At 72.2% G+C, this 57,230-nt stretch carries 50 protein-coding genes (2 of these 50 only partly in view); 27 read left to right on the forward strand and 23 right to left on the reverse strand.

From position 1 onward, the window contains the following. The 3 genes from AC0VYD_RS05800 to hisS all read right to left on the reverse strand — a co-directional run. Nucleotides 1–1,458, reverse strand: the 5' portion of a protein-coding gene (locus AC0VYD_RS05800; RefSeq protein ID WP_475480194.1) for a LuxR C-terminal-related transcriptional regulator. Its footprint begins 1,062 nt before the window's first position; 1,458 of the gene's 2,520 nt are visible here — the first part of the coding sequence; its start codon is at nt 1,456–1,458; its stop codon lies off the left edge, out of view. Between the two features lie 155 nt (nt 1,459–1,613). Beyond that, nucleotides 1,614–4,064 carry an ATP-binding protein gene (locus AC0VYD_RS05805; RefSeq protein WP_475478925.1) on the reverse strand — a complete coding sequence of 817 codons (2,451 nt, stop codon included), beginning with the start codon at nt 4,062–4,064 and terminating at the stop codon, nt 1,614–1,616. A 183-nt stretch (nt 4,065–4,247) separates the two neighbouring features. Further along, nucleotides 4,248–5,567, reverse strand: a complete 1,320-nt coding sequence (gene hisS / locus AC0VYD_RS05810; protein ID WP_475478926.1) for a histidine--tRNA ligase — start codon at nt 5,565–5,567, stop codon at nt 4,248–4,250. Nucleotides 5,568–6,941: 1,374 nt separating this feature from the next. Between hisS and AC0VYD_RS05815 the strand changes: the two genes are divergently transcribed. From AC0VYD_RS05815 to AC0VYD_RS05830, 4 genes are all read left to right on the forward strand, one after another. Continuing rightward, the gene (locus tag AC0VYD_RS05815) at nt 6,942–7,559 is read left to right on the forward strand and encodes a GTP-binding protein (RefSeq protein ID WP_475478927.1); all 618 of its coding nucleotides are present in this window, start codon (nt 6,942–6,944) and stop codon (nt 7,557–7,559) included. Nucleotides 7,560–7,681: 122 nt separating this feature from the next. Then, entirely contained in the window at nt 7,682–9,991 is a 2,310-nt protein-coding gene (gene secA2 / locus AC0VYD_RS05820; RefSeq protein WP_475478928.1) for an accessory Sec system translocase SecA2, read from the forward strand. Between the two features lie 139 nt (nt 9,992–10,130). Then, complete coding sequence (locus AC0VYD_RS05825; protein ID WP_475478929.1) at nt 10,131–10,433, forward strand: DUF6406 domain-containing protein; 303 nt, start codon at nt 10,131–10,133, stop codon at nt 10,431–10,433. 546 nt (nt 10,434–10,979) lie between these two features. After that, on the forward strand, nt 10,980–11,282 hold the full coding sequence (locus AC0VYD_RS05830) for a Dabb family protein (protein ID WP_475478930.1): 303 nt from the start codon (nt 10,980–10,982) through the stop codon (nt 11,280–11,282). Nucleotides 11,283–11,559: 277 nt separating this feature from the next. Here AC0VYD_RS05830 and AC0VYD_RS05835 read toward each other — a convergent pair whose 3' ends face one another. From AC0VYD_RS05835 to AC0VYD_RS05860, 6 genes are all read right to left on the reverse strand, one after another. Then, nucleotides 11,560–11,922 carry a hypothetical protein gene (locus tag AC0VYD_RS05835; protein WP_475478931.1) on the reverse strand — a complete coding sequence of 121 codons (363 nt, stop codon included), beginning with the start codon at nt 11,920–11,922 and terminating at the stop codon, nt 11,560–11,562. 535 nt (nt 11,923–12,457) lie between these two features. Next, nucleotides 12,458–13,396, reverse strand: coding sequence for a cytochrome d ubiquinol oxidase subunit II (locus AC0VYD_RS05840; protein WP_475478932.1), 939 nt, complete (start codon nt 13,394–13,396; stop codon nt 12,458–12,460). 19 nt (nt 13,397–13,415) lie between these two features. After that, nucleotides 13,416–14,735: a cytochrome ubiquinol oxidase subunit I gene (locus AC0VYD_RS05845; protein WP_475478933.1), complete on the reverse strand. Its 1,320-nt coding sequence runs from the start codon at nt 14,733–14,735 to the stop codon at nt 13,416–13,418. Nucleotides 14,736–15,118: 383 nt separating this feature from the next. Next, the gene (locus AC0VYD_RS05850) at nt 15,119–15,796 is read right to left on the reverse strand and encodes a response regulator (RefSeq protein ID WP_475478934.1); all 678 of its coding nucleotides are present in this window, start codon (nt 15,794–15,796) and stop codon (nt 15,119–15,121) included. Further along, nucleotides 15,771–16,985 (reverse strand): sensor histidine kinase, encoded by a 1,215-nt coding sequence (locus AC0VYD_RS05855; protein ID WP_475478935.1) that lies wholly within the window; start codon nt 16,983–16,985, stop codon nt 15,771–15,773. The genes AC0VYD_RS05850 and AC0VYD_RS05855 overlap by 26 nt, the downstream gene beginning before the upstream one ends. A gap of 123 nt (nt 16,986–17,108) precedes the next feature. Next, nucleotides 17,109–17,960: a spermidine synthase gene (locus AC0VYD_RS05860; protein WP_475478936.1), complete on the reverse strand. Its 852-nt coding sequence runs from the start codon at nt 17,958–17,960 to the stop codon at nt 17,109–17,111. A 167-nt stretch (nt 17,961–18,127) separates the two neighbouring features. On the opposite strand from AC0VYD_RS05860, the gene AC0VYD_RS05865 reads away from it, so the two are divergent. After that, entirely contained in the window at nt 18,128–19,861 is a 1,734-nt protein-coding gene (locus AC0VYD_RS05865; RefSeq protein ID WP_475480195.1) for a proline--tRNA ligase, read from the forward strand. A gap of 99 nt (nt 19,862–19,960) precedes the next feature. Here the strand turns inward: AC0VYD_RS05865 and AC0VYD_RS05870 are convergent, their stop codons facing one another. Continuing rightward, nucleotides 19,961–20,437, reverse strand: coding sequence for a ferritin-like domain-containing protein (locus AC0VYD_RS05870; protein WP_475478937.1), 477 nt, complete (start codon nt 20,435–20,437; stop codon nt 19,961–19,963). A gap of 42 nt (nt 20,438–20,479) precedes the next feature. Continuing rightward, on the reverse strand, nt 20,480–21,028 hold the full coding sequence (locus AC0VYD_RS05875; RefSeq protein ID WP_475478938.1) for a hypothetical protein: 549 nt from the start codon (nt 21,026–21,028) through the stop codon (nt 20,480–20,482). Between the two features lie 367 nt (nt 21,029–21,395). Here AC0VYD_RS05875 and rimP point away from each other — a divergent pair, with 367 nt between their 5' ends. The 7 genes from rimP (at nt 21,396) to truB (ending at nt 28,306) form a co-directional block, all read left to right on the forward strand. Next, nucleotides 21,396–21,878: a ribosome maturation factor RimP gene (gene rimP / locus AC0VYD_RS05880; protein ID WP_475478939.1), complete on the forward strand. Its 483-nt coding sequence runs from the start codon at nt 21,396–21,398 to the stop codon at nt 21,876–21,878. Between the two features lie 24 nt (nt 21,879–21,902). Further along, a complete protein-coding gene (nusA, locus tag AC0VYD_RS05885; protein ID WP_475480196.1) occupies nt 21,903–22,925 on the forward strand; it encodes a transcription termination factor NusA in 1,023 nt (340 codons plus the stop codon). A 28-nt stretch (nt 22,926–22,953) separates the two neighbouring features. Beyond that, nucleotides 22,954–23,247: a YlxR family protein gene (locus AC0VYD_RS05890; RefSeq protein WP_475480197.1), complete on the forward strand. Its 294-nt coding sequence runs from the start codon at nt 22,954–22,956 to the stop codon at nt 23,245–23,247. Between the two features lie 233 nt (nt 23,248–23,480). Beyond that, complete coding sequence (gene infB, locus AC0VYD_RS05895; RefSeq protein ID WP_475478940.1) at nt 23,481–26,528, forward strand: translation initiation factor IF-2; 3,048 nt, start codon at nt 23,481–23,483, stop codon at nt 26,526–26,528. Between the two features lie 86 nt (nt 26,529–26,614). Next, nucleotides 26,615–26,911 carry a DUF503 domain-containing protein gene (locus tag AC0VYD_RS05900; protein ID WP_017542630.1) on the forward strand — a complete coding sequence of 99 codons (297 nt, stop codon included), beginning with the start codon at nt 26,615–26,617 and terminating at the stop codon, nt 26,909–26,911. A gap of 2 nt (nt 26,912–26,913) precedes the next feature. Next, on the forward strand, nt 26,914–27,351 hold the full coding sequence (gene rbfA / locus AC0VYD_RS05905; RefSeq protein WP_475478941.1) for a 30S ribosome-binding factor RbfA: 438 nt from the start codon (nt 26,914–26,916) through the stop codon (nt 27,349–27,351). Nucleotides 27,352–27,418: 67 nt separating this feature from the next. After that, nucleotides 27,419–28,306, forward strand: a complete 888-nt coding sequence (gene truB / locus AC0VYD_RS05910; protein ID WP_475478942.1) for a tRNA pseudouridine(55) synthase TruB — start codon at nt 27,419–27,421, stop codon at nt 28,304–28,306. On the opposite strand, the gene AC0VYD_RS05915 is transcribed toward truB, so the two are convergent. From AC0VYD_RS05915 to AC0VYD_RS05925, 3 genes are read right to left on the reverse strand one after another with little or no spacing between them, the layout of a single operon-like run. Beyond that, the gene (locus tag AC0VYD_RS05915) at nt 28,307–28,720 is read right to left on the reverse strand and encodes a type II toxin-antitoxin system VapC family toxin (RefSeq protein WP_475478943.1); all 414 of its coding nucleotides are present in this window, start codon (nt 28,718–28,720) and stop codon (nt 28,307–28,309) included. It abuts the gene before it with no gap. Then, nucleotides 28,721–28,981 carry a CopG family transcriptional regulator gene (locus AC0VYD_RS05920; RefSeq protein ID WP_475478944.1) on the reverse strand — a complete coding sequence of 87 codons (261 nt, stop codon included), beginning with the start codon at nt 28,979–28,981 and terminating at the stop codon, nt 28,721–28,723. A 37-nt stretch (nt 28,982–29,018) separates the two neighbouring features. Next, nucleotides 29,019–29,864 carry an alpha/beta fold hydrolase gene (locus AC0VYD_RS05925; protein ID WP_475478945.1) on the reverse strand — a complete coding sequence of 282 codons (846 nt, stop codon included), beginning with the start codon at nt 29,862–29,864 and terminating at the stop codon, nt 29,019–29,021. A gap of 175 nt (nt 29,865–30,039) precedes the next feature. Here AC0VYD_RS05925 and AC0VYD_RS05930 point away from each other — a divergent pair, with 175 nt between their 5' ends. The 4 genes from AC0VYD_RS05930 to AC0VYD_RS05945 all read left to right on the forward strand — a co-directional run bounded on the left by AC0VYD_RS05930 (nt 30,040) and on the right by AC0VYD_RS05945 (nt 35,591). Then, the gene (locus tag AC0VYD_RS05930; RefSeq protein WP_475478946.1) at nt 30,040–31,005 is read left to right on the forward strand and encodes a bifunctional riboflavin kinase/FAD synthetase; all 966 of its coding nucleotides are present in this window, start codon (nt 30,040–30,042) and stop codon (nt 31,003–31,005) included. Between the two features lie 268 nt (nt 31,006–31,273). Beyond that, nucleotides 31,274–31,543: a 30S ribosomal protein S15 gene (rpsO, locus tag AC0VYD_RS05935; RefSeq protein ID WP_475478947.1), complete on the forward strand. Its 270-nt coding sequence runs from the start codon at nt 31,274–31,276 to the stop codon at nt 31,541–31,543. Between the two features lie 292 nt (nt 31,544–31,835). Next, nucleotides 31,836–34,148, forward strand: coding sequence for a polyribonucleotide nucleotidyltransferase (locus tag AC0VYD_RS05940; protein WP_191268209.1), 2,313 nt, complete (start codon nt 31,836–31,838; stop codon nt 34,146–34,148). Nucleotides 34,149–34,256: 108 nt separating this feature from the next. Beyond that, nucleotides 34,257–35,591 (forward strand): M16 family metallopeptidase, encoded by a 1,335-nt coding sequence (locus tag AC0VYD_RS05945; RefSeq protein ID WP_475478948.1) that lies wholly within the window; start codon nt 34,257–34,259, stop codon nt 35,589–35,591. Nucleotides 35,592–35,674: 83 nt separating this feature from the next. On the opposite strand, the gene AC0VYD_RS05950 is transcribed toward AC0VYD_RS05945, so the two are convergent. The 5 genes from AC0VYD_RS05950 to AC0VYD_RS05970 all read right to left on the reverse strand — a co-directional run bounded on the left by AC0VYD_RS05950 (nt 35,675) and on the right by AC0VYD_RS05970 (nt 40,529). Next, nucleotides 35,675–36,904, reverse strand: coding sequence for a Dyp-type peroxidase (locus AC0VYD_RS05950; protein ID WP_475478949.1), 1,230 nt, complete (start codon nt 36,902–36,904; stop codon nt 35,675–35,677). Beyond that, a complete protein-coding gene (locus tag AC0VYD_RS05955) occupies nt 36,904–37,545 on the reverse strand; it encodes a copper chaperone PCu(A)C (protein ID WP_475478950.1) in 642 nt (213 codons plus the stop codon). Before AC0VYD_RS05955 ends, AC0VYD_RS05950 begins: the two co-directional genes overlap by 1 nt. A gap of 136 nt (nt 37,546–37,681) precedes the next feature. Further along, on the reverse strand, nt 37,682–38,149 hold the full coding sequence (locus AC0VYD_RS05960; protein ID WP_475478951.1) for an Hsp20/alpha crystallin family protein: 468 nt from the start codon (nt 38,147–38,149) through the stop codon (nt 37,682–37,684). Then, nucleotides 38,146–39,813 carry a BCCT family transporter gene (locus AC0VYD_RS05965; RefSeq protein ID WP_475480198.1) on the reverse strand — a complete coding sequence of 556 codons (1,668 nt, stop codon included), beginning with the start codon at nt 39,811–39,813 and terminating at the stop codon, nt 38,146–38,148. Before AC0VYD_RS05965 ends, AC0VYD_RS05960 begins: the two co-directional genes overlap by 4 nt. 275 nt (nt 39,814–40,088) lie before the next feature. After that, complete coding sequence (locus AC0VYD_RS05970; protein WP_475478952.1) at nt 40,089–40,529, reverse strand: MarR family winged helix-turn-helix transcriptional regulator; 441 nt, start codon at nt 40,527–40,529, stop codon at nt 40,089–40,091. A 398-nt stretch (nt 40,530–40,927) separates the two neighbouring features. On the opposite strand from AC0VYD_RS05970, the gene AC0VYD_RS05975 reads away from it, so the two are divergent. The 4 genes from AC0VYD_RS05975 to AC0VYD_RS05990 all read left to right on the forward strand — a co-directional run bounded on the left by AC0VYD_RS05975 (nt 40,928) and on the right by AC0VYD_RS05990 (nt 45,525). Further along, complete coding sequence (locus tag AC0VYD_RS05975; RefSeq protein WP_475480199.1) at nt 40,928–41,962, forward strand: polyprenyl synthetase family protein; 1,035 nt, start codon at nt 40,928–40,930, stop codon at nt 41,960–41,962. 121 nt (nt 41,963–42,083) lie between these two features. Continuing rightward, nucleotides 42,084–43,550: a phytoene desaturase family protein gene (crtI, locus tag AC0VYD_RS05980; protein ID WP_475480200.1), complete on the forward strand. Its 1,467-nt coding sequence runs from the start codon at nt 42,084–42,086 to the stop codon at nt 43,548–43,550. Then, the gene (locus AC0VYD_RS05985; protein ID WP_475478953.1) at nt 43,547–44,506 is read left to right on the forward strand and encodes a phytoene/squalene synthase family protein; all 960 of its coding nucleotides are present in this window, start codon (nt 43,547–43,549) and stop codon (nt 44,504–44,506) included. The genes crtI and AC0VYD_RS05985 overlap by 4 nt, the downstream gene beginning before the upstream one ends. An 11-nt stretch (nt 44,507–44,517) precedes the next feature. Further along, on the forward strand, nt 44,518–45,525 hold the full coding sequence (locus AC0VYD_RS05990; protein ID WP_475478954.1) for a Rieske (2Fe-2S) protein: 1,008 nt from the start codon (nt 44,518–44,520) through the stop codon (nt 45,523–45,525). Here AC0VYD_RS05990 and AC0VYD_RS05995 read toward each other — a convergent pair. After that, a complete protein-coding gene (locus tag AC0VYD_RS05995) occupies nt 45,489–47,063 on the reverse strand; it encodes an FAD-dependent oxidoreductase (RefSeq protein WP_475478955.1) in 1,575 nt (524 codons plus the stop codon). The genes AC0VYD_RS05990 and AC0VYD_RS05995 overlap by 37 nt on opposite strands. Beyond that, nucleotides 47,060–47,806: a class I SAM-dependent methyltransferase gene (locus tag AC0VYD_RS06000; RefSeq protein WP_475478956.1), complete on the reverse strand. Its 747-nt coding sequence runs from the start codon at nt 47,804–47,806 to the stop codon at nt 47,060–47,062. Before AC0VYD_RS06000 ends, AC0VYD_RS05995 begins: the two co-directional genes overlap by 4 nt. 52 nt (nt 47,807–47,858) lie before the next feature. Here AC0VYD_RS06000 and AC0VYD_RS06005 point away from each other — a divergent pair, with 52 nt between their 5' ends. Then, nucleotides 47,859–49,088, forward strand: coding sequence for a lycopene cyclase family protein (locus tag AC0VYD_RS06005; RefSeq protein ID WP_475478957.1), 1,230 nt, complete (start codon nt 47,859–47,861; stop codon nt 49,086–49,088). Here the strand turns inward: AC0VYD_RS06005 and AC0VYD_RS06010 are convergent. Next, nucleotides 49,057–50,133: a MerR family transcriptional regulator gene (locus tag AC0VYD_RS06010; protein ID WP_475478958.1), complete on the reverse strand. Its 1,077-nt coding sequence runs from the start codon at nt 50,131–50,133 to the stop codon at nt 49,057–49,059. The two genes, AC0VYD_RS06005 and AC0VYD_RS06010, sit on opposite strands and share 32 nt — an antisense overlap. A 92-nt stretch (nt 50,134–50,225) precedes the next feature. On the opposite strand from AC0VYD_RS06010, the gene AC0VYD_RS06015 reads away from it, so the two are divergent. The 3 genes from AC0VYD_RS06015 to AC0VYD_RS06025 all read left to right on the forward strand — a co-directional run bounded on the left by AC0VYD_RS06015 (nt 50,226) and on the right by AC0VYD_RS06025 (nt 54,711). Beyond that, nucleotides 50,226–50,885 (forward strand): DUF4383 domain-containing protein, encoded by a 660-nt coding sequence (locus AC0VYD_RS06015; protein WP_475478959.1) that lies wholly within the window; start codon nt 50,226–50,228, stop codon nt 50,883–50,885. Then, a complete protein-coding gene (locus tag AC0VYD_RS06020) occupies nt 50,882–52,381 on the forward strand; it encodes an SDR family oxidoreductase (RefSeq protein WP_475478960.1) in 1,500 nt (499 codons plus the stop codon). Before AC0VYD_RS06015 ends, AC0VYD_RS06020 begins: the two co-directional genes overlap by 4 nt. A 155-nt stretch (nt 52,382–52,536) precedes the next feature. Beyond that, entirely contained in the window at nt 52,537–54,711 is a 2,175-nt protein-coding gene (locus tag AC0VYD_RS06025; protein WP_475478961.1) for an MMPL family transporter, read from the forward strand. Between the two features lie 4 nt (nt 54,712–54,715). Here the strand turns inward: AC0VYD_RS06025 and AC0VYD_RS06030 are convergent, their stop codons facing one another. Then, the gene (locus tag AC0VYD_RS06030; protein WP_475478962.1) at nt 54,716–55,501 is read right to left on the reverse strand and encodes an aminotransferase class IV family protein; all 786 of its coding nucleotides are present in this window, start codon (nt 55,499–55,501) and stop codon (nt 54,716–54,718) included. Between the two features lie 170 nt (nt 55,502–55,671). Here AC0VYD_RS06030 and AC0VYD_RS06035 point away from each other — a divergent pair, with 170 nt between their 5' ends. The 3 genes in view from AC0VYD_RS06035 to AC0VYD_RS06045 are tightly spaced (at most 28 nt apart) and all read left to right on the forward strand, a layout consistent with a single transcriptional unit that may run on beyond the window. Then, complete coding sequence (locus tag AC0VYD_RS06035; RefSeq protein WP_475478963.1) at nt 55,672–56,460, forward strand: LamB/YcsF family protein; 789 nt, start codon at nt 55,672–55,674, stop codon at nt 56,458–56,460. 28 nt (nt 56,461–56,488) lie between these two features. Continuing rightward, complete coding sequence (locus AC0VYD_RS06040) at nt 56,489–57,100, forward strand: 5-oxoprolinase subunit B family protein (RefSeq protein ID WP_475478964.1); 612 nt, start codon at nt 56,489–56,491, stop codon at nt 57,098–57,100. After that, on the forward strand, nt 57,097–57,230 hold the beginning of the coding sequence (locus AC0VYD_RS06045; protein ID WP_475478965.1) for a 5-oxoprolinase subunit C family protein. It continues 736 nt past the right edge of the window; only the first 134 of its 870 coding nucleotides appear in the window; it begins with the start codon at nt 57,097–57,099; the stop codon falls past the right edge of the window. Before AC0VYD_RS06040 ends, AC0VYD_RS06045 begins: the two co-directional genes overlap by 4 nt.

Below are 57,230 nucleotides of genomic sequence, written 5' to 3' on the forward strand. Positions count from 1 at the left end.
GCACAGCCGGAGCCCCTCCTCACCCGTGGAGCGGGCCAGGGCGTGGTCCCGCCGGACACGTGCCAACTGGGCCCGGGCGACGAGCGCCCTCGCCCGGGAGGGCGCCTTGGCGGTCTCCTCCAGGGCCAGCAGCCGGTCCATCCAGTGGGCGCCCTCGGAGTAACCGTTGTGGCTCACCCAGTGCGCCACCAGGCTCACGCACAGCCGGAGCCCGGGTTCGGCCGCACCGCGCTGGTGGGACCAGCGCAGCAGCGACCTGAGCGTGTCGTACTCGGCGATGACCCGCTGACGTCCGGAGTCGCGTTCGGACCACGGCATCGACCGGCTCGACTCCAGCTTCTGCCCCAGATCCTCCACCAGGTGCAGCATGCGCACCAGCAGCCGGTCCTGGAAGGCCTCGCCCTCGCCCGCGGCCGTCAGGCGCTCCTGCGCGAACTGGCGCACCGCCTCGGGGAGCCGGTAGCGCACCCGGCCCTCGAACTCACCGGTCACCGTGATCAGGGCCCGGTCCAGCAGGCAGGTGAGCAGGTCGAGGACGTTCGACTCCGGCAGGTCCTCGTCCGCGCACACCTGCTCGGCCAGCTCCAGGTCCCAGCCCCGGAACACCGAGAGGCGGCGCAGCAGCACCTGTTCTGGGCCGGGCAGGGACCGGTAGACGAAGTCCAGTACCAGCGGCAGCACCTGACTGCGCGACACGGCCTGCCCCGGCCCGGGCTGGAGCGCGGGGGAGGCCAGGTGGGAGCGCAGTCCCTCGGTGAGCGCCCCGATGCCCTCCTCCGGGGCCCGTGCGCCCAGCACCTCGATCCCCAGCGGGACACCGCCGGCCAGGTCGCACAGGGTCGCCACGGTCTCCAGTTCCGCCTCCGAGGCGGTGAACCGGGGGTCCCGGGCGCGGGCCCGGTCCAGGAACAGCCGCACCGACTCGGCGTCGGCCGGATCGGGCGGCGGAGCGTTGCGCGCGGCCACCGGCAGCGCCATCGGGGGCACCCGCCACACCGTCCCGCCCGCGAGGCGCACCGGCAGCTCGCTGGTCAACAGGACCGACACCGCGGGGCACTCCGCGAGCAGGGCCTCACCGACCTCGGTCACCTCGTCCGCGATGTGCTCGCAGGAGTCCAGCACGAGCAGCAGCCGGCGGTCGCGCAGAGCCTCGGTCACCGTGTCCGCGAGGGGGAGTCCGGGCTCCTCGACCACGCCCACGGCGTGGGCGATCCGCGCGTGGACCTCCAGGGTCGTGCGCACGTCGGTCAGGTCGGCCATCCACACACCGTCGGGGAAGGACACGGTGGACTGCTCGGCCACGCGCAGAGCCAGCCGCGTCTTGCCGATTCCGTCGGCACCGCACAGGGTTACCGACCGGCTGGAGCCGAGCAGGCGGAGCAGATCGCTCAGATCTCGCTCCCGGCCCACGAAGCTGGTACCCGGCCGGGGGAGATTGTGCCGCGCGGGCGCGGTCAAAGGTGCCATGGCCTTCACAAGTAGGGGCTGTCGGGGGTGGTCCCGCCGGGGAGGGACCAGGGGGCGGACGTCATGAGGTGGGCACTGGGGCTTGGGCTTTCTGGTTTAGCGGGTGCACGCGCACTGTGCAAGTGCTGCCGGGCGGACGCAGCCGTTCAGCCGGACTCCTGCGGGGCGGCCCAGCCGGTCAACTGCGTTCTGGAGGAAATCGAGAGTTTTCTGAAGATGTTCGCGATATGGCGTGCGGCGGTGGCCTGGCTGATCGTGAGCACTCCGGCGATCTCCCTGTTGGACAGGCCCTGCCCGGCCAGTGTGGCGATCTCGCGCTCCCGGGGCGTAAGGGAGCCGGGGCCGCTCGCCCGGGACTCCGGGGGTCGGGGAAAGGCCAGGGCCCGGTCGCGCACCTGTTCCAGGGGCAGTGAACGCCAGGCGTTCCACGCCTCGGTGGCCCGCCCGGCCCCCACCCGCCGCTCCACCGCCGAACGCAGCCGGACGGTCTCCGCGGACGGCCGGTCCAGCGCGGTCCTCAGGTCCGCGGCCACCCCGGCCAGGGCCGCGGCACGGGTGGGCTCCTCCTCGGCCAGGGCCAGCTCCGCCAGGGCCTCCAGGGCGTGGGCCACCGCGATCCGCCGACCGGACGTGAAGCTCACCCGCAGACACCGGTCGAGCGGTTCGCGGGCGGCCAGGGTGTCGCGCGCGGCCAGGTGGAGCCGGCCCAGGTCGGCGGCGCACTGGGCGGCGTAGGGGGCCGAGGGCAGTTCGCCGAAGACCTCCAGGGCCTCGGACAGCAGCGCACTGGCCCGGTCGTGGTCACCGGCCTCCGCCGCGATGGAACCCAGCCCGTGCAGGCAGCGCGCCTCGCCCCACCGGTCGCCCAGCTCCCGTGCCAGGCCGGCGCTCTCCTCCAGGTGGGCGACGGCCTCCTCGGTGGCGCCCCGCCGCCGGGCCAGCTGGGACAGCACGTCCCGCGCGGTGCCCTCGGTCATCGGGTCCGCGGCCCGGCCGAGCCACTCCAGGGCGCGTTCGGCCTGCCGTCCGCCCTCCTCCAGAGCGCCGCTGCGCAGGGAGAGGGCCGCCATCGTCGCCAGGGCGGAGGCCGCCGCGACGGGTTCACGGCAGGCCCGTGCCGCCTCCAGGGCACACGCGGCCAGGGTGTCGACCCGCGGCGCGGAGTCCGTACCCAGGCGCAGCTCCGCGTGCAGGGCCAGGGCGCGGGCCCGCAGCGGGGGCGACTGCTCGTCGGGTTCACAGGCCAGCACCTGTTCCAGGAGCCGACTGCCCTCGGCGGACAGGTCCCGCACCAGCCAGTAGGGGCGTAGGGCCACGCAGATCCGCAGGGCCTCGTCCACCCGCCCCCTGGACAGGGCCCACGCCACCACCCGGGCGTGGTTGTCCCGGTGGTGGTCGTGCATCCGCAGCCGCCCCAGGCGCTCCTCCCAGGTCTGCGGGCAGGCGCCCTCCTTGGCCTCCTCCTCCAGACGGGCGACGCAGAACCGCAGGTAGCGTTCCCAGCGCTCGTCGCCGTCGGCGCCCAGGCGTTCGGCGGCGTAGACGCGTACCGTCTCGGTCAGCCGGTAGTGGGCGGTGCCGTTGATCTCGGAGTCCATCACCACCAGCGACTTGTCCAGCAGCGAGAAGTGCAGGGGCAGGATGTCGGCGGGAGCGACCCCCGCGCCCGAGCACACGTCCTCCGCGGCCTCCAGGTACCAGGTGGAGAACACCGACAGGCGGTGCAGGAGCAGGCGCTCGGCGTCGGTGAGCATGCCGTGGCTCCACTCCAGCACGGCGCGCAGGGTGCGCTGGCGCGCGGGCAGGTTGCCGGTCCCGTCACTGGTCAGGAGTTGGAAACGGTCGTCGAGGCGGCGCAGGATCTGCTGGACCGAGAGCACCCGGACCCGGGCGGCGGCCAGCTCGATGGCGAGCGGCATGCCGTCGAGCATCCGGCAGATCTCCGCCACGTAGCCCGAGTTCTCCCGGGTCATCTCGAACCCGGAGCGGGCCGCGTGCGCGCGGGTGAGGAACAGGCGCACGGACTCGTAGCGCTGGGCGTCGCGCCGGGGGATGGGGGCCGGCACCGGCGCGTAGGGGTCGGTGGGGGTGGGGCGCGCGGGCAGGGAGAGCGGCGGGACCCGCCAGATGTTCTCCTCCGGCATGTGCAGGGGCTGGCGGCTGGTCACCAGGATCCGCACCCGGGGGCAGTCGCGCAGCACCGCCTGGCAGAGTTCGGCCACCGGGCCCACGGCGTGCTCGCAGGTGTCCAGCAGCAGGAGGAGGTGCTGGGTGCGCAACGCCGTGATGATGCCGTCCATCAGGGTCCGGGCGTCGCCGGTGACGGCGTGCAGCCCCGTCGCGACCGTGCGCAGAGCCTGTTCGCGGGTGGAGGCCTCGCTCAGGTCGATGAACCGCACCCCGTCGGGGAAACGGCGCAGTACGCGCTCGGCGAGGTGGAGCGCGAGCCTGGTCTTGCCGATCCCGCCGGTACCGGTCAGCGTGATCATCCTGGCCGTGCCCAGCAGGCGGCTCAGGTCGACGATGTCGCGTTCACGTCCGACGAATCTGATGAACTCGCCGGCGGACAGGGGCAGGTTGTGGCGGGGAGGAGACATGGCCTCGATTACTAGGACACCGAATCGGCCCGCGTCGTACGCGCGGTACGGCACGGAGTACAGCCTGTCCCAGTCTGGCACCCGGTTCCCGGAGCTGTCTCGGGAATGGCCGGTTCCGGCACGGGAGGTCGAAAACCACCCGTGCCGGGCCGATAACTGCTAAGTGGGGGCGCAGGCGCGGGGCTACCCCCCGGGGGTCCACGCGGTCGGGTCGGCCGGGCCCTGCCCGCCCCCGGCCATGTCCTTGACCTCGTGCTCCCCGCCCTGTTCGAAGGGCGGGAACCACACGAAGGGGATGCCCTTCTTCGAGGCGTACTGGATCTGCTTGCCGACCTTGGCGGTGGAGTGGAACACCTCGGTGTTGAAGCCGCGCCCGCGCAGCAGTTCGCCGGTGCGCAGTGCCTCGGCGCGCTGGTCGGCGCCCGGGACCACGACCATCACGTCGGTGGGGCAGACCCGGCCCCCCTCGATCCTGCCCTCGGCCACCAGCTTGGCGAAGATCCGGGTGAGGCCGATGGAGATGCCCACGCCCGGCAGCCGCCTGCGGATGAACTGTCCGGCGAGGTTCTCGTACCGGCCGCCCGCGCAGATGCTGCCGTAGCCGGGGTCGTCGTCGAAGGAGGCCTCGTAGACGGTCCCGGTGTAGTAGTCCAGGCCGCGCGCGATGGACAGGTCGGCGACCACACTGCCCTCGGGCAGGTCGGCGAGGTCGTTCAGGACGAAGGCGAGCTCCTCCAGGCCCTCCTCCAGCAGATCCGAGACCACCCCGAGCGCCCGGACGCTCTCGACCACCTCGACGCCGGTGCCCTTCACCCGGGCCAGGGCCAGACAGGGGTCGATCTGCTCGGCGGACAGCCCCTCGCCCTCCAGGATCGCGCGCACGCCGTCGTCCCCGATCTTGTGGAGCTTGTCCACGGCGCGGATGACCGCGATCGGGTCCTTGATGCCCAGGCCCTCGTAGAAGCCCTGGAGCACTTTGCGGTTGTTGACGTTGAGGGTCCAGGCGGGGATGTCGAGCCCGCTGAGCACCCGGTGCACGATGCGGGGGAGTTCGGCGTCGAAGTGCAGGGGCACCGAGTCCACGTTGATGACGTCGATGTCGCACTGGGTGAACTCGCGGAACCGGCCCTCCTGCGGGCGCTCGCCGCGCCAGACGCGCTGCATCTGGTAGCGCTTGAACGGGAAGGTCAGCTCGTTGAAGTGCTGTGCGACGTACCGGGCGAAGGGCACGGTCAGGTCGAAGTGCAGACCGAGCTTGGCGTCGGAGTCGTCGGAGCCGTCGGCCTGGAGCCGGTGCAGGGTGTAGACCTCCTGGGAGGTCTCGCCCTTGGCCATCAGCACGTCCAGGTTCTCCACGGAGGGCGTCTCCACGGAGGCGAAGCCGAAGGACTCGAATCCGCTGCGGATATGGTCCAGCCAACGCTGCTCCACGGCCCGGACCTGGGGGGTCCACTCGGGGAAACCGCTGATGGGAGTGGGGCGGACGACGCGCTGATCGGACATGTGGGGTTCTCGGCTCCGGAGTGTTCGGCCTGTTCGGGAAATCGGCCCTCGACCCGTTCGCGCGCGCACGCGTCGCACCGCGGCGGGCGCCGTCCGGGGAGGGTGCCCGCCCATCCTACGCATCCCCGCCGCCGGGACGCTCCCGTCCACAGCCCCCACTCGTGCGATGTGCGCCAACCCGCCGCGATCTTGCAGTTCGGCGCCGAAACCGCCCCCGGTGGCAGGACCACGGCTCAGGAGGGGCCCGAATCCGCCCGGCAGGAAGAGCGGAGGGTCCCGGCCAGTGGTCAACCTCGGCCACAGGAGCACCCCGAGCGCCTACCTCCGCTCCTGTCCAGCCACCTCCGCCACAGGGGGAGTGCTTCCCGCTCATCTCGGCCCCATGGGTGTGCCAAGATCCGGGGCAGAAGCTCAGCCCCAGGGGGCGTGCCTTCCCACCTCAACCACAGCAGGAGCACCCTCCTACTCACCTCAGCCGTAGGAGCAGGGCCGGTTAGACCACCTGGCCCCAGGGGGAGACTCCGACCACTCACCTTAGCCAGAGGGGGTGCCCCTGCCTGCTCACGATCACTCCAGGGGGTGTTCTTTCGTTCGGGCGCGGGAGTCTGGGTTTCAGCAAACACAGTGCAAGACGAGGCAAGCCGCCAGCGAGGAACGAGCAAGGCGCCGCCGAGGATGCTGTGCCTGCTAAAACCCGAATCCCTCCGCAAAGGCGCCGAACACGGGCCGAAGCGAAGCGGAGGCCCAAAGCAAACACCGCGGAGGCCCAAAGCAAACACCGCAAACACGTCACCGGCCCACGTGGACGGTTGTGGGCCGGTGACGGTTGTGGGGGCGTCCTGTGGGGGGTACGGCCGCTCCGACGTCGAAGAGCGAGACGTCGGCGGTGGTCGTGTCCCGGGGCGCCGCCGGGGCCCCGTGGTGGCCGCGCCTCGTGCCAGGAGATTCGTGCGACCGCGCTTGGGTGGTGCCCTGTTCTCCACCGTAGATGGCGTGGGCGGCGCCGGACAGGGATTGGCGCGGCCGAAAGCGGCCGAAAACGGCCTCTCACAATGTCGTAAAGTCGACCGTCCGGGGTACGGGAGTGTGCTTGTCTGACTACGGTCCGTCGGCCAAGGCGGACTCCCCGCCACGAGGTGGACATTCGACCTTGGGGTCTCTCGGGGTGCCTGGTGGCCGGAAAGGGCGCAACGGCCGGGGTTGTGACCTCGCTCCCCACTGTGCGGAAACCCCGGATTCCAGCGCCGTCCGGTGTTAGGTTCCAGATGCGGTCGTTCCTGTGGAAGTTCGGACCCGGGAGCGCCGCGCCCCCTCCAGACCGGGTCGTGTGAGCCAACCGTCCGTGCAGGCCCGGCACTCTCGCTAGGACAAACTGTGACCCACTCAGCTAACAGCACGAACAACGTCCACGTACCCACCGAACTGTCCACCAAGATCATCATCGCCGGGGGCTTCGGAGTCGGAAAGACCACGTTCGTCGGGGCTGTGTCGGAGATTCCCCCGGTTCGCACCGAGGCCGCGGTGACCGCGGCCAGCGCGGGTGTGGACGACCTCTCGCACACCCCGGACAAGACCAGCACCACGGTGGCGATGGACTTCGGCCGGATCTCCCTGGACACCGACCTCACCCTGTTCCTGTTCGGCACGCCCGGTCAGCAGCGTTTCTGGTTCATGTGGGACGACCTGGTCCGGGGTGCTCTGGGCGCGGTGATCCTCGCTGACACCCGGCGGCTGGAGGACACCTTCCAGGCCCTGGACTACTTCGAACGGCAGTACCGTCTGCCCTTCGTCGTCGCCGTCAACGAGTTCGACCCCGAGGCGGCCTACAGCGCGGATGAGTTGCGTGACGCCCTGGACCTGACCCCGGACGTCCCCGTCGTCTACTGCGATGCGCGCGACCGCAGGTCCGTGGTGCGGGTCCTGGTCACTCTGGTCAAGCACGCGATGGCGGTGGAGGCGCGACAGCGGACCCAGCGTCAGCTCGTCAACTGAACCTCCGCACCCCTCGATGTCGGACTTATGTGGTGGTTTGTCCCCGTTGGTTCGGTCAAGCGAGCGTACGGGGGGAACCAATCGGTTGTGTCCAGCGTTACCCTGGCGTGGTGTTCGGACGAATGGCGGAAAGCGTCCGCCGCCTACTGGGCAAGCCCGGTGCGGTGGACCTGCGGCCCTATACCAAGCTCCTGCCGGCGATCGAGGCCGAAGAGGAGGGTCTGCGAGAACTCAGCGACACAGAGCTGACGGAGAAGGCCATCGACCTCGGCTACGCCGAGCTCCCCTACTCCCCGGGTGACCTCGTCAACCTGTGTGCGGTCGGCCGTGAGGCCGCCCGGCGCACCCTCGACGAGCGCCCCTTCGACGTGCAGTTGCTCGGTGTCATGGCCCTGCTCGACGGCCACGTCGCCGAGATGGCCACCGGTGAGGGCAAGACCCTCGCCGGAACCCTCGCCGCTGCGGGGTTCGCCCTGCGCGGCAAACGTGTCCACGTGCTCAGCGTCAACGACTACCTCGCCAGGCGCGACGCCGAGTGGATGCGGCCCCTCTACAAGATGCTCGGGGTGACCGTGGGCTTCGTCAGCGAGGAGTCCACCGTCGCCGAGCGCAAGGACGCCTACGCCTGCGACGTCACCTACGCGGCCGTCAGCGAACTCGGTTTCGACGTGCTGCGCGACCGCATGGTGACCGACGCCGACGACAGGGTGGTCCCCGAACCCCACGTGGCGATCGTCGACGAGGCGGACTCCGTGCTCGTCGACGAGGCCCGGGTGCCCCTGGTCCTGGCCGGCGCGGCGGAGAGCGTGCCCGCCGACGTGGAGATGGCCGACGTCGTCCGCACCCTCAAGCCGCGCCTGCACTACGAGGTCGACAGCGAGGGGCGCAACGTCCAGCTCACCGACGCCGGGATCGACGCGGTCGAGAAGGCCCTGGACGGGGTCGACCTGTACTCCGAGGAGGACACCTCGGTCCTCCCACAGGTCAACCTGGCCCTGCACGCGCACGTGCTGCTCCAGCGCGACGTCCACTACGTGGTGCGCGACGGCGAGGTGCGGCTGATCAACGAGTCGCGCGGCCGTATCGCCCTGCTCCAGCGCTGGCCGGACGGCCTCCAGGCCGCGGTCGAGGCCAAGGAGAAGGTCGCGGTCAGCGAGACCGGCGAGGTCCTGGACTCCATCACCGTGCAGGCCCTGGTCATGCGCTATCCGACGCTCGCGGGCATGACCGGTACCGCGATGGCCGTCGCCGAGCAGCTTCGTGAGTTCTACGAGCGCGAGGTCGCGGTCATCCCCTCCAACAAGCCGAACATCCGGGAGGACCACGGCACCCGCCTGTACGCCACGCGCGAGGAGAAGGAGGACGCCCTCGTCGCCCGGGTGAAGGAGGTCCACACGACGGGCCGTCCCATCCTCATCGGTACCCAGGACGTGGCGGAGTCCGAGCTCCTGGCCGACCGGTTGCGCGAGGCCGGGCTGGAGAGCGTGGTCCTCAACGCCAAGAACGACGCGGACGAGGCCTCCATCATCGCGGAGGCGGGCACCCACGGCGCGATCACCGTCTCCACCCAGATGGCCGGTCGCGGTACCGACATCCGGCTCGGCGGCAGCGACATGGCCGACCGCGACCGGGTCGTGGAGGCCGGAGGCCTGTTCGTCATGGGCTTCGGCCGCTACCCCAGCAGCCGCCTGGACGGACAGTTGCGCGGGCGCGCCGGACGTCAGGGCGACCCCGGTGACTCCATCTTCTTCGTCAGCATGGACGACGACCTGCTGGTGAACCACGCGCCCGAGACCACGGGCTTCCAGACCACGGCCGAGGGCGAGATCACCGACGAGGCCTGGCTGGGCATGGTCGACCACGCCCAGCGGGTCTCCGAGGGGCAGCTGCTGGAGGTGCACCGCAACACCTGGCGGTACAACAAGCTCATCGACGTGCAGCGTGAGGTGGTCCTGGAACACCGGGAGCTGGTCCTGTCCGGGGACGAGGGCGACCGGCACATCAGGGCGGACCGCAAGGAGCGTCACGAGGAGCTGGTGGAGGAGCTGGACGCCGAGAAGGTCGCCAGGGCCGCCCGGTTGATCACCCTCTACCACCTGGACCGGGGCTGGACCGACCACAACGCGTTCCTGGCGGAGCTGCGGGAGGGCATCCACCTGCGCTTCCTCGGCCGCCGGGATCCCCTCGACGAGTTCAACCGCGAGGCCGTCCCGGTCTTCAAGGGCTTCCTGGACGAGGCCCGGGCGCGGGCCGCAGCCAGCTTCGAGGAGCTGGAGGTGGTCGACGGGGAGCTCGACGTGAGCTCCGTCGGGGTCAAACGCCCGACGATGACCTGGACCTACATGGTGCACGACCACCCGTTCAGCTCGGCGCTGGAAACGCTCGTGGGCCGGCTCAAGGGCGGTCGGGGTTCGTCGAACGGTACGAATTAGCTTCACCACCGCATGCGCGGGTCGGGACTAAAGTCCTGGCCCGCGCATTACTTTTGTCGGTTATTCTGCTGAAACGCTGATCCGGTCTGCTGGTTCCCTGTGTCATTGATCGGACCGGGTTAATATGGATGCGTTTTCAATGGAATCCGAGACGGTTGGGACTGAGTCCACGGTGGTCCACGAGATCGGCGCGCAGGAGAAGATCAGTTACGGGCGCAACGACCGCTTCACTGGCGGACCCGTTGGCGGAGGGAGCTTCTGGACCGACGAAGACGGTCAGCCGGTGGCCAAGATCGGCGGCCCGAAAGAGTGGCGGCCCACGCCCATGATCGATGTCCGGGTGGGTGATGTGTTCAGTGTCGGCGGCCAGGTGTGGAGGATCACGGAAATTATTGACGCCGATTCGCCGAGTGCGTATCTGATAGCTACCAGGATTAGCTGAACCACTTCCCCGGGACGATCCGGGATCCTCTTTGTCTGTGCCTCCGCTGGAATTGCAACCCATTGCAACCTTTTCCCTGGTTGCTGCGGAACGTTCCTGTTCCGGTTTTCCGGCGGGGGCTTCGCTGTTTCCTTCGGCCGCGCGGGTCCGGCTGCGCCGGCCCGCCCGCGCTGGCCAGGCCGTTCGGGCCCGCCCGGCCGAGTCCGGAGTCCGGTCCGGGCCCGACCTGCGGTCCCGGTGTTGGCCGCGCCAGATGTGCGGACTGTGCGCAGTGCCTTGCGGACAGTTCGTCATCGCAGGTCAGGGGGTTGTGTGTGCTTCGGGTGGTGGGAATCGAGACGTTCCGGTTATCCGAAGGGGGGTGTTCGCGTTACCGGTGCCTCGTTAACGTCAGTCGGGCATGGCGCGCCCCGGTGTTCGCGGGAGGGTTCTTCGTCCCCGGGGTGAGGGTCGTGGCGTCCTGCCGCCGCCGGTCCCAGGGGCTGTCCCCCGCCCCTGGGCCTGGTCGTCCTCCCCTTCCGCCCGGACCCGGGTAGGTTCTCGGGTATGGCACTTCGACACATCGCGCTCTTCCGCTGGCAGGACGGCGTCACCCCCGAGCAGGTCGCCCAGGTCGAGAGGCTGTTGGGCGCGCTTCCCGACGCGATCCCCGAGCTTGATTCCTACACCTTCGGCCCGGACCTCGGGATCAGCGAGGGTGCCTACGACTTCGCCGTGGTCGCCGTGGTCGCGGACGAGGCCGGTTTCGTCGCCTACCGGGACCACCCCGAGCACCGGTCAGCCCTCGCGGTCATCGGCCCGCTGTTGAGCGACCGGGCTGCGATCCAGTACTCGATCCCGGGTAAGTAGATCCTGTTTCAGGGAAGCTTTTGACCCTTCCTCTGTCGCTTCTTCTTTGCAATCAGGGGTTTTTCGGCAAACCGAGTGGCGCTCTGGTCTTGCGGTAGAACTCGTTCCAGTATTAGCCTCTGGGTAAGCCTCGCCCGGTGAGGGCATCCCGCAGTTCGGTCGTGGGGTGTCGCTGGCGGCAGGCGAACCGAAAACCGTCGCCCGTCGAAGTCGGATCGCGCCCCGACTTCGGCGGGCGACGTCCGTTGTGCGGGTTCCCGTCCGCGGGGGCGGGCGCTCAGCCGAGGAGCCGTGAGATCTCACCGAAGGTCGGGCACGGCCAGGCCAGGCGGCAGCTCCGACAGCGGCGCCCGGCGGCCTGGTCGGGCTGCTCCGAGCCGTCGGGGCTGTGCAGCAGGAGGAGGTCCACGCAGACGCCCGCCAGGGTGGCTACCTCGTTGCGCGCGTTCGCGTAGAAGGCGACGTCGTTGATCCGGGCCAGTGCGCTGTCGGAGCGGGCGTCGGGGAGTCCGACGGTCTCCGGTTCCCAGGGCACGGCCCGAGCCGAGCGCTCCAGGATCTGCTGCACGCACTGGAGCAGCCTCGCGTGGTCGGAGAGGCGTCGTTCCCTCCGCGTCGCTGGTCTCGTGAACGGCGGCATCGCTGATCTCCCCCAACGGGTGGATACGCAGCGGCTCATCCCCAGGGGAAAAGCGCTGTGACTTAGAGTACACATATCGTTGCGGATTGTCGCGATGTGGGGGTGGGGCCGCCGGGCAAAGGACGCGGGCCGCCCCCGAGGGGAGGGACGGCCCGCAGGAAGGGGTGGGGCACCGGTCAACTGGACGGGTGCCCCGGTCGGGCGGTCAGCCGCAGTTGCCGCCGCAGCCGCACGAACCACCGCTCTGGCAGCCGCAGCCGCATCCGGAGCCGCAGTTGCAGCCGCTCTGACTCGGTGGTCTGGTCAGGGGGTAGGTCACAGTCCCTCCTCAGGGCTCGACACCGCGCCCGTGTGCGATCACGCCGGATCCTCCCGGGAACGGGAGGGGCGTCACGGGTACGTTTCCCGCAACAGGAAGTGCCCGTCCCCCGGCTTTCCCAACCCGAGACGGGGAGTTGACCCTGCCTTGGCCCGGGGGAGCGAAACCGGTACCTCTCGACCGGCACCGCGCTGACCAGTGGCTTCTTTGGGGTGATCAGGCGAAGAAGCTGGGAGGGGCCGCGGGGCGGCGGGTCATTCGGTAGAGCCAAACCTGGCCGAGGAGCATGACCGGAACTGCGGGCGCCAGCATCGACCACACGAACACGGCGGTCACCTGGGGGATGTCCGCCGGCGGAAGTTGCGCGGACGACGCCACCAGCAGCCCCGGGACCGCGATCGCCAGGGCGGAGGTGTGCCGGGACAGCATCGGACCGCTCAGGCCGCTGGTGGCGGCCAGGGCCGCCACCAGTACCGCGACCAGCACCACCGCGACCCCGGGGCGCACCAGTACCGGTCCGCCGAAGCCCGCCGCGGCGACCACCGTCACCGCGACGGAGCCCAGCGCCGCCCGGGCCAGGGTCCGCGTCGCCCTGGCCGCGGTGTCAGCGCTCTCCCCGGGGACCGGGCCGACCAGCCGCTGCGCACCGAAGGCCGCGCCGCGCAGCGCGAACAGGGCAGTGACCGCCGCCGTGCACGTGACGGTGAAGGGGTCCGCGGACAGGCCGCCGCCGAGCAGGCCGGCCAGCACCAGTCCCCAGGCGACGGCCAGGGCCCAGCTGCCCGTCACGAGCGCGGTGTCGCAGACGGACCGCCACCGCCGGCCGTCCACCCGGGCGCGGAACCACAGTCCCGCGTCCCGGAACAGCCATCCGGCCAGCAGGACGACGATCACCGGCCACTGGTCACCGACCACCTGGTGCTCCAGGCCGGGGAAGAGCCCGGCCAGCACCCCGACCGCGGCGACCAGCCACACCTCGGAGGCCAGGAAGTAGGGGGCGATGGCGGACACCACGCGACGGCGCTCCTCCGGGGTGTGCGCCACGTGCGGCATCAGCATGCCCAGACCGGTGTCGGCCCCGGCCAGGACCAGGTAGCCCACCACGAACAGTGCGAGGAGTACCGCGGAGGGCGTTGTTTCGGCGAGGACGGCCATGGTTGTCTCCCTCTGGCTCTCAGAACGCGTGGACGGGGGCGTCGGTCTTCTCGGGGGCCTCCTCGCGGTGCTCGGCCAGGGGGCCTCCCTCCGGGCCGCGGCGGGCGAGGCGGACCAGCAGCCAGTACGTCACGGCGGCCAGCGCGGCGAAGGCGACGGTGAACAGGGTGAAGGACACCAGGGCCGCACCCGTGGACATGGGTGTCACGGCGTCGGCGGTCGTCAGGTGGTGCACCACCACCCAGGGCTGGCGGTTGGTCTCCCGATAGACCCAGCCGCCCACACTCGCCAGGTAGGGGAGGAGGGGGGAGAACAGCAGGACTGCCAGGCCCCACCGGCGCGGCCTGAACCAGGCCGGGGACAGGACGCCGGGGCGCCTCCGGTAGGCGAACCGGTTCGGAAACCACCGCCGGGGGTCGAGCAGGGCGAGGATCCGGGGCAGCAGCATGGCCGGTCCGAGGAAGAACATGATGCCCCAGGCGGTCATCATCACGGCGTCACCGGTCACGTTGGCGGTGGTCACGAACGCGCTCCGCCCGGCGGCCTCGACCGCCTCGATCTCCCCGGCTGTGTAGGTCAGCCCGCTGGTGGGCGGGTCCTCGCCGAAGATCTGGAACTGCATACCGCCGAAGGTCACGACGAGGAACGGCATCACGCACATCGTCACGGCGGAGTAGCCCATCCCGCGCCGGAAGACCCCGTGCGGGTCGTTGCCGCGCAGCAGGTGGTGGGCGCTGGCTGCCGCGACGACGAGGGCGCCCACCAGCATCGCTCCGGTGACCACGTGCAGGAAGGCCACGAGTGCCGCGGGGTTGGTCATCAGGGCGACCGGGTCGGTCATGTGCGCGGTCCCGTCCACCATCTCGAAGCCCACCGGGCGGCGCATGAAGCCGTTGGAGACCAGCACCCACCACGCCGACCCGTACGCCGTCGCGGTCACCACCGCGAAGCAGAACAGGTGGGCCCACCGGCCCATCCGGTCCCAGCCGAAGATCCACAGGCCCAGGAACGTGGACTCGACGAAGAAGGCGGTCATCGTCTCCAGGGCCAGTGGCGCCGCGAAGGTGTACCCGAACATCTCGTGCAGCCCGCTCCAGTTCAGGGCGAGCTGGAGTTCCATCACGAGGCCGGACAGGATCCCCATCCCGTAGTTGACCAGGTACAGGCCGCCCCAGAACCGGACGGAGGCCATCCGTGCGCGGTCGCCGCACAGGACCGCGAGGAACTGGGTGCCGAGGATGTAGGGGGCCAGTCCGAGGGTGAGCGCGACGAACATGTAGTGCGTGGCGGCGGTCAGCGCGAACTGGAGCCGTGCCAGGACGAGCGGGTCTTCGAACATCGGCTGGCCTCTGCGGTCGGCGGTGGGGACGCCGAACAGCATCCGCCGACGGTCAGGGGTGCCGCATCGTCCCCGGGGCGGCACGTGGGGCACACCGGGGGAGGTAGCCCGGCCGGGGGCCTACTCCCCGAGGCGTAGGGGACGGCCCCGGCGTCCGCCCGGGGTTCCCGGAAAGCGGACCGTGCGCCCTGTACGTGGCCTCGGACACCGCCCCCGGCACGCCACGGCACCACCGAGGAGAGCACCGACAGCGCGGCGAACACAGCGGTGAGGGGAGCGCTGGCCACCCTCGACGGGGTCCGCCTCCTGTCAGGACCTCACCCGGGCCGCTGCGGGCCGCGCAGGGCGGGTCCGGCGGAGGCACGGGGCAGCGCGTAGACCGGTCACCGGTCGTCCCGGGACCAGCCCGGGGTCACCAGGGCGGTCTCGTAGGCGAGCACCACCAGCTGGGCCCGGTCGCGTATCCCCAGCTTCACCATGGTGCGGCTGACGTGGGTCTTGGCCGTGGCCGGGCTGAGCACCAGCTTCCGGGCGATCTCCTCGTTGGACAGTCCGTGGCCGACCAGTGCGAGGACCTCGCGCTCGCGGTCGGTGAGCCCGTTCAACCGCGCCGACGGTTCGGGGCCGCGGGGCGGGCGGCGGGCGAAGTCGGCGATCAGCCGCCGGGTGATGCCGGGGGAGAGCAGGGCCTCGCCCCCGTGGACGACCCGCACCGCCTGAAGCAGGTCGCGCGGTTCGGTGTCCTTGACCAGGAACCCGCTGGCGCCGCCGCGCAGCGCGTCGAAGATGTACTCGTCCAGGTCGAACGTGGTGAGGATGACGACCCGCGTCCGCTCCAGGGAGGGTGCGGCCAGGATCCGCTCTGTGGCGGCCAGACCGTCCACCCCCGGCATCCGGATGTCCATCAGCACCACGTCGGGCCGTTCGGTGCGTGCGAGGCGGACCGCGTCCTCGCCGTCGGACGCCTCCGCGACCACCTCGATGTCGGGCGCGCTGTCCAACAGGGCACGGAACCCCGCTCGGACCAGTGCCTGGTCATCGGCGAGCAGTACCCGGATCAACCTGTTCTCCCTGTCCCTCCGCGGGGCCGCCGTCGACCGGCAGCCTCGCCCGTACCCGGAATCCTCCCCCGTCCGCGGGGCCCGCGTCCACCGAACCCCCGACGAGGGCGGCCCGCTCCCGCATCCCGGTGATGCCGTTGCCCGCGGTCGGCGGGCCCACCGTTCCGCGACCGTCGTCGGTGACCTCCACGGACAGCTCCGAGGGCCCGTAGTCGATGCGTACCCACACCCGGTCCGCGTCCGCGTGCCGGACCACGTTGGTGAGCGCCTCCTGTACGGTCCGGTAGGCCACACCGTCCACCCCCACGGCCAGCCGCCGCTCCTCGCCGGTGACCCGCACGTCCACGGCCAACCCCGCTCGGCGGGCGCCCGCCACCACATCCCGGACCCGGTCCAGGCCCCGGACCGGCGACCGCGGCGCCGGCCCGTCCTCGTCGACCACCCGCAGCACCCCGAGGATGGCCCGCAGCTCCGACAGCGTGTCCTTGCTGGTCTGTTTGATGGTGGCCAGCGCCTCGGCGGCCCGTTCCGGCTGGCTCTCCACCAGGTACAGCGCGGTCCCGGCCTGCACGTTGATCAACGAGATGTTGTGGGCGACCGTGTCGTGCACGTCGCGCGCCAGCCTCAGCCTCTCGTCGGAGGCTCTGCGCAGCAGCTCCTCCTCCCGGCTCCTGGTCACCTCCGCCTCGCGCTCCCGGTCCGCGTGCAGGTACTCCTGGCGCCAGCGCACCACCTCGGCGGAGCACAGCAGGACCAGGACCCAGGCCACGATGCCGAGTGCCTCCGGCCGGTAGTCGCCCATGACCAGGAGTTCGTAGCCGTTGACCGCCACGAACTGGCCGATGCCGAGCGCCCACCCGAAGACCCGGTAACCCCGGCGCACCACGGTGTAGAGCATCACGGCGGCACAGAGCATCACCATCCCGTCCGGGAAACCCAGCGGATAGTAGGCGGACGCCGTGATGACGGAGACCACCGCGGCCGTCCGCGGGAGGGCGGACCGCCACAGGACCGGCAGACCGGCGGCCAGGATGAGCGCGTACCCCCACGGCCAGGGGCCGGTGTCCTCGGGTACGGGATCGATCACCTCCACCGCCGCGGTGCTGGACACCGACAGGGCCAGGAGCGCGACCGTGAGCCAGAGGTCGGTGCGGGCCGGGCGCTGGAAGCGGGAGAGTAGTGCTGCCACGAGTCCGACAGTACGGTCCCCGCGCCGGGGGCGCCGTCCCCCCGAGGGGGACACTCGTGGGGCGGGTCCACTCCCCGGGGAGTACCGTCCGCCCGCGGATCCCGGACCCGTGGCGGACCGGCCTCAGAAGATGTCGGTCGGCGGGGCGGGCGAGTCCACGGCGTCGGCGTCGCGCACGGGGGAGTGGCCGGAGACGAACCGGTCCAGGTCGTCGCCCTCCACCAACCGCGCCATCTCCGGGTCCCGGTGCGCCAGCCGCCCCAGTTCCTCCACCGGGAGCGGCCGGTGCCCCGCCACCAGGACGAGGTTGCCGAAGCGGCGGCCGCGCAGGACGCCCGGCTCGGCGGTCATCACCACGTGCGGCAGCACCGAGCGGGCCGTGGCCACCTGGGCGCGGGTGTGCTTCAGGGCGTAACCGTCCCCCACGTTGACCACCAGGAAGCCGCCCGGCCGCAGTACCCGTGCGGCTTCGGTGTAGAACTCGGCGGAGGTCAGCCGGGCCGGGGTCCGCGCCCCCGCGAAGACGTCGGACACGATCAGGTCGGCACTGGACCCGTGCCGCGCGGCGATCCAGTCCCGGGCGTCGCCGACCCCCACCCGCAGCTGCGCCCTGCGGTCCCACGGAAGCCGCCGCCGGACCATCTCCACCAGCGCCGCGTCCACGTCCACCGCGCGCTGACGCGACCCCGGACGGCTGTGCGCCACGTAGCGGGCCACCGTCAGCGCGCCCGCCCCCAGGTGCATCGCCTCGACCGGCTCACCCTCCGGCGCCGCCAGGTCGACCGCGTGCGCGATCCGCCGCACGTACGAGAAGTCCAGGTAACCGGGGTCGGACAGGTCCACGTGCGACTGCGGGGTGCCCTCCACCAGCAGGAACCACGAATTGGGCCGGTCCGCGTCGGCGAGCAGGTCCACTCCGGGCACCGCCGAGAACTCCTCCTCGGGCTCCACCCTGTCACGCACACGTCTGCCCATGCCCCCGCCTTCGCTCCTCGAAAACCGTTCACACCCTAGGCGCACCTCCGCCCTGTCGGGAACCGGCGCGCGAACCCCCCTGCGGTGGCGCTAGCCTGGGTTTCCCCAGATCTTCCAACCTGCGCCCCCCGGGGCGTGATCACCTAGGAGTGGCCGTGCTACTGCGGATGTCGACCCTGTTCCTGCGCACCCTGCGTGAGGACCCGGCGGACGCCGAGGTGCCGAGCCACAAGCTGCTCGTCCGCGGCGGCTACGTCCGCCGAGCCGCACCCGGCGTCTACACCTGGCTGCCCCTGGGCAAGCTCGTCCTGGAGAACGTGGCACGGGTGGTGCGCGAGGAGATGAACGCGATGGGCGGCCAGGAGGTCCTCCTGCCCGCCCTGCTCCCCAAGGAGTACTACGAGGCCTCCGGACGGTGGGAGGAGTACGGCGACACCCTGTTCCGGCTCAAGGACCGCAAGGGCGCCGACTACCTGCTCGGCCCCACCCACGAGGAGCTCTTCACCCTCCTCGTCAAGGGCGAGTACTCGTCCTACAAGGACTTCCCGGTCGTGCTCTACCAGATCCAGGAGAAGTTCCGCGACGAGGCCCGCCCCCGCGCCGGGATCCTGCGCGGCCGTGAGTTCCACATGAAGGACGCCTACTCCTTCGACATCGACGACGAGGGCCTCCAGGAGTCCTACGACAAGCACCGGGCCGCCTACGTCCGGATCTTCGACCGGCTCGGCCTGGACTACGTCATCGTCGCCGCGACCTCCGGCGCCATGGGCGGCTCCGCCTCCGAGGAGTTCCTGGCCGTCGCCCCCACCGGTGAGGACACCTTCGTGCGCAGCACGGAGTCCGACTACGCCGCCAACGTCGAGGCCGTCCGGACCCCGGCACCCGCGGAGCTGCCCGTCGAGGGGCTGCCCGAGGCGCGGATCCACCACACCCCGGACACCGCCACCATCCAGACCCTGGTGGACTTCCTCAACGGCGCCGGACTGGGCCGCGACTTCACCGAGGCCGACACCCTCAAGAACGTCCTGGTCAAGACCCGTGCCCCCGGCTCCGCGGAGTGGGAGCTCCTCGCCGTCGGCCTGCCCGGCGACCGGGAGGTCGACTTCAAGCGCCTGGAGGCGGCCCTGGAGCCCACCGAGGTCTCGCTCCTGGAGGAGTCCGACTTCGCGGCCAACCCCTTCCTGGTCAAGGGGTACATCGGACCGAAGGCCCTGCTGGACAACGAGGTCCGCTACCTCGTCGACCCGCGCGTGGTCACCGGCACCGCCTGGGTGACCGGCGCGGACAAGGCCGACCACCACGTGGTCGACCTGGTGGCCGGGCGCGACTTCACCCCGGACGGCACCATCGACGTGGCCGAGGTGCGCGACGGCGACGCCTCGCCCGACGGCCGGGGCACCCTGTACACCGCGCGCGGCATCGAGATCGGGCACATCTTCCAGCTCGGCCGCAAGTACACCGACGCCTTCAAGCTGGACGCCCTCGGCAAGGACGGCAAGCCCAAGCGCGTCACCATGGGCTCCTACGGCATCGGCGTCTCCCGCGCCGTCGCCTCCGTCGTCGAGCAGTCGCACGACGACAAGGGCATCATCTGGCCGCGCGAGATCGCGCCCGCCGACGTGCACGTGGTCGGCACCGGCAAGGGCGGCGAGGTCGAGGAGGCCCTGCGGATCGGCCGCGAACTGGAGGCCCGGGGCCTGCGCGTGCTGGTCGACGACCGCAAGGCGGCCCCCGGCGTGAAGTTCAACGACGCCGAACTGCTGGGTGTGCCGACCACCGTCATCGTCGGCCGCGGCCTCAAGGACGGCCTCGTCGAGTTGCGCGACCGCCGCAGCGGTGAGCGCTCGGACGTGCCGGTCGGGGAGATCGTCGAGCGCACCGTGGCCGCCTGCGCCGAGTAGGGCACGGCCGCTCCGCCGGACACCGAGGGGGCTCCCGCACGCGCGCGGGAGCCCCCCGGTGTCCGCCGTCCGACCCGCGCCCGGGCGGAACGCACGGTCTCACCCGTCGCCGAAACCGGGGAGCGCGTCCAGTTCGGCGCCCCACTCCAGTGAGCGCACGGTGGCCTCCTGGAGGACGCGCGCCGCGGTCATCCTCAGGTCGGTGTCCTCGGCGGCGCTCAACCACAGGTAGGCGTCCATCGTCGTCTGTTCCAGACCCACCGCGAAGGAGTCCATGTCGGCACCGCTGCGCCCCTCTGGCAGCGAGTAGGACGTCCGCGCGGGCGGGGGTTCCACGCCGCGTTCGGTCGCGGCCGTGCGCAGTTCGTCCCGCAGCGCCCTGTGCTTGTACGTCGCCGCCGAGGCGCGCTTGCGCCGGGTCTCGTCTCCGGCGGCCCCGCCGACGAACTCGAAGCCGTACACGGCGGCGTGCTCGGCGCTCAGAGCCTCCGCCAACGCCGCCGACGCGGGATCGCCGACCCCGTCCGGGCCCGCGCTCTCCGAGGAGCTATCCACGGGTGTGGGGCTGTCGCTCACCTGACTGCCTTTCGGTCGCTTCCGGGGTTTCGGGGCGGGCGCTCAGGCCCGGGCGAGCAGGTGGGCGTGCCCGGCCTCGCACGCACCGATCCCGCTGATGAGCTGGGCCAGGGCCGGGTCGGTGACCGCGGCCGCCTGGTCGAGCCTGGCGCTGGTCGCCGCGGCCGTCAGGGCCCGCAGCCCCGCCGGGTCGAGCACGGCGTCCAACGCGGGGTCCTCGGGCGGGGGCGACGGTTCGCCCTCCGGTCCCGCCGAGGGCTCCTCGCTCGCCCCGACCCCCTCCGGAAGGGCGTCGACGAGCGAGTCCAGATGGGTGACGTGCTGCTCCAACAGCCGTTCCAGGAGTTCGGCTGGCCCCGTGCCGGCCTCCAGGGCGGCTTCGTACCGCACCACCATCCGCTCCTTCTCCAGGATGAGCGAGCGCAGGACGGAGACGTCGGGTGTCACGTCGAACGGGTACCAGTCGGCCCTGCCGCAACCGCTCAGCCCCACGGCACCGGTCACCGCGATCCCGGACGCGACACTCGTCACCGCCAGGCCCCTCACCGCGGCCCCGAGCACCGTGCGACGGCTGACGCTCCCCTGGTCCACGCGTTCTCCTCCCGTGCCCCGCGACTCGGCGCGGCGTCGACAGGACCGCCGCCGACGGCGGTCAGCCCCCATCTTTCCACGGGCGGCGGCGGGCCCGGGCCGCGCCGACACCCCCTACCAGGGCGGTGTTGCGGGCGCCGGGGCCGGTGCCGGCGACGCGCCCCGCCCGCTCGGACCGACCCTGGGGGCACTCAGGTGTGGATACCCTTACAGCACAACCGCCGTCGCACGCGACGCGCGGCGCTTTTCGCGTCCCTCCCGGGACGCGGAGCGAATTCGTCGCAGACACTACGTACAGAGCTGGACCGCCCCGTTGACGGCCCACGGCCGAGCGGGCGGGATTTCGCCGTTTGAGGGGCTAACACGCATGGGAGCGCAGGCGCGCAACGAGCGCATCGCCGAGCTGCTGGAGCCGGTACTGGCCGAAGCCGGACTGGACCTGGAGGGCGTCGAACTGACACCCGCGGGCAAGCGCCGGGTGCTGCGCGTGGTCGTCGACTCCGACAACGGGGTCGACCTCGACACGGTCGGTGAGGTCAGCCAGGCCGTCAACGAGGCCCTGGACGCCTCCGACGTCATGGGCGAGCAGCCCTACGTCCTGGAGGTGACCTCGCCCGGGGTGGACCGTCTACTGACCCTGCCGCGCCACTGGCGGCGCTCCCAGGGCCGACTGGTGAAGGTCTCCCCCGTCGAGGGGGCGGACGTCACCGGTCGCGTCACCGGCTCCGACGACCAGGGCGTGACCCTGGACGTCAAGGGACGGCCCCGCACCCTGGCCTACGACTCGATCGCCAAGGCCAGGGTCCAGGTGGAATTCCGTCGCGCAGCCGACGCCGACGCGGCGGACTAGAGGGGGAGCCCCGTGGATATTGACATGAGCGTCCTGCGCAGCCTGGAGCGCGAGAAGGACATCGCCGTCGAGCTGGTCGCCAAGGCCATCGAGGACGCGCTGCTGATCGCCTACCACCGCGAGGAGGGCCCCGAGAAGAAGGCTCGCGTCGAGCTGAACCGCTCCACCGGCCACGTGGTCGTCTGGGTCGCGGAGACCGACGAGGAGGGCGGGGTCGTCGGCGAGTTCGACGGCACCCCCACCGGGTTCGGCCGCATCGCGACCTCCACCGCCAAGCAGGTCATCCTCCAGCGTCTGCGCGACGCCGAGGACGAGCTGACCCTGGGCGAGTTCGCCGGCCGTGAGCACGACATCGTCTCCGGCATCATCCAGCAGGGCAAGGACCCGCGCAACGTCCTGGTCGACCTCGGCAAGATCGAGGCCGTCCTGCCCCCGCAGGAGCAGGTCCCCACGGAGGACTACACCCACGGCGAGCGCCTGCGCGCCTACGTGGTGCAGGTCCGCAAGGGCCACCGCGGCCCCTCGGTGACCCTGTCGCGCACCCACCCCAACCTGGTGCGCAAGCTCTTCGAGCTGGAGGTCCCCGAGATCGCCGACGGTACCGTCGACATCGCGGCGATCGCCCGTGAGGCCGGTCACCGCACCAAGATGGCGGTCCGTTCCAACCGGGGCGGCGTCAACGCCAAGGGTGCCTGCATCGGCCCGCTCGGCAGCCGTGTCCGCAACGTGATGGCCGAGCTCCACGGGGAGAAGATCGACATCGTCGACCACTCCGAGGACCCAGCCGTCTTCGTCGCCAACGCGCTGTCCCCGGCCCGGGTGAACTCGGTGGAGATCCTCGACATGGCGGCCCGCGTCGCCCGCGTGGTCGTGCCCGATTACCAGCAGTCACTGGCGATCGGCAAGGAGGGCCAGAACGCCCGTCTGGCAGCCCGTCTCACCGGTTGGCGGATCGACATCCGCTCCGACGCCGAGCCCGCCAAGACCGTCGCGGAGGGTGTCGACGAGCCCGTCCAGGGCGATTATGATGCCCCTCCGGCCGGTTAATCGGATCGCACCCATGTCCCGACACGATATGGTGGCCGGAGACGGTCCTGACCGTCCCGTGCGTACGTGCGTGGGGTGCCGGTCGCGGACAGTCCAGTCCGACCTCGTGCGGCTGGTGGCCGAGGGCACGGTCATCACGCCCGACACCCGGGGTCGACGTCCGGGGCGTGGCGCCTATCTGCATCACGACCGGCGATGCCTCGAGCTCGCCGAACGTCGCAGAGTGTGGCCCCGCGCCTTCCGGAAACGGAACGGTGGAGGCACCACCGGGTGGGACGCCTCACTTGTGGCGTCCCTACTCGGTGACGCCCCGCGTGAGTGAGCGCTTCACCGATCCGGATAGGGTTGGAATGTCTGGGCTGGCCTCAGGGTTGTAGAGACCGAGGTCGGCGTGCAGTGCTGTGTCGGCGCGTAAGGGCTGGCCCATTGTTGTGTAGCGATGAGGAAGCAGGTCGAGATTGCGATGAGCGCCTGATGAGTACGCAGCGATGAGTAACTCGAGCTAACGACGGTCCGGCACAAGCCCATGTCCCGGACCGAAGCTGAAGGAGAAGAGTGGCGAAGGTCCGGGTGTACGAACTCGCGAAGGAGTTCGGTGTAGAGAGCAAGGCCGTGCTGGCCAAGCTCAACGAGATGGGCGAATTCGTTCGTTCGGCGTCCTCGACGATAGAGGCCCCCGTCGTGCGACGCCTACAGGAAGCTTTCAACAACGGTTCCGACGGAAACGGCAAGAAGGGTGGCGCGGCTCCCAAGCCGGGCCCCGCCTCCAAGCCCGCCGCCGGTTCCTCCGAGCGTCCCGCGGCCCCCAAGCCGGGGCCCGCTCCCAAGCCGGGCCCGAAGCCGGGTCCTGCGGCCAAGCCCGCCGAGCCCAAGGCCGAGAAGCCGGCCGAGCCGAAGGCCGCCAAGCCTGCCGCGCCGGTCGACAAGCCCGCGGTTCCGCATTTCGAGAAGCCCGCGGAGCCTGCTCCGAAGCCCGGCCCCAAGCCGGGCCCGAAGCCGGCCCGCGGCGAGAGCGCGCCGCGCCCCGGCGGCCCCAAGCCCGGTGCGGCCGGTGGCCGCGGCGAGCGCGGCGACCGTCCCCAGCGCGGTGACCGTCCGGAGCGTTCCGGCGGTCGCGAGGGTGGCCGCGGTCCGCGTCCGGGCGGTCCCCGTCCGGGCCCGCGTCCCGGCAACAACCCGTTCGCGTCCAACGCGTCCGGCATGGGCTCCAAGCCGGCCGCTCCGCGTCCCGGCGGCGGTGCTCCGCGTCCGGGCCCGCGTCCTGCCGGTCCGCAGCAGGGTGACCAGCGCACCCCGCGCCCCGGCGGCGGCGCTCCGCGCCCCGGCGGTGCCGGTGGCCCGCGTCCGGGTCCCCGTCCCGGTGGCCCGCAGCAGGGTGACCAGCGCGCTCCGCGTCCCGGTGGCGCCGCCGGCGCTCCGCGTCCGGGCGGTGCCGGTGGCCCGCGTCCGGGTCCCCGTCCCGGCGGCCCGCGTCCCAGCCCGATGAACATGCCCTCGTCCCGTCCGGCCGCGCCCGCTGGCGGCGGTCGCGGTGGCGGCGGCGGTCGTCCCGGCGGCGGCGGTGGCCGCGGCCGCGGCGGCGCTCCCGCGGGTGCGGGTCCGCGTCCCGGTGGCGGCGGCGGTCGTCCCGGCGGTTTCGGCGGTCGTCCCGGCGGCGGTCGTGGTCGCGGCGGCGGAACGGCCGGTGCGTTCGGTCGTCCGGGCGGTCGTCCCGGGCGTGCCCGCAAGTCCAAGAAGCAGCGGCGTCAGGAGTTCCACGAGCTCTCGGCCCCGTCCTTCGGCGGCGTCAAGATCCCGAGCGGCAACAACCAGACGATCCGTCTGTCGCGCGGTGCCTCGCTGTCGGACTTCGGTGACAAGATCGACGTCAACCCGGCGTCGCTCGTCCAGGTCATGATGCACCTGGGTGAGATGGTCACGGCGACCCAGTCGCTGCCCGACGAGACCCTGCAGCTGCTCGGCGAGGAACTCAAGTACCGCATCGAGGTCGTCAGTCCCGAGGACGAGGACCGCGAGCTGCTGGAGTCCTTCTCCATCGAGTTCGGCGAGAACGAGGGCGGCGACGCCGACCTCCGTCCGCGCCCGCCGGTGGTCACCGTCATGGGTCACGTCGACCACGGTAAGACCCGACTGCTGGACACCATCCGCAAGACCAACGTCGTCAGCGGCGAGGCCGGCGGAATCACCCAGCACATCGGTGCCTACCAGGTCGCGACCGAGGTGGACGACGAAGAGCGCAGGATCACCTTCATCGACACCCCTGGTCACGAGGCGTTCACCGCCATGCGTGCCCGTGGTGCGAAGGTCACCGACGTCGCGGTTCTGGTCGTGGCGGCCGACGACGGCGTCAAGCCGCAGACGGCCGAGGCCATCGACCACGCCAAGGCGGCCGAGGTGCCGATCGTGGTCGCGGTCAACAAGATCGACGTCGAGGGCGCCGACCCGCAGCGGGTGCGTGCCCAGATGACCGAGTACGGCCTCGTGGCCGAGGAGTTCGGCGGCGACGTCCAGTTCGTGGACATCTCCGCGCTCAAGGGCGACAACATCGACGCCCTGCTCGAGTCGATCGTCCTGACCTCCGACGCGGCCCTGGACCTCCAGGCCAACCCGGACATGTCGGCGCAGGGTCTGGCGATCGAGGCCTACCTGGACCGCGGTCGCGGTTCCATGGCCACGGTGCTGGTCCAGCGCGGCACGCTCAACGTCGGTGACTCCATCGTCTGCGGCGACGCCTACGGCCGCGTTCGCGCCATGCTCGACGAGCACGGTGAGAACGTCCAGTCGGCTGAGCCGTCCCGTCCGGTGCAGGTGCTGGGTCTGACCAACGTTCCCAGCGCCGGTGACAGCTTCCTGGTCGTCAAGGACGACCGCGTGGCCCGTCAGATCGCCCAGCAGCGCGAGGCGCGCGAGCGCTTCGCCCAGCAGGCGAAGTCGGCCCGCCGGGTCACCCTCGACAACTGGCAGTCCGCCATCAAGGAGGGCGAGCGCTCCGAGCTGCTCCTCCTCATCAAGGGCGACATGTCCGGTTCGGTCGAGGCGCTCGAGGAGTCGCTGCTCAAGATCGACGCCGGTGGCGACGAGGTCAGCATCCGGATCATCGGTCGCGGTGTCGGTGCGATCACGCAGAACGACATCAACCTGGCGTCGTCCGCTGACGCGATCATCGTCGGCTTCAACGTTCGGCCCGAGGGCAAGAACAGCCAGCTGGCCGACCGCATGGGCGTCGACATCCGGTACTACTCGGTCATCTACCAGGCCATCGACGAGGTCGAAGCCGCCGTCAAGGGTCTCCTCAAGCCCATCTACGAGGAGGTCCAGCTCGGCAGCGCCGAGATCCGCGAGGTCTTCAAGGTGCCGAAGATCGGCAACATCGCCGGTTCCATCGTCCGCGACGGCATCATCCGCCGTAACAGCAAGGCACGTCTCATCCGCGAGGGCCGGGTCATCTCGGAGAACCTCAACGTCGAGTCGCTGCGTCGCTTCAAGGACGACGCCACCGAGGTCCGCGAGGGCTTCGAGTGCGGTATCGGTGTCGGCTACAACGACCTCCGGGTCGAGGACGTCATCGAGACCTACGAGATGCAGGAGAAGCCCCGCGACTAGTCGCGAGGACTGATCCACCTGGGGCCCCGGACGACCGTGTCCGGGGCCCCGCCTTTGACGGCTCACACAACACCACAGGTGATCACTTGTACGTTGGGGCGCTGACCCTGGACGTCCTCCTCGGAGACGTCCACTCGCTCAAACAGAAGCGTTCGATGGTGAGGCCTGTCGTCGCCGAACTGCGCCGGAAGTTCTCGGTGTCGGTCTCGGAGGTCGGCGAGCACGACCTCTACCGTCGGGCGAAGATCGGTGTCGCGGTGGTCGCACCGACCGCCGCCCACGCCCGGGACCAGATGGACACCTGCGAGCGTTTCGTCGCGGGCCGTCCCGAACTGGAGCTGCTCTCCGCCAGGCAGCGGCTCTTCAACGAAGAGGAAGACTGACGATGGTTGACGCCGCACGTGCGCGCAAGATCGCCGACCGTATCCAGCGCATCGTCGCCGAGATGCTGGACCGGCGGATCAAGGACCCGCGCCTGGGATTCGTCACCGTGACCGACGCCCGGATCACCGCCGACCTGCGGGACGCCACGGTGTACTACACGGTGTTCGGAACCCCGGAGGAGAAGTCGGCCAGCTCCGCCGCTCTGGAGAGCGCCAAGGGCGTGATCCGCAGCGAGGTCGGCCGGCAGACCGGTATCCGGCACACGCCCAGCCTGACCTTCGTCGTCGACGAGGTCCAGGAGAACGCCCAGCACATCGAGAAGCTGCTGGTCGAGGCGCGTAAGGCTGACGAGGAGGTGGCCCAGCGGGCCACCGGTGCCAAGCCCGCGGGTGAGGCGGACCCGTACAAGGTCCCCCGCGAGGACGAGGACGACGAGTAACACCCTTCCGGGTGGCGGCGCGGCCCGCGCCGCCACCCCTTCCCTTCCCACATCCCTGAGGAGTCCCATGGCCGAGAGCGGTGTCGTGGTGGTCGACAAGCCCGCCGACTGGACGTCACACGACGTGGTCGCCAAGACCAGGGGGCTGGCGCGGACCCGGCGCGTGGGCCACGCGGGCACCCTGGACCCGATGGCCACCGGGGTCCTGGTCCTGGGGATCGAGAAGGGCACCAAGCTGCTCGGCCACCTGACCCTGACGGAGAAGACCTACGAGGCCACGATCCGGCTCGGCCTGGTGACCAACACCGACGACGCCGAGGGCGAGCCCGGAGCGCGGGCGGACGCCTCCGGGGTCTCGGAGGCGGACGTGCACGCGGCCGTCGCGAAGCTCACCGGCCCGATCGAACAGGTGCCGCCGCAGGTCAGCGCGATCAAGGTGGACGGCAAGCGGGCCTACAAGTCGGCCCGTGAGGGCAAGGAGGTCGCGCTCAAGGCCCGCACGGCGACGATCTCCCAGTTCGACGTCACCGGTATCCGCCGCGTCCCGGACCCCGAGGGCGCCTTCGTCGACGTGGACGCGGTCATCACCTGTTCCAGCGGTACCTACATCCGCTCGCTCGCCCGCGACATGGGCGCGGACCTCGCGGTGGGCGGGCACCTGACCGCGCTGCGCCGCACCCGGGTGGGCCCCTACGACCTGTCGCAGGCCCGCACCCTGGACCAGCTCGCCGAGGAGTACACCCAGATCCCGCTGGCACAGGTGGTGGCCGCGACCTTCCCGGTGCGCACCATGGACGAGGCCGAGACCCGCGCCATCCGGCACGGCAACCGCATCGGCCCGAGCTCCCTGGGCGAGGGACCCGTGGGCCTGTTCGCACCCGACGGCACCGTCATCGCCCTGGGCGAGAACCGCCCCGGGCACATGAAGCCGGTCGTGGTCTTCTCCCCGGCCTGATCAGATCTTGATGACCGTCGCTTTGTTGCCACAGAGCATTCGCAGGTCGTCGGGGTCGGAGGTGAGGACGGTGACCGGCCCGGGAGCCGCGAGCGCGGTGGCACACAGCATCGCGTCGATGGCGTGCCGATGACCGTGCAGGCTCGCAGCGCTCAACAACCGTGTGGCTTCCCTGGCGATGTGCTCAGTCACCGGTTCGATTGTCAGCCGGGACAGTTGCCATTCCAACGCCGCGCGGTTGATCCGCGGATGGATGACTTCCACGAGTGTCGCGGAACTCGTGATCACGCGGCTGTCATCGGCGCGTGCGAGGACGAGCCAGCGGGTGATCTCCCGGTCCTGGAGGACGGCCTTGGCCAACCCCTCGCTGTCCAGGACGAGGGTGCCGTTCGGGCGGTGGGGGCTCGGACTCATCTACTCCACCGGTCCCGGTGCGCCCTGTTCTTCGCGAGCCCGGTGCAGTTCCTCGCGTGTCCGCTGGAGTTCCTCGTCGGTGACGGGACCGTGGTGGGATTCCAGCGCCTCGATGAGGTCATCGAGGTTGTCCCGTTCGAGCTGCCTGGTCACAGCGGCGGCGACATAGGAGGACAGGCCGGACGGTCCGCTTCGGGAGCGCGCCTGTTCGGCGATGTCTCTGGGCATGGTGATGGAGTACTTCTGGGTGAGGCTGCTCATGCTACTTATGCTACCAAGAATGCTCCCGTGGCATGGGTCAGCCGCCCAGAAACCTGGTGAGGGCGGCTGTCAGCTCCCCGGGGCGTTCGACGGAGGGCAGGTGGCCGGTCTCGGGCAGTTCCAGCAGCCGGGCGCCGCGAACCCCCTTGGCGTACAGGTCGGCGACCGCCTGGACCTGGGGGACCTCCGACAGGCCCTTGACCACCAGGGTCGGTACGCCGATCTCGTGCAGGCGGTCCACCGCCGGGCGCTCGGGCCACTCCGCGTGGTTGGCGGGGCTCGACCAGAGCCGGGCGAACACCTCCCGCAGCATCAGCAGTGACAGCTCCCAGGCCTCGGTGGGCACCTCCTCGGGTGAGCGCCCCGGACCCAGCACCATGAACCTCGCCTGCGCCTCGGCCATCGCGGCCACGTCGGCGGGATCCGGATCGGCGTCGCCCGCCCGGTAGGCGGACAGCCGTTCACGGGGCACCGCGGACAGCGCCATCTGCTGCCCGGTCCGGACGAACACCTCCGGCCACACGTGACCCGACATCCCGGGGCAGACCAGGGCGAGCGCGCTGACCCGCTCCGGGGCGGCCAGGGCCGCGTCCACCGCGTAGGCGCCGCCGAAGGACGCACCGACCAGTGCGGCCTCCCCGATCCCCAGGGCGTCCATCAGGGCCAGCAGGTCCTCGTGGTGCCGTACCGGCCCCTCGTGGGAGGCCGAGCCCCCGTAGCCGCGCCAGTCGTAGCGCACCACCCGGTGCCGCCCGGCGAGCTCCGCGAACTGGTGGTCCCACATCCGCCGGTCGGCCACCCCAGCGTGCACGAGGACGACCGGGGGACCGGACCCGGCCTCGTCGTAGGCCAAACGTGTCGTACCGGTGTCGATCGTCGCCATCCAGGCACGCTAAACCTCGCTCCGCGGGCGTGCCAACCCGCCTCTGCCCACGGCAGAGCCGCGGTCGTGCCGTGCCGGAGCGCGGCGGGCCGCACCGGGGCAGTGTCGGAAACAGGGCCGCCGCCGTGGCAGGCTTGGGGCGAACGAACTCTGACGACGGACAAGGGGACCGGACGTGCGGCGATGGGACGGGCTGGAGGGCATTCCCTCCGACTGGGGGCGGTCCGTGGTGGCGGTCGGTGTCTTCGACGGGGTGCACCGCGGCCACCAGGCGATCCTGGCCTCCGCGCGCGCCCACGGGCGCGAGCTCGGACTCCCGGTGGTCGTGGTGACCTTCGACCCCCACCCCCAGCGGGTGCTGCGCGGGGTCACCCCGCCCGTGCTGACCCCCGTCGGGCGCCGCGTCGAGCTCATGGAGCCCTTCGGGGTCGACGCGGTGTGCGTCCTGCCGTTCAGCGAGGAGCTGTCCGCTCTCAGCGCCGAGGGGTTCGTCCAGCGGGTGCTGGTCGACCGGCTCGCCGCCGCCGCGGTGGTGGTGGGGGAGGACTTCCGGTTCGGGCACCGCGCGGCCGGGAACGTCGCCGTGCTGGCCGAACTGGGTGAGAGTTACGACTTCACCGCCGACGGGGTGCGCCTGGTCGCCGAGGGCGAGACCATCACCTCCACCCGGATCCGTTCCCTGCTGGACGAGGGCGACGTGGCCGCCGCGGCGGACCTGTTGGGCCGCCCCCACCGGGTGAGCGGGAGGATCGTGCACGGGGCGGCCCGCGGCCGTGAACTGCTCGGTTTCCCCACCGCCAACGCGGACCTGCCCCCGGACACGGCCGTGCCCGGCGACGGGGTCTACGCCGGGTGGCTGAGCCGCCTGGAACCGGTCGGCGGACAGGAGGAGGGCCGCTGGCCCGCGGCGGTCTCGGTGGGCACCAACCCCACGTTCAACGGGGCCGAGCGCACGGTGGAGGCCTACGCGCTGGACCGGGACGACCTGGAGCTGTACGGGCTGCGCATGGCGGTCGACTTCACCGCGCGCATCCGCGGCCAGGAGAGGTTCGACAGTGTCGACGAGCTGATCGCGGCGATGCACCGCGACGTCGACCGCTGCCGGGACGTGCTGGCCGCGGAGGCCGGCGACAGCGCCTGAGCGGGCGTCGCCGGGACGAGTCCGGGGTCACCGCCGGGGCGGGGTCCCCGGTGCCTGGACTGCGGTAGGGTGGATGAGTCCACGTGTGCCCGCGGCCGGGCCACCCCAGGGGTGGCGGAGCCGGCGGGGCGCGGTGCACCCACGCCGTCGGCGTCGGTCCGCGCACACCACACGCGACGGTGACTGTTCGTACGCGCGGTCACCGCGTCTGACCCCTGTCACGTGCCGGGGTTCGCCCTGCGTACCGATTCATCAGAGAAGGAGCGTTGTGTCGATCGACACCGCCACCAAGGAAAAGATCATCGCCGAGTACGGCACCAAGGAAGGCGACACCGGTTCGCCCGAGGTCCAGGTCGCGCTGCTCACGCACCGCATCACCGAGCTCACCGAGCACCTCAAGGACCACAAGCACGACCACCACAGCCGCCGCGGCCTGCTCCTGATGGTCGGCCGCCGTCGTCGGCTGCTCAAGTACGTCGCCAAGCAGGACATCACCCGCTACCGCTCGCTGATCGAGCGTCTGGGTCTGCGCCGCTAGGTGAATCCGGAGGGAGTGGCTTCGGCCGCTCCCTCTTTGTTAGTAAGGTGTAACCGTAGTGGCGGCCGACACGGTCGCCGCACGGTAAGCCACACCCGTGCCGTTTCCCCGGTCCATATGGGTCGGTCCTCGGTAGTGGTCTCCGGCAACACCGCACCAGCTGCGGCGCCGTGGACTTCGATCGATGACCGGCCGTCATCACCTCCGGGGCACGACGCGGGCGAGAAAGCGGCGTCGCGCCCTCCGGCCCAGCCGGACGCGACGCGGTCCAACGTGTAGTAGGAGGTCGCCCATGGAGGGCGCTTACTCGGCCGAAGCCGTCATTGACAACGGCAAGTTCGGCACCCGTACCATCCGCTTCGAGACCGGCCGTCTGGCCCGTCAGGCCGCTGGCGCGGCCACGGTCTACCTGGACGACGAGACCGTCGTCCTGTCGGCGACCACCGCCTCGAAGCGCCCCAAGGAGAACCTCGACTTCTTCCCGCTCACGGTGGACGTCGAGGAGCGGATGTACGCCGCGGGCCGCATCCCCGGCTCCTTCTTCCGGCGTGAGGGCCGTCCTTCCGAGGACGCCATCCTCACCTGCCGCCTGATCGACCGTCCGCTGCGCCCCTCCTTCAAGAAGGGCCTGCGCAACGAGATCCAGGTCGTCGAGACGATCCTGGCGCTGCACCCCGAGCACCTGTACGACGTCGTCGCCATCAACGCGGCCTCGATGTCCACGCAGATCTCCGGAATCCCCTTCTCCGGCCCCATCGGCGGTGTCCGCGTCGCCCTGATCGACGGCCAGTGGGTGGGCTTCCCCACCCACGGTGAGCTGGAGAACGCCACCTTCGACATGGTCGTCGCCGGCCGTGTCCTGGAGGACGGCGACGTCGCGATCATGATGGTCGAGGCGGAGTCCACCACCCAGACCCTGAAGCTGGTCGCCGAAGGGGCCGTCGGCCCCAACGAGCAGACCGTCGCCGAGGGCCTGGAGGCGGCCAAGCCCTTCATCAAGGTGCTGTGCAAGGCCCAGCAGGCCGTCGCCGAGCAGAGCAGCCGCGAGCAGGCCGAGTTCCCCATCTTCCTCGACTACGAGGACGACGCCTACGCCGCCGTCGAGGGCGCCGTGCGCGAGGACCTGGCCAAGGCGCTCACCATCGCCGACAAGCAGGACCGCGAGGCCCAGCTCGACAAGATCAAGGCCGAGGCCGCCGAGAGGCTCGCCGAGGACTTCGAGGGTCGGGAGAAGGAGGTCAGCGCTGCCTTCCGCAGCCTGAGCAAGCAGCTCATGCGCGAGCGCGTCCTGCGCGAGAAGGTCCGCATCGACGGCCGCGGCCCCAAGGACATCCGCCAGCTGAGCGCCGAGGTCGGCATTCTGCCGCGGGTGCACGGTTCGGCCCTCTTCGAGCGCGGTGAGACCCAGATCATGGGTGTCACCACGCTGAACATGCTGCGCATGGAGCAGACGGTTGACACGCTCAACCCGGACAAGACCAAGCGCTACATGCACAACTACAACTTCCCGCCCTACTCCACCGGTGAGACCGGTCGGGTGGGCTCGCCCAAGCGGCGCGAGATCGGGCACGGCGCCCTGGCCGAGCGGGCCCTGCTGCCGGTTCTGCCCGCCCGCGAGGAGTTCCCGTACGCCATCCGCCAGGTGTCCGAGGCCCTGGGGTCCAACGGCTCCACCTCGATGGGTTCGGTCTGCGCCTCCACCATGTCCCTGATGGCGGCCGGCGTGCCGCTCAAGGAGATGGTCTCCGGTATCGCCATGGGTCTGATCAGCCAGGGCGACGAGTTCGTCACGCTGACCGACATCCTCGGTGCCGAGGACGCCTTCGGCGACATGGACTTCAAGGTCGCCGGTACCCGTGAGCTGATCACGGCCCTGCAGCTGGACACCAAGCTCGACGGCATCCCCGCCGAGCAGCTGGCCCTGGCCCTGCAGCAGGCCCGCGGCGCCCGTCTGGCGATCCTCGACGTCATGCAGGAGGCCATCGAGCGTCCGGCCGAGATGAGCCCGAACGCTCCGCGCATCCTGACCGTCAGGGTCCCCGTCGAGAAGATCGGCGAGGTCATCGGCCCCAAGGGCAAGATGATCAACTCGATCCAGGACGACACCGGCGCGGACATCTCGATCGAGGACGACGGCACCATCTACATCGGTGCCACCGACGGCCCCTCCGCGGAGGCCGCCCGGGACACGATCAACCAGATCGCGAACCCGACCATGCCCGAGGTGGGCGACCGCTACCTGGGCACCGTCGTCAAGACGACCGCCTTCGGCGCGTTCGTCTCGCTGCTGCCCGGCAAGGACGGTCTGCTGCACATCTCGCAGATCCGCAAGCTGCACGGCGGCCAGCGGATCGAGAACCTCGACGACGTGATCAGCATCGGCGAGAAGATCCAGGTCGAGATCCGCGAGATCGACGACCGCGGGAAGCTCTCCCTGGTCCCGGTCGAGGTCGTCGAGTCCGAGGCCGCACCGGCCCCCAAGGCCGAGAAGCCCGACGAGGCCGAAGCCGCGGACGAGGGTTCCGACAAGGGCGACGACAAGGGCGAGGGCGCCCCGCGCCGTCGTCGGCGCCGTAGCTCGGGCGGGCGTTCCGAGAACACCTGATCCCATCCGACCCGGTACGGGGCGGTCGCGTCTTTCACGATGCGGCCGCCCCGCCGTCGTTCGACACGTATGCTCTGCTGGATGTTCCGACGCGTAGAAGAAGGATTTATGAGTTCTGTCCCCATCGCCGCCGAGCAGGATCCGGGCACGACCGTGACACTGCTGGAGCCCGACGGCGGTTCCGGTCTGGTGCGTCGGACGGTGCTGCCCGGCGGACTGCGCGTGGTCACCGAGAACATCCCCGGGGGCCGGTCCGCGGCCTTCGGGATCTCCGCGGCCACCGGTTCCCGCGACGAGGACTCCGCGCACGCGGGGTCGGCGCACTTCCTGGAGCACCTGCTGTTCAAGGGGACCAGGACCCGGTCGGCGCTGGAGATCTCTGCGCTGCTGGACGGGGTGGGCGCCGACCACAACGCCTACACCACCAAGGAGCACACCTGCTACTACGCGAAGGTCCTGGACCGGGACCTGCCGCTGGCGGTGGACGTGGTCGGCGACATGGTCGCCAACTCCGTGCTCGACGAGGGCGAGGTGGAGACCGAGCGCGGCGTGATCCTGGAGGAGATCGCCATGTACGAGGACGAGCCCGCCGACCTGGTGGACGACGTCTTCGCTGAGCACTTCTTCGGTGACACCCCGCTGGGCCGCCCCATCCTGGGCACCACCGACAGCATCGGGGCGCTGGCCCGAGACCGCATCGCCGAGCAGTACCGGGACGCCTACGTGCCCTCGGAGCTCATCGTCACGGCGGCGGGCAGCCTGGAGCACGACAAGGTCGTCGAGCAGGTCCAGGCGATGTTCGCCGACCAGTTGGCTGCCGCGGGCGACGCCCGCCCGTCCCGTCCGCGCGGGCCCGGTGAGCCGGTGCGCACGTACGGCGGCACGGTCGTGCAGCCGCGGGAGACCGAACAGGCCCACATCATCCTGGGCTCTGAGGGCTTGACCCGCGCCGACCCGCGCTGGCACGCCCTGCGCCTGCTCAGCGCGGCCCTGGGCGGCGGTATGTCGTCCCGCCTGTTCCAGGAGGTGCGGGAGAAGCGCGGCCTGGCCTACGCGGTGCAGGCCTACCACACGGCCTACGCCGACACCGGCACCTTCCAGATCTACGCGGGCTGCCTGCCGGAGAAGGCCGACGAGGTCATCGGGGTCTGCCGCGACGAGCTGGCCAAGGTGGCCGCCTCAGGTATCACCTCGGAGGAGCTGAGCCGGGCCAAGGGCCAGATCCAGGGGGCCATGGTGCTGGGCAGCGAGGGCACCAGCGCCCGGATGGGCCGCCTGCTCTCACACGAGCTGACCCGGCCGCGGCACTCCTCCATCGACGAGGACCTGGCCCGGTACGACGCCGTCACCCGCGACGACGTGGCCGAGGCCGCGGCCGAGCTGCTGGCCCGCCCGCGCGCGCTGGCCGTGATCGGCCCCTACGAGGCCGACCGCGAGTTCTAGGCTCCCGTGTCCCGGTCCGTTCCGGGCCCGCTCCGCACGCCGCGGGGCGGGCCCGGTCCCGTTTCCCGGGCTCCGCGGGCCGGTCAGCCCTCCACCAGGCCCTGGCCGACGAACCCTCCCTCTGGGCAGCCGGGCGGGACCGCGTACACGGCCGACCCCACCGCCGTCACCCACTGGTTGAGCAGGTCCAGTTCGTCCAGGCGGCGCTGGACGGGCAGGAACTGGCGTACCGGGTCGGCCTGGAAGGAGACGAACAGCAGCCCCGCCTCCCCCCTGGCCCGGTCGTCGTAGTTGTAGCCGCGGCGGAACATCCGTTCGTCGGGGTCCCCGGTGCGGGCGCGGCGCACGTGTGCGAAGTCGGCGATCACCGGGAGTCCGCCGTCCCCCTTGGCCTCGAAGTCGGGTTCGTCGTGTTCGCTGTCCCCGGTCAGCGGTGCGCCGTCGGACAGCCTGCGGCCGATCACCGCCTCGCGGGCGGGGCGGTCCAGTTCGTCCCAGGTGTCCAGGTGGGTGGCGATCCGGCGCAGGACCAGGGAGGTGCCCCCGGACAGCCAGTCCGGCCCGGACCCGCCCCACACCAGGCGCTCGAAGTCCTCGGTGCCGGGTGCGGGGTTGACGGTGCCGTCCACCTGGCCCATGAGGTTGCGCATGGTGGTCCCGTCGGGTTGGGACCCGTGGGCGCGGCGGAAGCCGTCCTGGCTCCAGCGCAGCCGGCCGAACGCCCGGGAGTCCTTCAGCAGGATCCTGGCGGCGTGCGAGACGGTGACCGGGTCGTCGGCGCACACCTGGAGCAACAGGTCGGTCTGGCCCCAGGCGGGGTCGAGGTCGTCGTGTTCGAAGTCGGGCAGGTCGGTGAGCCAGTCCGGGACCGCGTCGGGGTCCACCCGTTCCACCAGGCCCGGGCCGAAACCGAAGGTCACGGTCAGGCGGGCGGGCACCCGGGCGAGTTCGGGCTCGGTGTCGGCCAGCGCCGGTTCGCCCCGGGTCAGGCGTGCGGCGTCGTCACTGAGCAGGAACAGCAGTCGGCGGACGCCCTCCGCGGCCACCTCCGGCTCCAGATCGATGCCGAGGAGGGTGGCGTGCGCCTGGGGCGCGGTCTGTACCCCGGCCTGGCGGGTCCCGTGGAAGGCGACGGTCTGTTCACCGTGTGGCGGGGGAGGGGCCGCCGGTTCGGGTTCGTCGGCGGGCAGCACCCGGTGGGTGAGGGTGGCGCCGAGCGCGCCCGCTCCGGCCGCGGCCCCGCCCAGGAACAGGTTGCGGCGGCTCAACCGGCCGCGTGGCGGCCCTTTGTCCTGGTGCCCGGCGGCGCCCATCAGTGGTCCCCGTGCTCGTCGTCGCCCTCGTGCTCCCCGTCCCCGCCTTCGTGGTCGCCGTGGCCGTCGCCGTCCTCGTGGTCGCCGTGCTCGTCGTCGCCCTGGTACTCCTCGTTGGCGCCTGCGTGTTCCTTCACCGGCGCGCTGAACTCGGCGGTGGAGCCGTCGGCGAACTCGACGGTGACCCCGGTCTCCGACCCGGGCTCCAGGTCCCCGGTCAGGCCCATCAGCATGATGTGGTCCCCGCCCGGGGTCAGCGGGAGGGTTCCGCCGGCGGGGACGAGGAAGCCGTCCTCCTTCTCCCGCATGGTCCCCTCGGTGCCCTCGCCCACCACCTCGTGCAGCTCCGCGGTCTCGGAACCCTCGTGTGCGGCGGCGACGACGGTGACGTCGGCGTCGGTACCGTTGGCGATCTCACCGAAGACCGCGGTCATGCCGTCGTCCTCGGTGGCCGCCTTGATCCAGGGGTCGGTGACGGAGAAGCCGTCGGCCGCGGTTCCGGTTTCGCCGCCCTCCGCGGAGGTGTCGTCGGCTCCGGCGGTGTCGGGCGCCTCGTCGGTGTCGGTGCCGCCGCAGGCGGCCAGGGCCAGGAGCAGGCTGAGGGACAGCGGCGCCAGGGACAGGGTTCGGGCGTGGGCCATGGGTTCTCCTCGGACGGGCCGTCGGACGCGGCCGTTCGTTAGGAGAGTCGGTCGTAGGGCGGTCGTGGTTCCCGCGGACACGGAAAAGCCCCGCCGGAGGGTGTCCTCCGACGGGGCCGGGTGCCTCGGGGCGGGGTCAGCGGCGCTTGCGCCGCGTGACGGCGATGCGCTTGGGGCCCCGCTGGTTGGCGGCCTCGTGCACGACGACCTCCAGGAGCCCCTCACCGTAGCTGGCTGTGATGTCCTCCTCCTCGACCCCGTCGGGCAGGCTGATCTCGCGGCGGAACGTGCCCATGAACCGTTCCGAGGAGTAGTAGACGACGTCCTCCCCGTCGCGCTGGCGCTCCCCGCTGATGGTCAGGACGCCGTGGTTGAGGCTGATCGCCACGTCCTCCTCGTACACCCCCGGCACCTCGCAGCGGATCACCAGGTCGCTCCCCTTGGCGAGGATGTCGGTGGGCGGGCTCCAGGCGTCGGCGAAGCCGCGCTCGCGTTCGCCGGCCTGACCGCCCTCTATCGAGGACATGGTGTCGGAGATGCGGTTCATCTCGGTGATCATGTCGACGACCCCGTGGAAGGGGTTGCTGAACCTCTTGGGTGTCATGTGCCCTCTGCCTCCTCTGGATTGCCGCTCTCGCCCCTGCGCTCCACCCGGACGCTCCCCGTCCGGGTCGGCGGCGGCCGGTCCTCCGCCCGCAGCCGTTTGGCCCTACCGGGCTTGGGCTCGTCGCCCAGCCCCTTGAACAGCCCCCACAGCATGAACACGAGGATGACCGCGAAGGGCAGGCCCGTGACCACGGAGGCCGCCTGGAGTGCGTCGAGGGCGCTTTCGCCGCCCAGCACCAGCAGGATGAGCGTCACACCGCCCTCGCTGACCGCCCAGAAGGCCCGCTGGAGCCGGAGCGGCCTGGTGTCCCCGCCGTTGGTGAGGGTGTCCACCACCAGTGATCCGGAGTCGGAGGAGGTGACGAAGAAGATGGTCACCACCAGGATCAGCAGGACGGAGGCGATCACCGCGACCGCCGGGGCCAGGGGCAGGGCGTCCAACAGGTGGTAGGCGGCCTGGGCCTCGTCGCCGTCGTTGAACCCGCCCTCACCGAACAGTTCGTAGTACAGGCCGGAACCGCCGAACACCCCGAACCACAGCACGGATACCACGACCGGGGCGAACAGGGCGCCGAGGACGAACTCGCGGATGGTGCGGCCGTAGGAGATGCGGGCCAGGAAGACGCCGACGAAGGGCGCCCAGGAGATCCACCAGCCCCAGTAGAAGACGCTCCAGTCGGTGGTGAAGGTCGCTGCGGTCTCGTCGGCGAGCGGGCTCGGGAAGGACAGGCTCCAGGGGACCAGGTTGCCCAGGTACTCGCCCGCTCCGGTGAGCGTGGAGCTGATGATCCACAGCTTGGGCCCCACCGCGAAGATGAACGCCAGCAGGATGAACGCCAGCCACAGGTTGATCACCGACAGGCGGCGGATGCCCTTGTCGATCCCGGACAGGACGCTGAACAGGGCGATGCCGGTGATGACGATGATGATGGCCGACTGGGACCACGAGTTGTTCGGCAGACCGAAGACCTCGGACAGGCCGCCGTTGATCTGCAGGGTGCCCAGACCGAGCGAGGTCGCCAGGCCGAAGATGGTGCCGAACACCGCCAGGATGTCCACCAGGTTGCCCGGCCAGCCGAAGGCCCTGTCGCCGAGCAGCGGGTAGAGCGCCGACGCGGGGCGCAGCGGCAGCCCCTTGCGGAAGGCGAAGTAGCCCAGGGACAGCCCGAGGGCGATGTAGATCGCCCAGGGGTGGAAGCTCCAGTGGAAGAAGCTCAGCCCCAGGGCCTCCCCGGCTGCTTCGGCCTGGGGCACTGGGTCCGCGCCGGGCTCGGGGGCAACCGGGGCCAGTTCGCTGGAACGCGGTGAGTGCAGGTGGGTGACCGGCTCGGCGACGCCCCAGAAGACGAGGCCGATGCCCATACCCGTGGTGAACAGCATCGCGAACCAGGCGATCGTGCCGAACTCGGGCCTGGAGTCGTCGGGTCCGAGCCGGATCTTCCCGAACCTGCTCAGCATCAGGAAGACGGCCACGCCGAGGAAGGAGGTGGTCGCCAGCACGTAGAACCAGCCCAGCTGGGAGCCGATCCAGTCACGGGCGGCCGAGGCCCCGGCCAGCAGGGGATCGGTGAGAACGATCCCCAGCACGACGAAGGCGATGATGACTGCGCCTGAGACGACGAAGACGGGTGGGTTGGTGTGTTCGCGAACGTACTCGCGCAGGGATGAGATGGTGGCTCCTTCCCAGCCCCGCTGGGTGTACGGGGGTTGGAGCGCCGGTTCCTGCACCGGCCACGGACATGTCCCGTGGGATGGTAGAGGCTTTGGTCCCTGGCAGTAAAGCGAGCGTTCGCTCACGGAGAGTTCCGACAAAGTGTGCCATGTCGGTCTTCGAGGGCGCACCCGGATCCAGGGGTGAAGCGCCGGTTCCCGGGCGCCGGTTCCCGGGCGCCGGTTCCCGGGGGTGGCGGTCCGCCGGAAGCTGCCGGGCGGAGCGTTCAGTGGCGGCGGGGCGTCCGCTGGGCGACGAGCGTGTCCAGGGCGGTGTTCACCCGGTCCAGCCAGCCCGTGATCACCTCCAGCTCCTCCAGCGAGTAGTCCTCGTGCAGCGAGGTCATGACGTCGCGCATCCCCGGCGCGGTGCCGGCGGCCATCGTCTCGGCCCCCTCCACCAGGCGCACCGCGACCTTGCGCCGGTCCAGCGGGTGGGGTGTGCGTTCGACCAGGCCGTGTGCCTCCATCCGGTCGATCACCCCGGTCACCGAACCCGTGGACAGGCACAGGCTGTCCGCGATCTCCCCCGGGGTCATGGTTCCGGCCACCCGCAGCAGTGTGTAGCACTGGAAGTCGGTCGGGTTCATGCCCGAACGCTCCGACATCCGGTGCAGCAGCCGCACCAGCCCCACCGCCAACTGCTGACCGTCGGTCTGCAGCGCCATGTACAGGTCCGTGCGGGAGCGCGGTCCCTTCGCTCCGGATACGTGTGGTTCGTCCGGCTTCGGTGCGGACGCGTTCGCCGCCGACGCCTCCGCCCCGGACGCGGTCGACCCCTCGGGCACGGCGGGCCGGGTTCTGGGCGCGCTGTCCATGGGTCTCCCAACGTCGCGGTGACCGGGCCCTCCGGTCACCGGGAACGAGTTTAGGGGGACCTCGAAGTGTTGGGTGGCCCGGGAAGAGCGCGATGTGTAATAGTTCGGAATAGAAGAATCATGGAAAACGAGACATTTGGTTCGTTGTGCCTTCCGTTGAGGAGGTTGTCATCACCGAAACCGGTAGGGAAGCACCCGCCGTACCCGGGCGAGCCCCGGCCGGGGACGTCGACGGGGTCCGGGCGGCCGTGGGCGGGGTCCTGCACGAACACCTGGGCGCACGGGTGCGCGAAGTGGATCTGCTCGACCCCGGGTGCGGCCGTGAACTGGCCGAACGCATCGTCTCCTTCACCCTGGGCGGGAAACGGCTCAGGTCGGTCCTGCTCTGGTGGGGGTGGCTCGCCGGCGGGGGCGACGCCCGGGGCGGCCCGGCCCGGGCGGCGCTGTCCGCCGGGGCCGCCATCGAGATGCTCCAGACCTTCGCGCTGGTCCACGACGACGTCATGGACGCGGCACCCACCCGGCGGGGGGAGCCCTCCGTGCACGCCGCCCACGCCGCGGCGCACAGGGGGCGCCGCTACCGCGGTGAGTCCGCGCGCTACGGCGAGTCCATGGCGGTCCTGACCGGCGACCTCGCCCTGGCCTGGGCGGACGACCTGCTGTACGGGGCACTCGCCGACCTCGTCACCCGGGCCCGGGCGTACCGCGTGTGGAGCGACATGCGCACCGAGGTGATGGTCGGGCAGTTCATGGACCTGCGCTCCCAGGCGCGCGCCGAGCGCTCGGTGCGCACCGCCCTGCGGACCGACCGGCTCAAGACGGCCTCCTACACCGTCGAACGCCCCCTGCAACTGGGAGCGGTCATGGCCGGAGCCCCCGCCGCGACCGAGGAGTCGCTGCGCGGCTACGGCCGTGACGTGGGGGTGGCCTTCCAGCTCCGCGACGACCTCCTGGACCTCTACGGGGACCCGGCCCGAACCGGGAAGGAACCGGGGGAGGACCTGCGCGAGGGCAAGAACACCATGCTCCTCGCGGCGGGGATCGAGCTGGCCCGTGAGCGCGGCGACCTCGCCGCCCTGGCCCTGTTGGAGGGGGTGGGGGCCGACCCCGTGGACCCGGCCGAGGCCGCCGCCGCGCTCGACCGCGTGGGCGCCCGGGCCCTGGTCCGCGGACGCTGCCGCGCCCTGGCCAGGCGGGGTACGGCCCGTCTCGCCGACCTCGGCCTCGACCCGGCCCTTCGGGAGGGGTTGGTCGGCTTCGCCGACACCGCGGCACGCATCTGACCGGCCCCGCCCACGAACCCCACCCGCGAACGGAAGAGATCCCGTGAACCCTGTCCAGACACCGCAGCCAGCCACCGGGCACCCCCGGCAGTCCGGGCGTCCCCGTACCGGCCGGGACCCCGTGGTCGTCGTGGGAGCCGGGCTGTCCGGCCTGTCCTGTGCCCTGCACCTGCTCGGCGCCGGACGCGACGTGGTCCTCGTCGAACGCCAGGAGCACCCGGGCGGTCGTGCCGGCCGCCTGGACATGGACGGCTTCCGCGTCGACACCGGGCCCACGGTCCTGACCATGCCCGAAATCCTGGAACAGGCCTTCGCGGCGGTCGGCGAGAGCCTCCGGGACCGCCTCGACCTCCTGCCGCTGGCCCCGGCCTACCGCGCCTCCTTCGCCGACGGTTCCGTCATCGACGTGCACACCGACCGGCGCCGGATGACCGCCGAGGTCGCCCGGGTCACCGGGATCCGGGAGGCGGTCGGTTACCTGCGCCTGCGCGAGTGGCTCACCCGCCTGTACGAGGTGGAGATGCGCTCGTTCATCGACGCCCGGTTCGACTCGCCCCTGGACCTGCTCGGCCCGGACCTGGCGCGGCTGGCGGCGATGGGCGGCTTCGGCCGACTGGCCCCCGCGGTCGGCCGCCACCTCGGGGACGAGCGCCTGCGCAGGATCTTCTCCTTCCAGTCGCTGTACGCCGGGGTGGCGCCCGAACGGGCGCTGGCCGCCTACGCCGTCATCGCCTACATGGACACCGTCGCGGGCGTGTACTTCCCGCGCGGCGGGATGCGCGCCATCGCCGACGCCCTGGCGGGAGCCGCCGCCAAGGCGGGCGCACGGCTGCGTTACGGGTGCGGCGTCACCCGGCTGGAACGGTCCGGCGACCGGGTCACGGCGGTACTGACCGACCAGGGCGAACGCATCGCCTGCGACCAGGTCGTGCTCACCGTCGACCTGCCCGCCGCCCACCGCCTCCTGGGCCACCGTCCGCGGCGCCCGGTGCCGCACCGGTTCTCGCCCTCGGCGGTGGTCCTGCACCTGGGCACCGACCGCACCTGGGACCACCTGGCCCACCACACCATCTCCTTCGGAGGGCAGTGGGAGCGCACCTTCACCGAGATCATCGACCAGGGGCGCCCGATGAGCGACCCCTCGCTGCTGGTCACCCAGCCCACGCTCACCGACCCCTCGCTGGCCCCGGACGGCCACCACCTGCTCTACGTCCTGGCCCCCGCCCCCAACCTCGCCGCGGGCGACACCGACTGGGACCGGGAGGGCCCGCGCTACCGCGACGCCGTCGTCCGGACCCTTGAGGAGCGCGGCCTCACCGGACTGGACGCCTCGGTACGCGCCGAACGGCTGGTCACCCCGGCCGACTGGGCCCGCCAGGGCCTGGCCCGGGGGACCCCGTTCTCGTTGGCGCACACCTTCGCCCAGACGGGCCCCTTCCGACCCCGCAACACCGTGCCCGGCACCGCCAACGCCGTCCTCGCGGGTTGCGGCACCACACCGGGAGTGGGGCTGCCCACCGTGCTGCTCTCGGGGAAACTGGCCGCCGCGCGCCTTCTGGCCGCATCGAAACGACGGGGACGCCGATGAGTACCGCCACCGCCGAACTGGACGCCGCGGGCATCACCGCCCGGCGCCTGCGCGAGGACTACCTGCGCTGTCGCGGGCTGCACGCCCACCACGGCCGCACCTACTACACGGCCACCCGGGTACTGCCCCCCGAACGCCGCCCCGGCATCCACGCGCTCTACGGGTTCGCCCGCTGGGTGGACGACATCGTCGACGAACCGGCCCCCGGGACCACGGTCGAGGACCGCAGGTCCCGCCTGGACCGCATCGACGCCGACCTCGCCGCGGCCCTGTCCGGGGCCGAACCGGCGGAACCGGTCCTGCGCGCCCTGGCGCACACCGTGCGCCACTACGCGCTGCCCTCCGAGTACTTCACCGCCTTCATGGCCTCCATGCGGATGGACCTGACGGAGACCGGGTACCGCGACCTCGACCACCTGCGCGAGTACATGTACGGCTCGGCCGCGGTGATCGGACTCCAGGTCCTGCCCGTCCTGGGCACCGTCGCGCCCCGCGAGGAGGCCGCGCCGCACGCCGCCGCCCTGGGCGAGGCCTTCCAGCTCACCAACTTCCTGCGCGACGTGGCGGAGGACCTCGGCCGCGGGCGCGTCTACCTGCCCGCCGACGCCCTGGCCCGGCACGGCGTCGACCGGGCCCTGCTGGAGCACTGCGCCGGCACCCGGGCCCCGGACCCCCGGGTGCGGCGGGCCGTCGCCGAACTGGTGCAGGTCAACCGGGGCCTCTACCGGCTGGCCGAACCCGGGGTGGCGATGCTCGAACCGGTGGCCCGGCCGTGTGTCGCCACCGCCCTGCGGCTCTACCGGGCCATCCTGGACGAGATCGCCGCGGCGGACTTCGACGTGTGGAGCGTCCGCCACCGGGTGTCCGACACCCGCAAGATGGCGGCGGCCATGCCCGCCCTCGCCCGCTCCCTGTGGGCGCGGGCCGTCCCGCGACCCCGCAGCTCCACCCCCTGAGGAGAGCACAGATGTCCCTGCCCGACCCCGAACCGCGACGGATCCCCCTGCGCCGGATGCCCAGGGGCACCTGGGCCCGCCAGGAACCCACCTGGCGGGAGGCGGCCCCGGGGGTGATCGGGGCGGCCCTCAAACGCGCCCTGGCCCGCCCCTCGGGCAACTGGTACGTCCTGGCCGCCGCCGACGAGGTGCGGACCGACCGCCCCTTCGGCCGGGTGGTGGCCGGCACCGAACTGGTCGCCTGGCGCACCCCCGACGGGGCCGTGCACGCGGGCCCGGGGGCCTGCCCCCACCTGGGCGCACCGCTGTGCCGGGGAGCGGTGGACCGGGGGCGCCTGGTGTGCCGCTGGCACGGGCTCTCCCTGGGAGCCGAGGGCTTCCCCGGCTGGAGCCCCTACCCGGCCCACGACGACGGCGTGCTCGTGTGGGTGCGCCTGGACCGCGCGGGCGGCGAGGAGCCCCTGGACGCACCCGTCGTCCCCGAACGCCCCGCGGCCGCCCTGCGCGTCGCGGCGGTGGAGAGCATGGCGGGCCGGTGCGAACCCGAGGACGTGGTCGCCAACCGGCTCGACCCCTGGCACGGCTCCTGGTTCCACCCCTACTCGTTCGTCGGGCTCCGGGTGACCGAAGTGCCGAGCGGCCCCGACCCCGACCCGGACCGGATGGTGGTGGACGTCGGCTTCAGGGTGGCCGGCCGGTGGGGCGTGCCGGTGCGCGCCGAGTTCACCTGTCCCGAGCCCCGGACCGTGGTCATGCGCATCATCGAGGGCGAGGGGGAGGGGAGCGTGGTGGAGACCCACGCCACCCCGTTGGGCGTGGACGAGCGCGGCGTGCCCCGCACAGCCGTCATCGAGGCGACCGTCGCCGCCTCCGAACGCACCGGCTTCGCGCTGGCCCGCAGGGCCGCGGGGGCGGTCCGCCCGCTGATGCGGATGGCCGCCCGCCGCCTGTGGCGCGACGACCTCGCCTACGCCGAACGCCGCTACCTGCTCCGCGCCCGCGGCTGCTGGCCCGGCTGACGCAGGGACCGGGCCGCGGCGCGCAGCGGAGCGAACCTGCCCCGGCGGGGCACGCTCCACACGGTGTGGCCCGGCAGCCCCCACCGGGCGAGCAGGGCGTTGGCGGCCAGGACACCGCTGGTGGCCGCGCGCTCCATCAACGCCACCGGCAGGTCCACCCGCACGTGGTCGCCGGCCACCGTCAGCCAGGGGAGCGGTGTGGTCACCGTGCAACGCCGCGCGTACCCGCCCGGCGGGAACAGCGGGCAGTCCTGCCGCACCTCGTGCCGGGCGTCCACCACCCGCGCCGCGCGCAGTTCGGGGTAGGCGGCCAGGGCCTGTTTCCACAGCGAGGCCTGCTCGGCCGCCGGGTCGCACCCCTGCGGCAGTGCGTAGGCGTGCAGCTCCACGACCGAACCGCCCGTGCGCCGCGCCCAGGCCGACGCCTGGTCCTCGTAGCGTTCCAGGACGCTGATGTTGTCCAGGGTGGGGTACCCGGCGGTGCCCAGGAAGGCCTGCCGGTGGGGGCGCACCGGTCGGTCCAGCCAGTAACGGGAGACCAGGAACGGCGGTGCGGACGGCAGCGCGGCCACCCGGGCCCGCCAGGCGCTGGTGCCCAGGCCGGGGGAGTCCGCCACCAGGCGGCGCAGCCCGGGCGGATCCGCGGCCAGCACCACCCCGTCGAAGGACGAGCCGTGCTCCCCGTCGGTGTCGGACCAGGCCACGGAGGCCTCGTCGGCCCCCGACGGGGTGATCCGGTCCACCCGGGCCCCCTGGTGGAAACGGACCCCCGACCGGCGCAGGCGCTCGGCCAGCGGATCCCACAGCGCCCGCGGGAAGGGTGAGCGGGGCACGTCGAACACCAGCCCCTCGGCGGAACCGAGGAAGTAGATGTGGAACATCACGGCCATCTCCGCCGCGGACAGGTGCTCGGGCGCGGCGAAGAAACTCCGGCTGAAGACCTCGAAGGCCAGGTGGCGGGCGCTGCGCGGGAAGCGGACCAGGTCCAGCAGCTCTTGGGCGCTCAGGTGGTCCAGGCGTTCGTACACACCCGGCACGTCCACGTCCAGCAGTTGCAGCGCGGCGGGCAGGTTCACCCCGGCCAGCTCACGGAACGGGAAACTCCGGCTGGCGGCCGCCAGGGCGAGGGCGTTCCACGGCGGGGCCGGGGGGAGGCCGGAGAACCGGTCGGCCAGCCCGGAGGAGTGCACCAGCGGGTAGTCCGGCAACGGCACCAGACCGGACAGTTCCGGGTCGGCGTGGCGCAGCAGTTCGCGCAGGTTGTAGTACTGCCGGAAGAAGGCGTGGAAGCCCCTGCTCATCGTCGCGGTGGAGCCGTCCGCCAGTTCGGTGTCCCAGCCGCGCAGCCGGCCGCCCAGCCCCTCCTCGCGTTCCAGGACCCGCACCCGGACACCGCGCTCGGACAGGGCGCGGGCGGCCGACAGCCCGGCGATGCCCCCGCCCACCACCGCCACCCGCGGGGTGCGCCGCGGAGGCGGTCCCACCGGCGGGGGCGCCGGGACCGCCTCCGCGGCCGGGTCGTGTACGTCCGCGTTCACCAGCGGCCCCCGGGCCGGGCGCCGACGAAGGTGTGGGTGATCCCGTACTGCCAGCCCGGCAGCGGGGCCCCGGCCACCGACTCCAGCCCGGCGGCGCGCATCCGCGCCAGCAGGGCGCGGGCGCCGTCGAACTCCACCACGCTGCGCCACAGGTAGCGGAACAGGTCCGCGCGGCCGGTCAGGGCCCGCCCGGAGGGGATGACCGCCCCCCAGCACACCGCGGTCCACACCGCCCGGGCCGCCACCGAGTCCGCCACGGAGTACTCGTGCAGGGCAACGCGCCCACCGGGCCGCAGCACCGCCGAGACCGCGGACAGCAGGGCGTCGGGGTCGGGGACGTTGCGGATCAGGTACGCGGCGAACACCGCGTCGGCCGGGCCGCCCAGGCGCTCGGCCACCCACTCCGGGGTCAGCGCCTCGGCCCGCGCCCGGTGGAACTCCACACCGTGCGGCCAGACCTTGGACCGCGCGGCGTCGAGCATGCCCCGCGAGGCGTCCACCGCCACGATCCGGGCCCGCGGCGCCGCCTCCGCCAGGGCCGCAGTGGACGCTCCGGTCCCGCACCCCAGGTCCAGCAGGCGCAGGCCCTCGCCCCGGTCCGGCAGCCGTAGCCGCCGCACGGAGGTGCGCAGGTCGCGGTGGTATCCGGGGTTGGCGCCGACCAGCCGGTCGTAGGCGTCGGCCGCGTGGTCGAACTCGTGGGTGATGGCTCCGGTCTTCATCCGGCCCGTCGTGGTGGTCATGTTCCTCCCGTGTCCACCCGCCGGACGCCCCGCGCCCCGGCATGCTGGTGGTATGGCCGACTACGAAGTGGTGATCATCGGTGGGGGAGCCGCAGGGCTCACCCTGGCCCATCGCATGGGCGGGGTCAACGAACGACGCGGACGGCCCCTGCGCACCGCCCTGCTGGAACCGCCTCCCGGGCCGCACACGCCGCCCCCGCGCACCTGGTGCTTCTGGGAGGCGGAGGGCGGACTCTGGGACCCGCTCCTGGCCGCACGGTGGCGCGACCTGACCGTGCTGGGGCCCGACGGCGCCGAGTACCGTTCCCCGGCAGACCCCTACCTGTACAAGATGCTGCGCTCCACCGACGTGGCCGCGCACGTCCGCGACCGCGCCGACGAGCACCTGGACCAGCGGGAGCTGTACGTGACCGCCCTGGTCGACGGCCCCGACCACGCCACGGTGCACGCCACCGCCCCCGACGGCGCCGCGGTCCGGCTGAGGGCCCGGTGGGTCTTCGACTCGCGTCCGCCGCCCGTGCCGCGGGACGGGCGCACCACCCTGCTCCAGCACTTCCGGGGCTGGTTCGTGCGCGCCCCCCGCGACGCCTTCGACCCCGGGGCCGCCGTCCTGATGGACCTGCGTCCGCCCCAGCCCCGCACCGGGGTGGCCTTCGGGTACGTGCTCCCGCTGTCCGCCCGGGAGGCGCTGGTGGAGTACACCGAGTTCGGGCGCAGCGCCCTGACCACGGCCGAGTACGACGGGGCGCTCACCGACTACTGCGACCGGGTCGGGCTGGGGGACGTCGAGGTCACCGCCGCGGAACAGGGGGTGATCCCGATGACCGACGCGCCCTTCCCCACCCGTACCGGTCGGCGCCTGTTCCGCATCGGCACCGCGGGCGGGGCCACCCGGCCCTCCACCGGCTACACCTTCAGCGGGGTGGCCCGCCAGACGGCCGCGGTGGCCCGGGCCCTGGCCGAGGACCGGACCCCGGTGCCTCCGGTGCCCTACCGGGCCAGGCACCTGGCCATGGACGCCATCATGCTCCGGGCTCTGGACAGCGGGCGGGTGGCGGGCGCCGACTTCTTCACGCGGCTCTTCGCCGCCAACCGGCTCGGCGACGTCCTGGCCTTCCTGGACGGCACCTCCCGCCTGCCGGGGGAGCTCGCGATGGGGCTGACCACCCCCCTCGGGGCGATGTCCCGGACCACCCTCGACCACCTGTGGTACAGCCTGCGCACCCGCGCGGGCGGGGCCCCGGGCCGGTTCAGGGCGCCAGGGCGGCCATCGCCTCGGTGAGGGAGCCCAGGTGGCCGCCGGCGAACCGCCGGGCCGCCCGCACACCGCGCCAACCCGGGCCCGCCGTGTACAGGCCGACGTGTTCCCTGGCGGCGTCGGCGGCCCCGGCGGCGGCCAGCAGCGCCCCGGCGCCCTGTTCGCCACGGGTGTGGCACCACAGCACCACGGCGCTCGGCCCGGTCCGCCGGACGGTGTGCACGACCGCCTCGGCGGGGGTGCAGGGCCCCAGGACCCGGTGGGCCCGCCCGGCCTCCCGCAACGCCGCGGCCAGGGCCTCCACCGGCAGGCTGTGCATCTCGTGCGGGGCGCAGGCCAGGACCACCGGTCGGCCGGATCCGGGCGCGCGGCCCGGGCCCGCGGCCGGGGCCGGCCGCCCCGGGGGTACCCGGCGCAGCGCCGAGGAGACCGACCAGGAAAGCAGGTGCTCCACCTCCACGTAGCGGCGGGTGTCCTCCCACTTGCGGCCCATCCCGTACAGCAGCGGCATCGCCAGGTTCTCCCAGACCTCGACGGTGCCGTGTGCGGCCAGTGCCCTCTGCAGCAGGTGTTCTACCAGGTCGGAGTCCATGCGCATGGCGGCGCGGGCGATCCCCTGCAGGGAGGGGGAGGCGGAGCCGAGCGGCAGGGTGTCCCCGCCGGGCCGCCCCGTCCGCCCCGGCTGTCCGGAGGCGCGCAGGGTCGGGCTCCCGGGTGGTGTTGACGGGGTGCCGTGCGGGTCTGCCGGGGCGTGGGCGTGCTCTTGTCCGGTTCGCCCGGGCGTATCCGGGGAATCCTTCTGGTACACGGCGGCGGACGCGCGAAGGACCGGCCGAGCCGCCGGGGTCCGGTCCAGGATCCGCTGTGCGGCCGCGGCGGGGGGCACGCCCTCACCGACCAGGCGGCACAGTTCCCGCAACCGGTCCATATCGGCCGGTGAGTACCTGCGGTGGCCGCCGGGGCTGCGCTCCCCGGGGCCGATCCCGTAACGCCGGTCCCAACTGCGCAGCGTGGTCGGCGTGACCCCCAACAGGCGGGCCGCGGCACCCGGGGAGAGTGCGTCGTTCATGGCACCCCAACACGTTGCGAAAGCGGTGCGACTTGTGGCGCGCGTCGCTGACCTCCGACTCTAGTCGGGAGAGCACCGAAAGGGGCGACAACATGGATCTGGACACCAAGCGCCGGGCGGACCGGCGGCTCGACATCGTCTACCGGATCGGCGCCGGTCTCACCGGGCTGGTCCTGATCGGTTTCGGTATCGCGGGGCTGATGATCAGACTCCCGCTGTTCGACACCCAGGGCGAGGTGATCGCGGGACTTTCCACCAACGGGGCGCTGAGCTTCCTGTCGATCGCCATCGGATCGCTGCTTGTGGGCGCGATGGTGCTGGGCGGGACCTTCGCCTCCACCGTGTGCGTGGCGGTCGGCGCGGCCTTCGTGGCCAGCGGGCTGGTCAACCTCTACCTGATGAGCACCGACTTCAACATCCTGGCCTTCTCCATGCCCAACGTCATCTTCAGTTTCGTCGTGGGCCTGATGGTGATGACCTTCGGTATGTACGGCCGCTTCACCGGCGGCCTCGCCGAGGACAACCCCTTCCGCCAGCACCGGGAGTCCCGGCACCGGGGCCGGGTCCCGGCACCGCGCGCCGAGGGCGTCGGCGGGTCCGTCGGTCACGGGAGCACCGACGAACGCCTCCGGGACACCGCCGGGGAACCCGACCACCGGGTGGAACAGCAGGCCGGAGCCCGGGACGCCGCCGCTGACGGGGGCGCACCGCGCGTGCGCGGCCGCCACCGCGCCGACGGGGCGGCGGAGTGAGCGGCGCGCCCCGCCGGGGGCGCCTGGCACTGGTCACCGGAGCCAGCGGGTACATCGGCGGCCGTCTGGTCCCCGAACTGCTCGCCGCCGGGTACCGGGTCCGCTGCCTGGCCCGGACCCCGGACAAGCTCCGCGACCACCCCTGGCGGGACCGGGTGGAGGTGGCGCGCGGCGACGTGGTCTCCGGCGAGGGCCTGGCCGAGGCCCTGGCCGGGGTGGACGTGGCCTACTACCTGGTGCACTCGATGGGCGGGGGCGGCGACTTCGGGAGCAACGACGCCAAGGGCGCCAGTACCTTCGCCCGCGCCGCCGGGGAGGCCGACGTCGGCCGGGTGGTCTACCTGGGCGGGCTCGCCCCGGAGGGGGAGGCGCTCTCGGCGCACATGGCCTCCCGCAAGGAGGTCGCCGACCTCCTGCTGGACGGTCCGGTGCCCACCGTGGTGCTGCGCGCGGCGGTGATCCTCGGTTCGGGTTCGGCGTCCTTCGAGATGCTGCGGCACCTCACCGAACGCCTGCCCGCCATGACCACGCCGCGGTGGGTGCGCAGCCGGGTACAGCCCATCGCCGTACGTGACGTGCTGCGCCTGCTGGTGGAGGCCGACACCCTGCCGGCCGACACCAACCGCGCCTTCGACATCGGCGGGCCCGAGACCCTCACCTACGCGGAGATGGTCCAGCGCTTCGCCTCCGAGGCGGGTCTGGCCCGCAGGCTCATCCTGCCGGTGCCCGTGCTGTCGCCGGGGCTGTCCAGCCTGTGGGTCGGCCTCATCACACCGGTCCCGCCCGCGGTGGCGCGTCCGCTGGTGGAGTCGCTGCGCCATGACGCGGTGGCCGGGGAGGACGACCTGGCCGAGCTGTTGGACGACCACGAGCGGATCGGGTTCGACCGGGCGGTGGCGCTGGCGCTGCGCCGCATCGACGAGGACCGGGTGGACACCCGCTGGTCGTCCGCGGCCTGGCCCAGTGCCCCTTCGGACCCCCTGCCCACCGACCCCGACTGGTCCGGGGGCAGCCTGTACACCGACCGCCGCGCCCGTGTGGTGGACGCGCCCGCCGCACGGCTGTGGCGGGTGATCGAGGGGATCGGCGGGGAGCGGGGCTGGTACTCCTGGCCGCTGGCCTGGGCCGCCCGGGGCTGGATCGACCTGGCCATGGGCGGGGTGGGGCCGCGCCGCGGCCGACGCGATCCCGAACGCCTGCGGGTGGGGGACTCGCTGGACTTCTGGCGGGTGGAGGAGATCGTGCCGGGGCGGCTGCTGCGGTTGCGTGCGGAGATGCGGCTGCCCGGACCGGCCTGGTTGGAGCTGGGGGTGGGTGAGGTCCGGGGGCGCACCGTGTACCACCAGCGGGCGCTTTTCCACCCGCGCGGGCTGTTGGGCCACCTGTACTGGAAGGCGGTGACGCCCTTCCACGGGGTGGTGTTCGGGTCGATGGCCGCCAACATCGCCGCCCGGGCCGAGCAGGGCGCCGCGGAGGACCCGCGGGACCGGGACTAGCCGCGGGTCCGCCCCGGGGGAAGCTCCCCCTCACCCGCCCCGAACCGATGGGGCGGGTGAGGGGGGAGGGGACGGTGCACTCTCAGGATTAGCTAGGATTCCAAGAAGCTCGCATTTCTAGCTATGTCTCAGTGAACTCGGAAGGACACCCGACGGTGAGTACACGACTCGAACCCCCGGTCCGGCGGTCACGCTGGTGGGTGGGGGCCGCCCTCCTGGTCGCCCTCGTGTGGATCCTGGGCGCGGGCCCCCTCGGAGCCTTCCTCGGTAGGCTCGGCGAGGTCCAGACCAACGACCCCGCCGCCTTCCTCCCGGACGGCGCCGAGTCCACCGAGGTCGACCGGATCGCCGAGGACTTCGACCGCGCCGACAGCGTCCCCGCCGTCGTCGTCCTCTCCGGCGACGAGGACCTCGCCGACGCCCGGCTCGCCGACGCCGCCTCCCTCGCCGAGCGGATCGGTGAACAACCCTGGGTCTCCGGCCAGGTGGTCGGCCCCGTCCCCGGTACCGAGGACCCCTCCGTCGCCCAGCTCGTGGTCCCGGTGGACAGCGGCTACGACACGGGCGAGTCCGTGGCCGAGTTGCGCGACCTGCTCGCCGCCGACCCCGTCGACGGCCTCCGGGCACAGGTCACCGGCCCCGCCGGATACGCCGCCGACCTCTCCGCGGCCTTCGGCGGCATCGACTCCACCCTCCTGCTGGTGGCCGTGGCCGCGGTCCTGGTCATCCTCGTCGCCGTCTACCGCTCACCGCTGCTGCCGGTCCTGGTCATCGTCGCCTCCCTGCTCGCCCTCGGCCTGTCCGGCGCCCTGGTCTACGCCGCGGCCGACACCGGACTGGTCAGCCTCAACGGCCAGAGCCAGGGGATCCTGTTCATCCTCGTCGTGGGCGCCTGCACCGACTACGCGCTGCTGCTCGTGGCCCGTTACCGCGAGGAGCTCGCCGCCCGCGACCGGGTGCCCGACGCCGTCCTCGCGGCCGTACGCGGGGTCACCGGTCCCGTCCTGGCCTCCGGCGGCACCGTCATCCTCGGCCTGCTCTGCCTGTTGGCCGCCGACCTCAACTCCACCAGCAGCCTCGGCCCCGTGGTGGCCATCGGCGTGGTGGCCGCCATGCTCGCCGCGATGACCTTCCTGCCCGCCGCCCTGGCCCTGTGCGGGCGCGCGGCCTTCTGGCCCGCCGCCCCGCACGGCCCCCGCCAGCAGGAGGGGCGGACCACCGACGGGGTCCTCCAACAGCACCCCTTCTGGGGGCGGATCGCCCGCGCCGTCGCCCGCCGCCCGCGCGCCCTCTGGCTGGGCACCGCCGCCCTGCTGCTGGTCGCCGCCGTGTTCGCGCCCCAGTTCAGTGCCGAGGGCACCGGGCAGGCCGACGTCTTCCGCACCGAGGTCGAGGCGGTCGACGGCCAGCGCACCCTCGAACGCGGGTTCGGCTCGGACTCGGGCGCGGCCCCCGCCCTGGTGGCCGCCGACGCCGACCACCTGGACGAGGTCGTCGAGGCCGCGGAGGCGACCCCGGGGACGGACGGCGCGGCAGCCGTGACCGAGCCCGCACCGCCCGGAACCCGGAGCCCCGCCCTGGTGGTGGACGGCCGCGTCCTGGTCGAGGTCGGCCTGACCGCCGACCCGGAGAGCACCGAGGCCGTCGACACCGTCCGCGGGCTGCGCGAGAACGTGCGCGCCGTGCCGGGCGCCGACGCCCTGGTCGGCGGGGTCAGCGCCACCGACCTCGACACCCGGGAGACCGCCCAGCGCGACTTCGCGGTCGTGGTCCCCCTGGTCCTGGTCGTCGTGTTCCTGGTGCTGATCCCGCTGCTGCGCTCCCTGGTGGCGCCGCTGCTGCTCATGGCGGCCAACGTGCTCTCGTTCGCCGCCGCCCTCGGGGTGGGCACCCTGGTGTTCGACCACGTCCTGGACCTGCCCGGGGCCGACCCGGTGGTGCCGCTGTTCGCGTTCGTGTTCCTGGTGGCCCTGGGCATCGACTACAGCATCTTCCTGATGTCGCGGGCCCGCGAGGAGACCCTCCGGCACGGCCACCGGGAGGGCGTCCTGCGGGCCCTCACCGTCACCGGCGGGGTGATCACCTCCGCCGGGGTGGTGCTGGCGGCGACCTTCGCGGCGCTCGCGGTCATCCCGCTGCTGTTCCTGCTCCAGTTGGCCTTCCTGGTGGCCTTCGGAGTACTGCTCGACGCACTCGTGGTGCGCACCCTGCTCATCCCGGCGCTCGCCCTGGACGCGGGGCCCCGGCTGTGGTGGCCCGGACGCGCGGGCCGGAACGCGCACCCGGGCCCGGAAACCGGTGCGGACGCGGGCTCCGGCACGGGGCCGTGAAACCTCACAGCAGCTCGCCGGGAAGCTCCCGGTAGGCCCGGCTGAGCTCGTCGAGCAGTTCGGGGCGGGGCAGGTGGACCCCGTCCACCGACGCCACCGGGCGGACCCCGGTGGCGGCGTTGGTGACGAAGGCGCCCGCCACCCTGGTGGCCGCCACGGCCGCCAGCGGGCGCGTGGAGACCGGGACCCCGAGCCGCTCGGCGACCTGGCTGACCAGGCGCATCGTCACCCCGGGCAGACAGGGGGCCTGCGGCCAGACCAGCCCGGACCCCTCCAGGAAGCCGATGTTCCAGGTGGGCCCCTCCGAGACACGGCCGTCCACACCCATGAACAGCGCGTCGTCGAACCCGTCCAGCTGGGCCGCGCGCCGCTGCCGGATCACACCGAACAGCCCCGTCCCCTTGACCGTCGGGGCGTCCCGGTTGAACAGGCGGGTGCCGAGGTGGACCGGCGGCGGCGCGGAGCCCGGGGCCGCCCGCGTGGACACCAGGATCTGGGGCAGGGGGCGCGAGGAGGGGCGGCCCAGGTCCAGGCCGGGGTCGTAGACGGTCACCCGGACCACGGAGGGCGAGGGGTGCGCGCGGGCGGAGCGGCGGGCGAGCTCGCGCACGCGCACGATGTCGAGTTCGGTGCCGAAGAGGGTCGCGCAGTCCCGGCTGAGGCGTTCCACGTGCAGGTCCAGGCCGCGCACCCGCAGGTCCGTGACGAGCATGGTCGTGAAGTGCCCGTAGCCGTACAGGGCGAGGCCAGCGAGTTCTCCCGTGCTGACGGGGCGTCCGTTCAGTTCCATTACGGGCACCATTCTGGCACTTCGGGACCTGCGGCAGGGGGCGGTCCGGGGTCCCGGCCCGGCCGTGTCCGGCCATGCTCGGCCGGGCGGGATCATGGAGGCATCCGGCACGCCGGCGGAGGTAACGGCCGCCCGGCCGGGTAGGACGACCAGGAAAGGGGAGCACCACGTTGCGTATCGACCTCAACTCCGACCTCGGTGAGAATGTCGGCCGCTGGGAGCTCGGCGACGACAGCGCCCTGCTGTCCGTCGTGACCAGCGCCAACGTCGCCTGCGGCTTCCACGCGGGCGACCCCTCGGTGCTGCGCCGCACCACCGCGGAGGCGGCCGACCGCGGGGTCTCCGTCGGCGGCCACGTCTCCTACCGCGACCTCGCCGGGTTCGGCCGCCGATTCGTGGACGTGCCGCCCGCCGAACTCACCGACGAGGTGATCTACCAGCTCGGCGCGCTGTCCGCCTTCACCTCGATGGCCGGCGACCGCGTCCGCTACGTCAAACCGCACGGCGCCCTGTACAACGCGATCGTCCACCACGAGGAGCAGGCCGCCGCGGTCGTCGAGGCCGTCCGCGCCTTCGATCCGAGCCTGCCCGTCCTCGGCCTGCCCGGATCGCGCTTCCTGGCCCTGGCCGAGAAGGCGGGTCTTGCCGCCTACCGCGAGGCCTTCGCCGACCGCGCCTACACCCCGCAGGGCACCCTCGTCCCGCGCCGCGAACCCGGTGCGGTCCTGCACGACCCCGAGACCGTCGCCGAGCGCTGCCTGCGCATCGCCCGGGGCGAGCCCGTCGAGGCCGTGGACGGTACCCGGATCCTGATCGGGGCCGACTCCCTGTGCGTCCACGGGGACAGCCCCGGCGCCGTGGAGATCGCCCGCGCCGTTTCCGAGCGGCTACGCGCCGAGGGCGTCACCATCGCCCCCTTCACCGGCGCGTCCGCCACCGCACCGCCCGCCTCCGCCTGACCGAAGCCGACCCGATCTGGAGCCGTACGTGCGCGTCCTGAAGTGCGCAGACACCGGGATACTGCTGGAGGTCGCCGACCTGGACCAGGTCATCGCCCTGGGCGCCGCCCTGGAAGCGGACCCGCTGCCGGGCGTCGCGGACGTCGTCCCGGCCGCCCGCACCGTCCTGCTGCGGCTGGAACCCGGAGCCGACCCGGCCGGGGTCGCCGAGGCCGTCACCGGACTCCCGCTGACCGGCCGGACCCACCGCAGGAGCGGGGACACCGTCACCATCGGCGTCCACTACGACGGCGAGGACCTCGCCGACGTCGCCGAACTCACCGGACTCAGCCCGCGCGGGGTCGTCCGCGCCCACACCGCGGCGACCTGGACGGTCGCGTTCTGCGGGTTCGCCCCCGGCTTCGGCTACCTGGTCGGCGACGACCCCAGCCTGCGGGTACCCCGCCGGGGCGAGGCCCGCACCCGGGTCCCCCGGGGGTCCGTTGCGCTGGCGGGGGAGTTCACCGGCGTGTACCCGCGCAGCTCCCCCGGCGGGTGGCAGCTGCTCGGCCGCACCGACACCGTGACCTGGGACCTGGACCGGGACCCGCCCGGCCTCCTGCGGCCCGGCGTCCGGGTGCGCTTCGAGGAGGTCGCGTGAGCGGCACGGCCGGGAGCGCGCTGGAGGTCCTGGCGACCGGGCCGCTGACCACAGTCCAGGACGCGGGCCGGTTCGGCCACGCCGCCCTCGGCGTGGGCCGCTCCGGTGCGGCCGACCCCGACTCCTACGC

This window comes from Nocardiopsis sp. iso_40 (assembly GCF_056173285.1).

Coding starts and splice junctions, on each gene's coding strand:
- AC0VYD_RS05985 (WP_475478953.1), top strand. CDS start 43,547: ATGAGTACCGCCACCGCCGAACTGGACGCCGCGGGCATCACCGCCCGG.
- nusA (WP_475480196.1), top strand. CDS start 21,903: ATGAGCGTCCTGCGCAGCCTGGAGCGCGAGAAGGACATCGCCGTCGAG.
- AC0VYD_RS05990 (WP_475478954.1), top strand. CDS start 44,518: ATGTCCCTGCCCGACCCCGAACCGCGACGGATCCCCCTGCGCCGGATG.
- AC0VYD_RS06005 (WP_475478957.1), top strand. CDS start 47,859: ATGGCCGACTACGAAGTGGTGATCATCGGTGGGGGAGCCGCAGGGCTC.
- AC0VYD_RS06015 (WP_475478959.1), top strand. CDS start 50,226: ATGGATCTGGACACCAAGCGCCGGGCGGACCGGCGGCTCGACATCGTC.
- AC0VYD_RS06000 (WP_475478956.1), bottom strand. CDS start 47,806: ATGACCACCACGACGGGCCGGATGAAGACCGGAGCCATCACCCACGAG.
- AC0VYD_RS05830 (WP_475478930.1), top strand. CDS start 10,980: ATGGCACTTCGACACATCGCGCTCTTCCGCTGGCAGGACGGCGTCACC.
- AC0VYD_RS06030 (WP_475478962.1), bottom strand. CDS start 55,501: ATGGAACTGAACGGACGCCCCGTCAGCACGGGAGAACTCGCTGGCCTC.
- AC0VYD_RS05840 (WP_475478932.1), bottom strand. CDS start 13,396: ATGGCCGTCCTCGCCGAAACAACGCCCTCCGCGGTACTCCTCGCACTG.
- rimP (WP_475478939.1), top strand. CDS start 21,396: ATGGGAGCGCAGGCGCGCAACGAGCGCATCGCCGAGCTGCTGGAGCCG.
- AC0VYD_RS05865 (WP_475480195.1), top strand. CDS start 18,128: ATGTCGACCCTGTTCCTGCGCACCCTGCGTGAGGACCCGGCGGACGCC.
- rbfA (WP_475478941.1), top strand. CDS start 26,914: ATGGTTGACGCCGCACGTGCGCGCAAGATCGCCGACCGTATCCAGCGC.
- AC0VYD_RS05960 (WP_475478951.1), bottom strand. CDS start 38,149: ATGACACCCAAGAGGTTCAGCAACCCCTTCCACGGGGTCGTCGACATG.
- truB (WP_475478942.1), top strand. CDS start 27,419: ATGGCCGAGAGCGGTGTCGTGGTGGTCGACAAGCCCGCCGACTGGACG.
- AC0VYD_RS05940 (WP_191268209.1), top strand. CDS start 31,836: ATGGAGGGCGCTTACTCGGCCGAAGCCGTCATTGACAACGGCAAGTTC.
- AC0VYD_RS05970 (WP_475478952.1), bottom strand. CDS start 40,529: ATGGCGCTGCAGACCGACGGTCAGCAGTTGGCGGTGGGGCTGGTGCGG.
- AC0VYD_RS05860 (WP_475478936.1), bottom strand. CDS start 17,960: ATGGGCAGACGTGTGCGTGACAGGGTGGAGCCCGAGGAGGAGTTCTCG.
- secA2 (WP_475478928.1), top strand. CDS start 7,682: ATGGCGGAAAGCGTCCGCCGCCTACTGGGCAAGCCCGGTGCGGTGGAC.
- AC0VYD_RS05805 (WP_475478925.1), bottom strand. CDS start 4,064: ATGTCTCCTCCCCGCCACAACCTGCCCCTGTCCGCCGGCGAGTTCATC.
- AC0VYD_RS05915 (WP_475478943.1), bottom strand. CDS start 28,720: ATGAGTCCGAGCCCCCACCGCCCGAACGGCACCCTCGTCCTGGACAGC.
- AC0VYD_RS05955 (WP_475478950.1), bottom strand. CDS start 37,545: ATGGCCCACGCCCGAACCCTGTCCCTGGCGCCGCTGTCCCTCAGCCTG.
- AC0VYD_RS06010 (WP_475478958.1), bottom strand. CDS start 50,133: ATGAACGACGCACTCTCCCCGGGTGCCGCGGCCCGCCTGTTGGGGGTC.
- AC0VYD_RS05845 (WP_475478933.1), bottom strand. CDS start 14,735: ATGTTCGAAGACCCGCTCGTCCTGGCACGGCTCCAGTTCGCGCTGACC.
- AC0VYD_RS05825 (WP_475478929.1), top strand. CDS start 10,131: ATGGAATCCGAGACGGTTGGGACTGAGTCCACGGTGGTCCACGAGATC.
- AC0VYD_RS05920 (WP_475478944.1), bottom strand. CDS start 28,981: ATGAGCAGCCTCACCCAGAAGTACTCCATCACCATGCCCAGAGACATC.
- AC0VYD_RS05835 (WP_475478931.1), bottom strand. CDS start 11,922: ATGCCGCCGTTCACGAGACCAGCGACGCGGAGGGAACGACGCCTCTCC.
- AC0VYD_RS05945 (WP_475478948.1), top strand. CDS start 34,257: ATGAGTTCTGTCCCCATCGCCGCCGAGCAGGATCCGGGCACGACCGTG.
- AC0VYD_RS05925 (WP_475478945.1), bottom strand. CDS start 29,864: ATGGCGACGATCGACACCGGTACGACACGTTTGGCCTACGACGAGGCC.
- AC0VYD_RS05890 (WP_475480197.1), top strand. CDS start 22,954: ATGGTGGCCGGAGACGGTCCTGACCGTCCCGTGCGTACGTGCGTGGGG.
- hisS (WP_475478926.1), bottom strand. CDS start 5,567: ATGTCCGATCAGCGCGTCGTCCGCCCCACTCCCATCAGCGGTTTCCCC.
- AC0VYD_RS05950 (WP_475478949.1), bottom strand. CDS start 36,904: ATGGGCGCCGCCGGGCACCAGGACAAAGGGCCGCCACGCGGCCGGTTG.